The organism is Pseudoalteromonas neustonica, from assembly GCF_001653135.1.
Classification (GTDB): domain Bacteria; phylum Pseudomonadota; class Gammaproteobacteria; order Enterobacterales; family Alteromonadaceae; genus Pseudoalteromonas; species Pseudoalteromonas neustonica.
The window spans coordinates 634,386-692,056 of sequence record NZ_BDDS01000001.1; the positions used below are offsets into that span (position 1 = coordinate 634,386).

General features: G+C 40.5%; 49 protein-coding genes and 5 tRNA genes (2 of these 54 cut by a window edge). 35 read left to right on the forward strand and 19 right to left on the reverse strand.

The annotated features are described in order from the left end of the window. The 5 genes in view from A7967_RS02825 to A7967_RS02845 are tightly spaced (at most 3 nt apart) and all read right to left on the reverse strand, a layout consistent with a single transcriptional unit that may run on beyond the window. A protein-coding gene (locus A7967_RS02825) for a vWA domain-containing protein (protein WP_054203208.1) crosses the window boundary here: on the reverse strand, positions 1 to 7 show its 5' end (the start). Its footprint begins 1,901 nt before the window's first position; 7 of the gene's 1,908 nt are visible here — the first part of the coding sequence; its start codon is at positions 5 to 7; its stop codon lies off the left edge, out of view. Then, positions 7 to 993, reverse strand: coding sequence for a vWA domain-containing protein (locus A7967_RS02830; protein ID WP_054203207.1), 987 nt, complete (start codon positions 991 to 993; stop codon positions 7 to 9). Before A7967_RS02830 ends, A7967_RS02825 begins: the two co-directional genes overlap by 1 nt. After that, on the reverse strand, positions 986 to 1,423 hold the full coding sequence (locus A7967_RS02835) for a DUF4381 domain-containing protein (protein WP_054203206.1): 438 nt from the start codon (positions 1,421 to 1,423) through the stop codon (positions 986 to 988). Before A7967_RS02835 ends, A7967_RS02830 begins: the two co-directional genes overlap by 8 nt. 1 nt (position 1,424) lies before the next feature. Beyond that, a complete protein-coding gene (locus A7967_RS02840) occupies positions 1,425 to 2,369 on the reverse strand; it encodes a DUF58 domain-containing protein (RefSeq protein WP_054203205.1) in 945 nt (314 codons plus the stop codon). 3 nt (positions 2,370 to 2,372) lie between these two features. Next, on the reverse strand, positions 2,373 to 3,329 hold the full coding sequence (locus A7967_RS02845; RefSeq protein WP_054203204.1) for an AAA family ATPase: 957 nt from the start codon (positions 3,327 to 3,329) through the stop codon (positions 2,373 to 2,375). A 285-nt stretch (positions 3,330 to 3,614) separates the two neighbouring features. Between A7967_RS02845 and fadI the strand changes: the two genes are divergently transcribed. The 3 genes from fadI to A7967_RS02860 all read left to right on the forward strand — a co-directional run bounded on the left by fadI (position 3,615) and on the right by A7967_RS02860 (position 9,204). Beyond that, positions 3,615 to 4,925 (forward strand): acetyl-CoA C-acyltransferase FadI, encoded by a 1,311-nt coding sequence (gene fadI, locus A7967_RS02850; protein WP_054203203.1) that lies wholly within the window; start codon positions 3,615 to 3,617, stop codon positions 4,923 to 4,925. Next, the gene (fadJ, locus tag A7967_RS02855; RefSeq protein WP_054203202.1) at positions 4,925 to 7,222 is read left to right on the forward strand and encodes a fatty acid oxidation complex subunit alpha FadJ; all 2,298 of its coding nucleotides are present in this window, start codon (positions 4,925 to 4,927) and stop codon (positions 7,220 to 7,222) included. The genes fadI and fadJ overlap by 1 nt, the downstream gene beginning before the upstream one ends. Before the next feature lie 209 nt (positions 7,223 to 7,431). Continuing rightward, the gene (locus A7967_RS02860) at positions 7,432 to 9,204 is read left to right on the forward strand and encodes a putative bifunctional diguanylate cyclase/phosphodiesterase (protein WP_054203201.1); all 1,773 of its coding nucleotides are present in this window, start codon (positions 7,432 to 7,434) and stop codon (positions 9,202 to 9,204) included. 13 nt (positions 9,205 to 9,217) lie between these two features. Here the strand turns inward: A7967_RS02860 and A7967_RS02865 are convergent, their stop codons facing one another. Further along, entirely contained in the window at positions 9,218 to 9,556 is a 339-nt protein-coding gene (locus A7967_RS02865) for a hypothetical protein (RefSeq protein WP_054203200.1), read from the reverse strand. Between the two features lie 71 nt (positions 9,557 to 9,627). Then, positions 9,628 to 11,652: a bifunctional tRNA (5-methylaminomethyl-2-thiouridine)(34)-methyltransferase MnmC2/FAD-dependent 5-carboxymethylaminomethyl-2-thiouridine(34) oxidoreductase MnmC1 gene (mnmC, locus tag A7967_RS02870; RefSeq protein WP_054203199.1), complete on the reverse strand. Its 2,025-nt coding sequence runs from the start codon at positions 11,650 to 11,652 to the stop codon at positions 9,628 to 9,630. Between the two features lie 177 nt (positions 11,653 to 11,829). Between mnmC and fabB the strand changes: the two genes are divergently transcribed. The 10 genes from fabB to purF all read left to right on the forward strand — a co-directional run bounded on the left by fabB (position 11,830) and on the right by purF (position 26,414). Continuing rightward, positions 11,830 to 13,041, forward strand: coding sequence for a beta-ketoacyl-ACP synthase I (gene fabB, locus A7967_RS02875; protein WP_054203198.1), 1,212 nt, complete (start codon positions 11,830 to 11,832; stop codon positions 13,039 to 13,041). A gap of 111 nt (positions 13,042 to 13,152) precedes the next feature. Further along, complete coding sequence (locus A7967_RS02880; RefSeq protein WP_054203197.1) at positions 13,153 to 14,271, forward strand: 4-phosphoerythronate dehydrogenase; 1,119 nt, start codon at positions 13,153 to 13,155, stop codon at positions 14,269 to 14,271. 44 nt (positions 14,272 to 14,315) lie between these two features. Next, positions 14,316 to 15,332 carry an aspartate-semialdehyde dehydrogenase gene (locus tag A7967_RS02885; RefSeq protein WP_054203196.1) on the forward strand — a complete coding sequence of 339 codons (1,017 nt, stop codon included), beginning with the start codon at positions 14,316 to 14,318 and terminating at the stop codon, positions 15,330 to 15,332. 318 nt (positions 15,333 to 15,650) lie between these two features. After that, on the forward strand, positions 15,651 to 20,063 hold the full coding sequence (locus A7967_RS02890; RefSeq protein WP_064435375.1) for a FimV/HubP family polar landmark protein: 4,413 nt from the start codon (positions 15,651 to 15,653) through the stop codon (positions 20,061 to 20,063). Between the two features lie 469 nt (positions 20,064 to 20,532). Further along, positions 20,533 to 21,327 carry a tRNA pseudouridine(38-40) synthase TruA gene (gene truA, locus A7967_RS02895; protein ID WP_054206288.1) on the forward strand — a complete coding sequence of 265 codons (795 nt, stop codon included), beginning with the start codon at positions 20,533 to 20,535 and terminating at the stop codon, positions 21,325 to 21,327. 159 nt (positions 21,328 to 21,486) lie between these two features. After that, positions 21,487 to 22,362, forward strand: coding sequence for an acetyl-CoA carboxylase, carboxyltransferase subunit beta (gene accD, locus A7967_RS02900; protein WP_054206289.1), 876 nt, complete (start codon positions 21,487 to 21,489; stop codon positions 22,360 to 22,362). A 23-nt stretch (positions 22,363 to 22,385) separates the two neighbouring features. Continuing rightward, positions 22,386 to 23,651 carry a bifunctional tetrahydrofolate synthase/dihydrofolate synthase gene (folC, locus tag A7967_RS02905; protein ID WP_054206290.1) on the forward strand — a complete coding sequence of 422 codons (1,266 nt, stop codon included), beginning with the start codon at positions 22,386 to 22,388 and terminating at the stop codon, positions 23,649 to 23,651. Positions 23,652 to 23,662: 11 nt separating this feature from the next. Then, a complete protein-coding gene (locus tag A7967_RS02910) occupies positions 23,663 to 24,313 on the forward strand; it encodes an SPOR domain-containing protein (RefSeq protein WP_054206291.1) in 651 nt (216 codons plus the stop codon). 61 nt (positions 24,314 to 24,374) lie between these two features. Then, on the forward strand, positions 24,375 to 24,869 hold the full coding sequence (locus tag A7967_RS02915; protein WP_054206292.1) for a CvpA family protein: 495 nt from the start codon (positions 24,375 to 24,377) through the stop codon (positions 24,867 to 24,869). Between the two features lie 18 nt (positions 24,870 to 24,887). Beyond that, positions 24,888 to 26,414 carry an amidophosphoribosyltransferase gene (gene purF / locus A7967_RS02920; RefSeq protein ID WP_054206293.1) on the forward strand — a complete coding sequence of 509 codons (1,527 nt, stop codon included), beginning with the start codon at positions 24,888 to 24,890 and terminating at the stop codon, positions 26,412 to 26,414. Between the two features lie 143 nt (positions 26,415 to 26,557). On the opposite strand, the gene A7967_RS02925 is transcribed toward purF, so the two are convergent. Further along, positions 26,558 to 27,157: a Yip1 family protein gene (locus A7967_RS02925; RefSeq protein ID WP_054206294.1), complete on the reverse strand. Its 600-nt coding sequence runs from the start codon at positions 27,155 to 27,157 to the stop codon at positions 26,558 to 26,560. 161 nt (positions 27,158 to 27,318) lie between these two features. Further along, positions 27,319 to 28,125, reverse strand: coding sequence for a substrate-binding periplasmic protein (locus A7967_RS02930; protein ID WP_054206295.1), 807 nt, complete (start codon positions 28,123 to 28,125; stop codon positions 27,319 to 27,321). A gap of 462 nt (positions 28,126 to 28,587) precedes the next feature. On the opposite strand from A7967_RS02930, the gene miaE reads away from it, so the two are divergent. Continuing rightward, the gene (gene miaE / locus A7967_RS02935; protein WP_054206296.1) at positions 28,588 to 29,361 is read left to right on the forward strand and encodes a tRNA isopentenyl-2-thiomethyl-A-37 hydroxylase MiaE; all 774 of its coding nucleotides are present in this window, start codon (positions 28,588 to 28,590) and stop codon (positions 29,359 to 29,361) included. A 28-nt stretch (positions 29,362 to 29,389) separates the two neighbouring features. On the opposite strand, the gene A7967_RS02940 is transcribed toward miaE, so the two are convergent. Both A7967_RS02940 and A7967_RS02945 read right to left on the reverse strand, forming a co-directional pair. Beyond that, complete coding sequence (locus A7967_RS02940) at positions 29,390 to 30,130, reverse strand: UDP-2,3-diacylglucosamine diphosphatase (RefSeq protein ID WP_054206297.1); 741 nt, start codon at positions 30,128 to 30,130, stop codon at positions 29,390 to 29,392. Between the two features lie 66 nt (positions 30,131 to 30,196). Then, positions 30,197 to 30,688, reverse strand: coding sequence for a peptidylprolyl isomerase (locus A7967_RS02945; protein ID WP_054206298.1), 492 nt, complete (start codon positions 30,686 to 30,688; stop codon positions 30,197 to 30,199). 150 nt (positions 30,689 to 30,838) lie between these two features. Between A7967_RS02945 and cysS the strand changes: the two genes are divergently transcribed. Then, on the forward strand, positions 30,839 to 32,218 hold the full coding sequence (gene cysS, locus A7967_RS02950; RefSeq protein ID WP_054206299.1) for a cysteine--tRNA ligase: 1,380 nt from the start codon (positions 30,839 to 30,841) through the stop codon (positions 32,216 to 32,218). A 334-nt stretch (positions 32,219 to 32,552) separates the two neighbouring features. On the opposite strand, the gene folD is transcribed toward cysS, so the two are convergent. Then, positions 32,553 to 33,407 carry a bifunctional methylenetetrahydrofolate dehydrogenase/methenyltetrahydrofolate cyclohydrolase FolD gene (folD, locus tag A7967_RS02955; protein ID WP_054206300.1) on the reverse strand — a complete coding sequence of 285 codons (855 nt, stop codon included), beginning with the start codon at positions 33,405 to 33,407 and terminating at the stop codon, positions 32,553 to 32,555. Positions 33,408 to 33,757: 350 nt separating this feature from the next. On the opposite strand from folD, the gene A7967_RS02960 reads away from it, so the two are divergent. The 12 genes from A7967_RS02960 (at position 33,758) to A7967_RS03015 (ending at position 44,255) form a co-directional block, all read left to right on the forward strand. Further along, positions 33,758 to 33,834, forward strand: a tRNA-Pro gene (locus tag A7967_RS02960). 126 nt (positions 33,835 to 33,960) lie between these two features. Next, positions 33,961 to 34,037 (forward strand) — tRNA-Arg (locus A7967_RS02965). A 23-nt stretch (positions 34,038 to 34,060) separates the two neighbouring features. Further along, positions 34,061 to 34,136, forward strand: a tRNA-His gene (locus A7967_RS02970). A 17-nt stretch (positions 34,137 to 34,153) separates the two neighbouring features. Then, positions 34,154 to 34,230, forward strand: a tRNA-Pro gene (locus tag A7967_RS02975). Positions 34,231 to 34,303: 73 nt separating this feature from the next. Further along, positions 34,304 to 34,380: transfer RNA gene (locus A7967_RS02980), tRNA-Pro, on the forward strand. Between the two features lie 409 nt (positions 34,381 to 34,789). After that, positions 34,790 to 36,094, forward strand: a complete 1,305-nt coding sequence (gene tig / locus A7967_RS02985; protein ID WP_054206301.1) for a trigger factor — start codon at positions 34,790 to 34,792, stop codon at positions 36,092 to 36,094. Between the two features lie 164 nt (positions 36,095 to 36,258). Then, the gene (gene clpP / locus A7967_RS02990; protein ID WP_054206302.1) at positions 36,259 to 36,876 is read left to right on the forward strand and encodes an ATP-dependent Clp endopeptidase proteolytic subunit ClpP; all 618 of its coding nucleotides are present in this window, start codon (positions 36,259 to 36,261) and stop codon (positions 36,874 to 36,876) included. A gap of 134 nt (positions 36,877 to 37,010) precedes the next feature. Further along, on the forward strand, positions 37,011 to 38,294 hold the full coding sequence (gene clpX / locus A7967_RS02995; RefSeq protein WP_054206303.1) for an ATP-dependent protease ATP-binding subunit ClpX: 1,284 nt from the start codon (positions 37,011 to 37,013) through the stop codon (positions 38,292 to 38,294). Between the two features lie 148 nt (positions 38,295 to 38,442). Beyond that, positions 38,443 to 40,803, forward strand: a complete 2,361-nt coding sequence (lon, locus tag A7967_RS03000) for an endopeptidase La (protein WP_054206304.1) — start codon at positions 38,443 to 38,445, stop codon at positions 40,801 to 40,803. Between the two features lie 185 nt (positions 40,804 to 40,988). Then, entirely contained in the window at positions 40,989 to 41,291 is a 303-nt protein-coding gene (locus A7967_RS03005) for an HU family DNA-binding protein (RefSeq protein ID WP_305777735.1), read from the forward strand. Between the two features lie 168 nt (positions 41,292 to 41,459). Further along, positions 41,460 to 43,364: a SurA N-terminal domain-containing protein gene (locus A7967_RS03010; protein ID WP_054206305.1), complete on the forward strand. Its 1,905-nt coding sequence runs from the start codon at positions 41,460 to 41,462 to the stop codon at positions 43,362 to 43,364. Positions 43,365 to 43,853: 489 nt separating this feature from the next. Next, the gene (locus A7967_RS03015; protein ID WP_054206351.1) at positions 43,854 to 44,255 is read left to right on the forward strand and encodes a hypothetical protein; all 402 of its coding nucleotides are present in this window, start codon (positions 43,854 to 43,856) and stop codon (positions 44,253 to 44,255) included. A gap of 45 nt (positions 44,256 to 44,300) precedes the next feature. On the opposite strand, the gene A7967_RS03020 is transcribed toward A7967_RS03015, so the two are convergent. The 6 genes from A7967_RS03020 to pspF are packed head-to-tail and all read right to left on the reverse strand — an operon-like array spanning position 44,301 to position 50,650. Beyond that, positions 44,301 to 45,062, reverse strand: coding sequence for an ATP-binding cassette domain-containing protein (locus A7967_RS03020; RefSeq protein ID WP_054206306.1), 762 nt, complete (start codon positions 45,060 to 45,062; stop codon positions 44,301 to 44,303). Continuing rightward, a complete protein-coding gene (locus tag A7967_RS03025; protein WP_054206307.1) occupies positions 45,062 to 46,054 on the reverse strand; it encodes a peptide ABC transporter ATP-binding protein in 993 nt (330 codons plus the stop codon). Before A7967_RS03025 ends, A7967_RS03020 begins: the two co-directional genes overlap by 1 nt. Beyond that, positions 46,055 to 46,948 (reverse strand): ABC transporter permease subunit, encoded by an 894-nt coding sequence (locus A7967_RS03030; RefSeq protein WP_054206308.1) that lies wholly within the window; start codon positions 46,946 to 46,948, stop codon positions 46,055 to 46,057. Further along, the gene (locus A7967_RS03035; protein WP_054206309.1) at positions 46,935 to 47,969 is read right to left on the reverse strand and encodes an ABC transporter permease; all 1,035 of its coding nucleotides are present in this window, start codon (positions 47,967 to 47,969) and stop codon (positions 46,935 to 46,937) included. The genes A7967_RS03030 and A7967_RS03035 overlap by 14 nt, the downstream gene beginning before the upstream one ends. Then, positions 47,969 to 49,576: an ABC transporter substrate-binding protein gene (locus tag A7967_RS03040; RefSeq protein WP_054206310.1), complete on the reverse strand. Its 1,608-nt coding sequence runs from the start codon at positions 49,574 to 49,576 to the stop codon at positions 47,969 to 47,971. Before A7967_RS03040 ends, A7967_RS03035 begins: the two co-directional genes overlap by 1 nt. Before the next feature lie 15 nt (positions 49,577 to 49,591). Next, positions 49,592 to 50,650, reverse strand: a complete 1,059-nt coding sequence (gene pspF / locus A7967_RS03045) for a phage shock protein operon transcriptional activator (protein ID WP_054206311.1) — start codon at positions 50,648 to 50,650, stop codon at positions 49,592 to 49,594. 187 nt (positions 50,651 to 50,837) lie between these two features. Between pspF and pspA the strand changes: the two genes are divergently transcribed. The 8 genes from pspA to A7967_RS03085 all read left to right on the forward strand — a co-directional run bounded on the left by pspA (position 50,838) and on the right by A7967_RS03085 (position 57,368). After that, positions 50,838 to 51,497, forward strand: a complete 660-nt coding sequence (gene pspA / locus A7967_RS03050; RefSeq protein WP_054206312.1) for a phage shock protein PspA — start codon at positions 50,838 to 50,840, stop codon at positions 51,495 to 51,497. Positions 51,498 to 51,559: 62 nt separating this feature from the next. Next, positions 51,560 to 51,793: an envelope stress response membrane protein PspB gene (gene pspB / locus A7967_RS03055; protein ID WP_054206313.1), complete on the forward strand. Its 234-nt coding sequence runs from the start codon at positions 51,560 to 51,562 to the stop codon at positions 51,791 to 51,793. Then, entirely contained in the window at positions 51,790 to 52,191 is a 402-nt protein-coding gene (gene pspC, locus A7967_RS03060) for an envelope stress response membrane protein PspC (RefSeq protein WP_054206314.1), read from the forward strand. The genes pspB and pspC overlap by 4 nt, the downstream gene beginning before the upstream one ends. Positions 52,192 to 52,248: 57 nt before the next feature. Continuing rightward, positions 52,249 to 53,664 (forward strand): YcjX family GTP-binding protein, encoded by a 1,416-nt coding sequence (locus A7967_RS03065; protein WP_197279086.1) that lies wholly within the window; start codon positions 52,249 to 52,251, stop codon positions 53,662 to 53,664. Then, entirely contained in the window at positions 53,661 to 54,686 is a 1,026-nt protein-coding gene (locus tag A7967_RS03070) for a TIGR01620 family protein (protein ID WP_054206315.1), read from the forward strand. Before A7967_RS03065 ends, A7967_RS03070 begins: the two co-directional genes overlap by 4 nt. Positions 54,687 to 54,832: 146 nt before the next feature. Further along, positions 54,833 to 56,014: a methionine gamma-lyase gene (gene megL / locus A7967_RS03075; RefSeq protein ID WP_054206316.1), complete on the forward strand. Its 1,182-nt coding sequence runs from the start codon at positions 54,833 to 54,835 to the stop codon at positions 56,012 to 56,014. 202 nt (positions 56,015 to 56,216) lie between these two features. After that, positions 56,217 to 57,014 (forward strand): phenylalanine 4-monooxygenase, encoded by a 798-nt coding sequence (gene phhA, locus A7967_RS03080; protein WP_054206317.1) that lies wholly within the window; start codon positions 56,217 to 56,219, stop codon positions 57,012 to 57,014. A 9-nt stretch (positions 57,015 to 57,023) separates the two neighbouring features. Next, a complete protein-coding gene (locus A7967_RS03085; RefSeq protein WP_054206318.1) occupies positions 57,024 to 57,368 on the forward strand; it encodes a 4a-hydroxytetrahydrobiopterin dehydratase in 345 nt (114 codons plus the stop codon). Between the two features lie 72 nt (positions 57,369 to 57,440). On the opposite strand, the gene A7967_RS03090 is transcribed toward A7967_RS03085, so the two are convergent. Then, positions 57,441 to 57,671 carry the final stretch of a DMT family transporter gene (locus tag A7967_RS03090; protein ID WP_054206319.1) on the reverse strand. 672 nt of this gene lie beyond the right edge of the window, so only the last 231 of its 903 coding nucleotides appear in the window; its start codon lies off the right edge, out of view; the stop codon is at positions 57,441 to 57,443.

Consider the following 57,671-nt stretch of genomic DNA (forward strand, 5'->3'; position numbering starts at 1 on the left):
AGTCCATTAGGCCTCCTGTCTTAGTGTTTTTGCCGTAATGAACATAACGCGCAGGCCAATCAAGGCCAATGCAATTAATAACGGGTAATAAAATAATGCACTTTGCGGGCGAAAAGTTTGCTCATCAGCGCTGATAGGCTCGAGTTTATCAAGCTCTTGATAAATTTGTTGCAAGCCGGCCACGTCTTTTGCGCGAAAGTAGAGTCCGCCAGTTTGTTCAGCAATGCGTTTAAGTAAGGTTTCATCTAAACTTCCACCGCTCATGCCACCCATATTGAATAAGCTAAAACCGCGCGGATTATCAGAGCCCACACCTATGGTATACACTTTAATGCCTTCTTCGCGTGCAAGTAATAAGGCTTCTTCTGGATCTAAATTACCGGCGGTATTTTGGCCATCGGTTAAGAGTACTACTATGCGGTTACTTTCATCTTTGTTAGCGAAGCGCTTTACTGATAAACCCAATGCATCGCCAATCGCAGTTGCGCGGCCAACTAAGCCAATTTGTGCCTCTGAGAGCATTTGACTCACGGTTTTTACGTCCCGGGTGAGTGGGGTTTGTAAAAAAGCCGTGTCGCCAAATAAAATCAGCCCTAATCGGTCACCTTGGCGTTGCTCTATAAAGTCACTCAATACTGCTTTTACCATGGTTAGACGATCAACGTATTGGCCTTGATATGCCATATCTTGCTCGGTCATCGACCCAGATAAATCCACGGCAAGCATAATATCGCGACCTTCATTAGGTAATGTAATTGGGTCATCGAGCCAAGTGGGGTTTGCCAGTGCGGTAACTAATAAAGCCCAAATTAACCATTCAAATAAGCTAATACCGCGAGTTTGCTGCTGGGCAACTTGCGTGGCCAAATTGTGTTTGGCAAAACTGGGAATACGTAATCGGGTGTTACCTTCGCTGTGTACGGGTTTAAACAAGCGTAACAACCAAGGCAGTGGCAATAATAAAAATAACCAAGGCCAGCTAAATTCAAACATTTAACGGCTCCTTTACTTTAAATTGCACAATGGCGAGTTTTAATTTATTCGCTAGCGCCGCTTGATTGGTTTGCGGTTGATATAGGCTCATGAGTTCAAGTTCAGTGAATTGTTGACCGGTCAGCTTATTTAGTGTGTTACACCATTGCTGCGTGCCTTGCGATGCCACGCGTTGTTGATAGTAATGTAATGCCAGACGTTTAATTAAAATATGTAATTGCTGGGCATCATTATCGCATTGGTTACTTAGTAAAATAGCCTGACGTTTGGCTTTTTTAAATTGGTAAGTCTGATACAACTTGTAACTGATAAAACTAATAGTCAGTAGCAGTATAGCCATTATAACCCACCAAATAGGTGCTAATGGCCACCAAGAAACGTGGGTTGGTACAATTACATCATGTAGGCCATCTAATGGAGAGGTTTGCATGTTACTTTCTCACTAATTGTAGCTCAAGGGGGGTAGCTGCATTGAATGATATTAAATTAAGACCCGATTTAGTTAAACGCTCTAAACGTGAAGCAAATGCTTGCTCAGCAGTTTTAGCAAACTTATCACGAAAGCTTTTGTCCATAAGCGGCAGGGCAAAATCACTGCCATTGGCACTGACTGTTACCGTTTGTTTAAACGCAGGGAGCTGGTGCTCAAATGGGTCGCTAATATGGCAGCCAATTAGCTCACAGTGACGACTCAGTATTTCTAATTGCTTAAAGCTGGCATCATCAAGGGTGCTAAAATCAGACACCAAATACACTAAACTACCTGGCTTGGCTAAATGGTTTAAGCGCTTGAGGTTATCGCTGAGTTTATTTTCGGTGGGCTCGTCAATGCGTGTCAGTGCTTGCTGGTGGTTATCGCATAAATTGTGACACAGTTTTAATACTGCTTTCTCACGGGCGGTGGGTTTTAGTTCTAAATGACCATGTTGATTAAATACAATACCGCCGATACGATCACCACGTTGACATGCAGACCATGCAACTAATGCGCTAATATGCGCTGCTTGCACAGACTTAAGTAACAGCTTGGAGCCAAACAGCATCGAATTAGAAAAGTCGGTAAACACAAACACTGGTCGTTCTTTTTCTTCTTGAAAAAGTTTAGTGTGGGTTTCACCAGTACGTGCGGTAACACGCCAATCAATTGAGCGAATATCATCGCCTTGTTGATAATGGCGTACTTCGGCAAACTCCATACCACGGCCTTTATGAGGCGCAAGATATTGGCCAGTTAGGCTGTTTTTAATTTTAGCTTTTGGGGCAAGCTCAAGCAAGCGGGCTTTAGCTTTGTAATACATCAGCTCTTTAAGCCCTAAGTCGACCCCATGACTATGACTTAAGCTAAGCCATTGTTGATTATCTAATTGGCTTTGCATAGTTTATGGCACGGCAACAAGTTCTAGGATACGGCTAATAACCTGATCTTTAGTCACACCATCAGCTTGTGCTTCGTAACTTAAGATAATGCGGTGGCGCAGCACATTATGCAGTACCGCTTGAATGTCATCAGGTGCAACAAAGTCACGGCCTTGTAACCAAGCATGTGCGCGGGCACATTTATCAAGGGCAATCGTGGCACGTGGGCTTGCGCCATACTCAATCCAACTGCCTAGTTGAGCATCTAATTTAGCGCCTTCACGCGTGGCAATAATTAGCTGTACTAAATACTGTTCAAGTGGCTCAGCTAGATGCAAGCCTAAAATCGCTTTGCGTGAAGCAAATAAGTCGTTTTGACTAATTTGTTGTGCAGGGGCTTGATGTTCGCTCAGTGCTTCGCCGCGAGTCAGACGTAAAATGTCAAGCTCATGCTCTGCGCCAGGGTAACCAATACTTAGGTGCAATAAAAAGCGATCAAGTTGTGCTTCAGGTAGCGGGTAGGTGCCTTCTTGCTCAAGCGGATTCTGCGTCGCCATCACCATAAATAAATCAGATAGCGGGTAAGTATTTTTGCCTACCGTAACTTGGCGTTCTGCCATCGCTTCTAATAAGGCTGATTGGACTTTAGCTGGGGCACGGTTAATTTCATCGGCTAAAATTAGGTTATGGAATAATGGGCCTTTCTCAAACACGAACTCACTGGTCTGTTGGCGGTAAATATCTGTGCCAGTGACATCCGCAGGTAATAAATCAGGAGTGAACTGCACGCGTTGGAATGAACCTTCAACGCCTTTGGCAAGTGCATTTACTGCTCGGGTTTTAGCAAGCCCTGGAGGGCCTTCTACTAATAAGTGACCATCGGCTAAAATAGCGATAAGTAGCGCTTGAGTTAATTCTGGCTGGCCAATAATTTGGCTGTCTAAATAAGTTTTTAATTGTGAAAATACGTTAGCGGCCATAATAAAAGACTGTCCTGGTTAGCAAGGTTTATAAAAAGCTTTATTGGTTATTGGGATTATTGTTCTATAACACAAGTGTTAGACCCTATTTTACAAAATAGTTCGTTATTTTTTAACGGTTTTTACCCTAGCATAGAAATACAGGTATTTTTTGTAAATACGCTAAAAAAAGCCTATTGTTGGTAACTAATTATACTATTTTCAATTTCTCTATTGGCTTTAGTACACGGGTTGTTTAGAATCGAGGAAAATAAACAGGTCAGACCTGTCAGCGGGAGAGCATTAATGTCTGAGCAAAACATACTAAAAACAGCAAAGGGCGATCGTATTGCCATCGTCAGTGGTCTACGTACACCATTTGCTAAACAAGCAACTGCATTTCACCATGTACCAGCCCTTGATATGGGCAAGTTAGTGGTTAACGAAATGCTTGAACGCCTTAACTTTGATAAATCTGAAATTGATCAATTAGTATTTGGCCAAGTAGTGCAAATGCCAGAAGCGCCAAATATTGCCCGCGAAATCGTATTAGGTACTGGTATGCCAGTATCCGTTGATGCTTACTCAGTATCACGCGCCTGTGCAACTAGTTTTCAGGCAATTGCTAATGTAGCTGAGTCGATTATGGCAGGCTCTGTACAAGTGGGTATTGCGGGGGGCGCTGATTCGTCATCGGTATTGCCAATTGGCGTAAGCAAAAAACTAGCTGGCAGCCTTGTTGATTTAAATAAAGCGCGCACACTTGGACAACGCTTAAAAATATTCTCAAAATTGCGTTTAAAAGATTTACTTCCTGTACCACCTGCTGTTGCAGAATACTCGACGGGTTTATCTATGGGTCAGACTGCTGAGCAAATGGCAAAAACTCATAATATTAGCCGTGAAGATCAAGATGCGCTTGCGCATCGCTCACACACACTTGCTAGCCAATCATGGGCAGATGGCAAGCTTGCCGATGAAGTTATGACTGCGCATTTACCGCCGTATAAAAGTTTTATCGAGCAAGATAATAATATTCGTCATAACTCAACGGTTGAAGGGTATGCTAAATTAAAGCCTGCGTTTGACCGTCAACATGGCTCTGTAACTGCTGCAAACTCAACACCACTAACAGATGGTGCGGCTGCGGTACTGATGATGAGCGAAAGCAAAGCTAAAGCATTAGGCTATAACATTTTAGGGTATGTGCGTAGTTTTGCGTTCTCTGCTATTGGCGTAAATGAAGACATGTTAATGGGGCCTGCACATTCTACGCCTATCGCATTAGCAAGAGCAGGTATTACGCTTGCAGATCTTGATTTAATTGAAATGCATGAAGCATTTGCAGCGCAAACGCTAGCAAATATGAAAATGTTCGCCTCTGATAAATTTGCACAAGAAAAACTCGGTCGCAGCAAAGCGATTGGTGAGATTAACATGGATAAGTTTAATGTTATGGGCGGCTCGCTTGCATATGGGCATCCATTTGCAGCAACTGGCGCACGACTTATCACCCAAAGTTTACACGAACTTAACCGCCGAGGCGGTGGCTTAGCACTAACAACTGCATGCGCCGCAGGTGGGTTAGGTGCAGCTTTTGTATTGGAGAGTGCGTAATGACACAGTCTGTATTTAGTTTAGGTGTTGATGATAACGGTATTGCCGTAGTTACTATTGATGTGCCGGGTGAAAAAATGAACACCCTGCGCGATACCTTTGCCGATGATTTAAAAACGTTGCTTGATGACGCGAAACAGCAGTCAGTTAAAGGCATGGTATTTATCAGTGGTAAAAGCGATAACTTTATCGCCGGCGCCGATGTGAAAATGCTGGATAGCGTAGAGCGTCGCGAAGATGCATTAGCGATCAGCGAGCTATGTCACCGTGCCTTTTTTGATATGAAAAAACTGCCGTTTCCAACCGTCAGTGCTATTCATGGTGCAGCGCTTGGTGGTGGTTTGGAGTTTGCTTTAGCGTGTGATTACCGCGTGTGTACTGACAGCGATATTACCAAGCTAGGCTTACCTGAAGTGCAGCTTGGTCTATTACCTGGTGGTGGTGGTACTCAGCGCTTACCGAAATTAGTTGGTTTGCAAAAAGCCCTAGAGTGGACACTAACAGGTAAACAAATACGCGCTAAACAAGCTAAAAAGTCAGGCTTAGTGAATGATTGTGTCCCTCAAACTGTATTGCTAAAAGTGGCCAAAGAGTTTGCGTTAAAAGGCAAGGCAAAAGCGAGTAAGCCCAAGCTTGATCGTGTTAGCCAATTGCTTGAGTCAAATCCATTTGGTCGCAATATCATTTTTAAAAAAGCACAAGAAAACGTACTGAAGAAAACCGGTGGTCATTACCCTGCGCCACTGGCTATCATTAAAGCAATACGCGCCAGTGTAGAGCTTGATGAGCTAAAAGCTTATAAAACAGAGGCAGAAGGGTTTGCTACGTTAGTGATGAGTAGCGAGTCTAAAGCATTACGTGGGATCTTTTTTGCTACCACCGAAATGAAAAAAGAATGGCGTAACGATGACGCACCAGCGATCACCAAAACAGCAGTGTTAGGTGGCGGTTTAATGGGCGCAGGTATTGCCCATGTCAGTGCTGTAAAAGCGGGTGTATTAGTGCGCATTAAAGATGTAGCAGAGCAGGGCATTAGTAATGCCATGAATTACAGCTATAAAATTTTAGATAAAAAGCAAAAGCGTCGCATTTTATCTACAGCTGAACTGCAACAAACAATGAATCGCATTACTGGCACAACTAATTACAATGGTTTTAAGCACATTGATTTAGTGATTGAAGCGGTATTTGAAGATTTAAGCCTTAAACAGGGCATGGTTGCTGATGTTGAACGTGAATGCCAAGCAAACACTATTTTTGCTAGTAACACGTCATCATTGCCTATTTCACAAATAGCGGCAGAAGCGGCCCGTCCAGAGAATGTGATTGGCTTACATTACTTCTCACCGGTTGAGAAAATGCCATTGGTTGAAATCATTCCACATGAAGGTACGTCGCAAGAGACCATCGCGCGGATTGTTAACTTTGCTCGTAAGCAAGGTAAAACGCCGATTGTGGTAAAAGATAAAGCGGGTTTTTATGTAAACCGTATTCTTGCCCCTTATGTGAATGAAGCTGCAAATTTATTACTTGCAGGCGAGCCAATTGAAAAAATTGATGCTGCGCTTGTTGAGTTTGGTTTCCCTGTTGGGCCGCTCGCTTTACTTGATGAAGTAGGGATTGATATAGGCTCTAAAATTGCTCCAATTCTTGAAAAAGAACTGGGCGATCGTTTTAAAGCGCCAGATGCATTTTCGCGTTTAATTGATGCGAAACGCTTAGGCCGTAAAACGGGTCGTGGTTTTTATCTATACGATAAAAAGAGCAAAAAAGTGGACGAATCAGTTTACGAATTACTTGGCGTGAGCCCTTCACCACGTTTAAACAAGAGTGAGATAGCTCAGCGTTGCGTTGCACAAATGCTTAACGAAGCAGCGCGCTGCTTAGATGAAGGCATTATCGCCAGTCCTCGCGATGGTGATATTGGTGCTATATTTGGCATTGGCTTCCCACCATTTTTAGGTGGTCCATTTAGTTATATGGATAAGCTTGGTGCGGATAAAGTAAGCTCAGAAATGGCGACGTTTGCTAATTTTAATCCGGTATTTGCGCCGTGTGCACCCTTGGTTGCAATGGCTGATGCTGGTGGGCGTTTTTATCAAGTAGTACCAGCTCAAACACAGCAAAATATTGTTGAAACGACCGTAGTTGATGACGCAATTAGCAAAGATGAAGTTATTGACATTGAGAGCTCAGAAGCGACTGTTACTAACGCTGAAAGAGAGGACGCTGAAAATAGTGAAACTGATACTAATGTCGTAAACTCAGCGTGTGAAGGTACCGATAAAAAGTCTTAATTTTTAATTGTTATTTATAAAAACGCACTTTAGTACTAGTGCGTTTTTTTATACCTTTTTAAAATGACAGCTCAAAAAACCACTAAAAAAGTTTGTACTATTAAGGATATAGCGAACTATTTTAGGGAACACAGACAGGAGAATAAAAAAATAATAAAAAGTTCTATTTTTCACATATAATTACAAAGTAATTAATCGTGGAATATTAAATGTTTAAAATGGGCTTTCTTAAATCAAAAAAATTATTAGCAGTTGGCTTTTCGCTTACTTTAGCAACAGTCGCTTTTGTTATTTTACGGTTTGATCAGCCCTTAATTGCACAGCTTTCTTACGTGGTGTTTTTAGTAACTCTTGGCTTAGCTTTTGCTCTTTCTAATGTGCGCTATAAACAAGGTTTAGCTGCAATATCCTTTTTATTTATTTTTATGGTGGGCTTATTATTCCATCTTGATATAGAAGTAATAGAAGAAGTGTACTTATTGATCCCATTATTATATTTAATGGTTTTCCCGGGTTCCATGCTTCCTATCCCTATTGCTGTTTTACTATTAAGTGCGTATGTCTCCTCTATTAATGCGGCTGAATTTTTAGACATTATTGAAGATGGGGTCGAGATGATAGTTATCACCTCATTTGCGACAATCATGACCTATTTTCAGCGTAAAACTCACTCGCAAATGGAGTTGTTTCGTACTGAGAGCTATACGGACTACTTAACGGGGTTGGGTAATCGAAAAAAGTTTTTTGAGGTATTGCTGTTTTTTAAAGAGCAATGCCGAGAAGATGCAACGCTAAACTTTTCATTACTAATAATTGATTTAGACGGCTTTAAAAAAGTAAATGATCAGCTAGGTCACCTGACTGGTGATAGTGCATTAAAAATGGTGACAGATCGTTTTAGTCAATTGATAGATGAAGATTCGCTATTATTTCGTATAGGTGGCGATGAGTTCGCTTTTATCACAACACCAAGTAATAACTCCAAACAGGTTGCTCGTGCATTAGCCAATGCGATTCACACATTGAGTAAACCGAGCTACTTATTAAAAGCAAAAAACTACCAGTTAACGGCAAGTATCGGTATCGCAATCTTTCCTGAAGATGCGACTGAAATAGAAATTTTATGTAGCAATGCTGACATGGCCATGTACCATGCAAAAGCAGTGGGCAAGAATGATTTTTCGTTTTATCAAAGCCAGCTTACAAAGCAAACGCTACGACGCTACCGATTAGAGAACGATTTAAAGTTTGCGACGGAGCGTGGTGAACTCGCTCTTCATTATCAGCCTAAAGTGTGTATCACGACCGGTGAAATCAAATCGGCTGAAGCCTTAATTCGTTGGTTCCACCCTCAATTGGGGTTTATTAGCCCTGTTGAATTTATTCCAATAGCAGAACAAACTGGTTTAATAAACCCGATTGGTGAGTGGATCACCGAAACAGCCTGCCAGCAAATAGCTCATTGGAAAAAACAGTTTAACATTGAAAGTGTTGCAATTAATGTGTCAGCGATACAACTACAAGACCCACTGTTTTTAGATAAGCTAACAAGCGCATTAGCACGTAATAATTGCACTACAAGCTGTTTAGAAATAGAGCAAACAGAAACTGCTTTGATGGCAAATGCGAATGACAACATTCGTGTACTGACTGCGTTGAAAAATGCTGGTTTAACCCTGTCGCTTGATGATTTTGGTACTGCTTATTCTTCACTATGTCAGCTGAGCTTGTTACCTCTGGATATTTTAAAAATAGATAAGCGCTTTATCGATGATTGTACGACCAATCGACGAGACCACATGGTGGTGCGAACTATTATTCAACTTGCGCAAAACTTAGGGATGGGCACTATCGCAGAAGGCGTTGAAACACCAGAGCAATTAGCATTACTGAAACAAGAGGGGTGTCAATTGTATCAGGGGTACTTTTTTTCAAAGCCTCTCAGTGCTGAAGATTTTACAGCGTTACTCAGGGCGTGTTGACCTTTGTAAGGCGCTATGGTTTGCTTACCATAATGGCAACCTCTGTAACGTAATTTTGAGTGGTTTGGGTGTATAAGCTAATTCGTATTTTTTTACTCTCTAATGTATAAAATAAAGTACGGCGCAAGCTATCGCCTTTTATAAGATCAGGGTTACCAAGTGTTTTTTGATAAAATGCACTTACTTCACTCACTGATTGTGCCACATAGCCTGTTTGTACTAACGGGTAGTCATCAGCAACTGTTAATGAGAGTTTAAAGTCAGCAGGTAACGGTACGCTTTCTAGGTTTGCTGCACACGTAAACGAACTCAAACTTATAGCTAATAATAATGGCGTTATAATTTTAGTCATTAGATCCCTTAAAAAATTTATCCCAGTCTTTTATCTGATTGTGTCTAAATTTTAGCTTGTTGTCACCTAACTTAAATTTTATTACGAATTAAGTCTCTTACAATAAAACGGGCAGGGTGAATTGCCTGACTTACTCGTTCACTTAAAGGGTGTGGTTCATCGTTAAGTACAGCCACTAATTGCTCCGCACACAGTGGCGCGCTGCATAAACCTCTAGCACCAAAGCCTGTAAGTATATGTAAGCCTTGTAGCGGCTTTTGTAATGGCTGGTATTGATAGCGCTTTCCTGAGCGTAAGTTGGCAAACGCATGTATATAATCACTTTGCTGTGCCCATTCCCCAGCCATTGGAAGGTGATCAATAAAACTACAGCGTACAGCGGCTTTGGCGGCCGTGATAGCACCTAAGCTACTAGCAAACTCTGTTTGCCCATAAAAGTTAAGTAACTGCTCGCGATTGGTGGTGTTGTCTTGCTCTGTAACGGCACGGCTTTTGGTGTTTTTTTCAAAGGTTGCGCCCATACAATGGTGGTCTAAATACGCAGGGGTAAAATAACCCTTATGACAGAGTACAGTTTTGAGTTTTGTTGAGGCTGCACTTGCTTGTACGTGCGAGACTTGACCTCGCACACCAACAATAGGCAGTGACTTAGTTTGTTCAAATCGGTCACTGTGCTCACCGGCACAAATAATAACGTCACTAAATGGGCCAAATTGTTGCCCTTGGCTCTGTAATAGCCAACCTTGTGGTGTTTTTTCAAGCTTGTCGATATCACAATTAAAATGGCTTTGGATCGGAGTTAGTGCATGAGCTTGTTGGTAAAGGGCATTGACTAACTGGGGGGGATTAACCCAGCCTCCTAATTCAAAGTACACGCCAGAGTAGCCAGTGCTGACACCTGCAATTTTATCGCCTTGAGCTGGGGTTACACTGTGCATTAATTCATTTGGCCATAGCTGCTTATTTTCAATATTTTGATGACGCTCAGCTAATGGCTGTTTTATCGCATGTTGTAATACGCCACACCATTGATGGTCATAATTAAAGCCATTGTCTATGAGCTGTTGATAGAGTCGTTTAGCGTATAAAAAACTGTGTGCAAAAAGCTCACTGTGTGGGGAGTTCTTTGCTTGTAAATGCGGGTAAATCGCACCTTGTACGTTATGAGAGGCGCCCATTGCAAGTTGCGGATCTTGGCAAAATAGTTGGCTGTTACAGCCGCGTTTAGCCAAGCTATATAAAACAGCACTGCTGGCAATGCCTCCGCCAATAACAGCTACATTTTTAAGCGAGCTTTGCTGGTGAGTAAAGTAAGCTGGAGCAGAGTGTGCTTTATTAGCATGAGGCAAATGGCCAATCAGCATTTCATTTTTACTGCCATGCCCTTTCGCCTTTTGTACTGAAAACCCAGCGTCTGAAAGGCCTCTGCGTACAACGCCGGCAACTGTAAATGTTGCTAATGTGGCATTAGTGCGAGAAATATCTGCCATTGCATTAAATAAGGCTGGTTGCCACATCTCGGGGTTTTTACTTGGTGCAAAACCATCTAGGTACCAGGCATCTATAATACCTGTTTGCGGGTAACTTATGCCAGCAAGTGAATCTAGAACATCGCCAAAGTATAAATCGAGTACAACTTGACCATTTTCAAATTCAAGACGGTGACAGCCGGCTAAATTTATAGGGTATTTTGCGAGTAACTGTTTACTCTGTAACGCTAAAGTCGGCCATACTTGCAGCGCTTTTTTTAGATCGTCAGCTTTAATAGGGTACTTTTCAAAGGAAATAAAATGTAAGCGCTGGACATTTTGTTGTACTGAGTTGTGAACTTCTAGATTATGATGTTGCCTACTGGTTAGATAATTTTTAAATTGCAGCCATGTATTTAAAAAGTTAAGCCCAGTGCCAAAACCTGTTTCACCAATAACAAAATGAGGTCGGTCATGATTTTGTAATCGATGAGGCATATTATTTTGCTGATAGAAAACATAATCAGACTCTGCTTGGCCATCATCGTTTGAAAAATAGACATCATTAAAGTTGTCTGCAATAGGTGTACCTAAGTGATTAAAGTGAATTTCAGCGTTTTTGATCATGGTATGCAATTAATGAGTACTTTTTTTCATTATTTTACGTGTTTTCTTTGAAATAGTCTGGCGTTATTTATAAGCTAGAGGTTCAGAGTACAGGTGTACGCTAGAAAGCTGACCACTTCGTTGTACATTTCAGCGTAAAATAGAACACAATTTAGTATTAAGCTAAGGTAATTACCCATGAGAAGAGCCGTTATTACGGGCATCGGTGTTGTATCAAGCATCGGTAACAACAAAGAAGAAGTATTAGAATCGTTAAAAACAGGTAAAAGCGGCATCGCTTTTAACCCAGAATTTGCTGAATATAAATTACGTAGTAATGTATCAGGCAAAATTGATATTGACGTTAAAGAGTTTGTTGACCGTAAAGCAATGCGCTTTATGGGGGATGCTGCTGCTTATTCGTATATTTCGATGGCACAAGCAATAGATGATTCAGGTTTATCTGATGATCAAGTATCAAATGAACGCACTGGTATTATTGTAGGTTCTGGTGGTGGTTCATCTAAATGGCAAGTAGAAGCGGCCGATATTTTACGTGAAAAAGGCGTAAAACGTGTAGGCCCTTACATGGTACCACGTACTATGGCAAGTACCACGTCAGCATGTTTAGCAACACCGTTTAAAATCAAAGGTGTTAACTACTCAATCAGCTCAGCATGTGCAACCTCTGCACACTGTATTGGTAATGCCGTAGAGCAAATCCAATTAGGCAAGCAAGACGTTGTTTTTGCTGGTGGCGGTGAAGAGTTACATTGGACGCTAGCAATGGAATTTGACGCAATGGGCGCACTTTCTACTAAATATAACGAAACGCCTGAAAAAGCGTCACGCACATATGATGCAAACCGCGATGGTTTTGTTATATCTGGCGGTGGCGGTATTGTTGTTGTTGAAGAGTTAGAACATGCACTTGCTCGTGGCGCACATATTTATGCTGAGATTGTTGGTTACGGTGCAACATCTGATGGCTATGACATGGTTGCTCCATCAGGTGAAGGTGCGGCACGTTGTATGCGTCAAGCAATGCAAGATGTAGATAGCATTGATTACCTAAACACTCATGGTACATCGACACCTGTAGGTGATGTGAAAGAATTAGGTGCAATTCAAGAAGTATTCGGTGGTAATTCACCAATGATCAGTGCAACTAAAGCAATGACCGGGCATGCACTGGGCGCTGCTGGTGTGCATGAAGCTATTTTCTCACTACTGATGTTAGAGCACAGTTTTGTTGCACCTTCAATCAATATTGATGAACTTGATGAACAAGCTGCTGGCTTAAACATTATCACTGAGCGTAAAGACGTTGAGCTAAATACTGTTATGTCTAACAGCTTTGGTTTTGGTGGCACTAACGCCACGCTAGTGATGAGTAAATATAAAGGCTAATTAGTCAAAAGTTAGTTAGTTTAGAAGCCGAGCAACTTGCTCGGCTTTTTCGTTTTCAAAGCGAGCTATGTTCGTTACAATGGCGGCTCTTCGTGCCAACAGGATTTGTTAATGAAAATACTTGCTGATCAAAATATGCCACTTGTTGAGCAATACTTTGCTGATTTTGGTGAAGTAACGCGTTTCGATGGGCGTACTTTACAAAGTGAACAGTTAATCGATGTTGATGTATTACTTACGCGTTCAGTTACGCAGGTTAATAGCGCATTGCTTCACAGTGCAAATAAATTGAAGTTTGTAGGTACTGCAACCATTGGTATCGATCATATAGACACCGCACTTTTAAAAGATCGTAATATCGCATTTACAAGTGCGCCTGGGTGTAATGCAATAGCAGTTGCTGAATATGTAATTAGTAGTATTTTTGCTTTGTGCCAAGAAAATGCAAGTAGTATTGAAGGCAAGACAATTGGTATTGTTGGGGTTGGAAGCATAGGTAGTTGTTTGCGTGAAAAGTTAAAAGCGCTAAATGTCACCGTATTACTGTGCGATCCACCTAAATATGAAGCCGGGCAGCTTGATGAACATCAAGATCTAGAGTTGCTACTAACTCAATCTGACATCGTAACATTTCATGTTCCTTTGATAAAAACAGGCAAACACAACACGTTGCATTTGCTGAATAAAGCACGTTTGTTAGCGCTCAAAGCCGGTACTATTATCATCAATGCCAGCAGAGGCGATGTTATTGATAATCAAGCCTTGCTTGAGGTAATGCAAGATGGTGCACAACTTGATTTAGTTATTGACGTATGGGAAAACGAACCCACAATATTAACTGAGCTTCTTGAATATACACGATTGGCAAGTGTGCATATTGCAGGGCACACACTTGAAGGTAAAGCACGTGGTACACAAATGCTGTATCAAAAGCTATGTGAACTTGAAAAGGTCGAAGCGAAGAAATCCTTAGCTGATTTTTTACCTGTACCAAGTATTACGGATATTAACCTGCAGGAAACATTTGATATACCTGATCTTGGTCAACTTATTCATCTTATCTATGATGTGCGCCGAGATGACGGTATTTTACGACGAGATTTGGTAAATCAAGGTTTTGATAGCCTTAGAAAAAACTATCCAATTAGGCGTGAATTCAGCACGCTAAATATCACAGGCGCAAATCAGCATGCAGATGTACTAGCGGCGCTCGGGTTTAACTTAATATAATTTAGACAATGGCCATAAGGGCGGTTGTTAATAGAGGAATACACATGTCACAAAAATATAATGTTGCCGTACTTGGTGCTACAGGTCTTGTTGGCCGCCAAATTATTGAAACGTTAGAAGATCGTAAGTTTCCTGTTGATCAATTATTTTTATTGGCAAGCAGCCGCAGTGCCGGTGAAGATATTAAGTTTCGTGGTGAAACTATCGAAGTGCAAGATGTTGAAGGTTTTGACTTTAGTCAAGCGCATATTGGCTTGTTTTCAGCAGGTGGCAGTGTGTCAGAAAAATATGCACCGATTGCAGCTGATGCGGGCTGTATAGTTATTGATAACACATCACATTTTAGAAATGACTTTGAAGTACCATTGATTGTGCCTGAAGTTAATGCTGCAAGTTTGGCTGATTTCAGAAACCGCAATATTATTGCCAATCCTAACTGCTCAACGATTCAAATGATGGTGGCATTAAAGCCGATATACGATGCGTACGGTATTGACCGTATTAATGTATCGACCTATCAAGCAGTATCGGGTGCTGGCAAAGAAGCCGTTGATGAGCTTGCAAAACAAACTGCAAATCTAATGAATGCGCGCCCAGTTGATAGCCAAGTATTTCCAAAGCAGATGGCATTCAATGTAATCCCACAAATTGATGTGTTTGAAGATAACGGCTATACGCGCGAAGAAATGAAAATGGTTAATGAAACCCATAAAATATTGGGTGACACTACTATTGCAGTAAACCCAACATGTGTGCGAGTACCTGTGTTTTTTGGTCATTCTGAAGCGATAAACATTGAAACACGTATGCCATATGATTTTGAACATGTTAAGCAGTTACTCAAAGATGCCCCGGGCCTTGAACTTATTGAAGATGAAGGTGATTATCCAACGCCAGTATCAGATGCAAGCGGTAATGATACTGTTTATGTAGGGCGTTTACGTCAAGATATTTCGCACCCGCATGGATTAAATATGTGGGTTGTTAGCGATAATACCCGAAAAGGCGCAGCTACTAATAGTGTACAAATAGCTGAAGAGCTTATTGCAAATTATCTTTAAGAATAAGTAGAAATAGCGGCAAATTGCCGCTTTTTTATTTTTAAACTGCCAAATAATTGCCGCATGATGGCTAAAAGCGTATAAACTTAACAATAACTATAAAAACTCTTCCGGCTGATAAAATTTAAGCTATTAAGTATCAAAGTGTTGCGATAGATATAAAGACGCAACTGGTTTATAGTTTGCAACTGGAATAGAGCTTGCAAGAAAATTGAATTAACTATTTTATTTATGTCAGTTATTTCTGCAAGAAATAATCAATGTTTAAGCGCCTGTTTTTTAGGTGCTGCGTTAACATTTAAACATTAAAGGATCAGCATGCGCGGTTTAGCTACACTCCTCTTATTAGCGTCTGCATTGGTGGCAACACCAATATACTCCCAAGACGGCACCCAACTAAAAGGGCCTAAAGGCGTTGATTACGGCGTTCAAGGGCGTTCAATTGGACCAATAAAGCCAACCGATACGTTATGGCGTATTGCAGCGAAAGTGCGACCAGATAACTCAGTAAGTATTTATCAGGTGATGCAGGCATTGTATGAGAAAAACCCCAATTCATTTTTAGATCAAAATCTAAATCATATGCGTGATGGCGCGTACCTCAAAATACCTACACTACGCGAAATTCGTAACATTAGTCCTCAATTAGCAAAACAACGATCTGAGCAAGATGATGACTTATGGGATAAAAAGAAAAACGGAACATTAACCCAAAGTGATATCGAAAGCTCCAAAACAAAAGTAACACAAGCGCGAAAAGTTGATGTTGACGAAGCAAAAAAAGAATTAAAACAAGAAATCAACACGATAAAAACCGAGCAAGGTACGCAACTTGTTGAGTTGCAAAAGCAATTTAAATCATCAGTTGAAAATGTTGAAGAGATCTTAGTTGAAAATAATAATTTAAAAAAGCAGCTAACCGGTATTTCTAAAGAGCTCGAAAAAGTGCGAAATCAGCTAGGACAAGATAGTGAAATTCAGCAGCAACTAAAAGAGTTAATTGCAAAGCAAAATGAGTTTATAGAGCAGCAAAAGGTAAAAAAGCAACAAGAGGAGAGTGAGTTTGATTTTGCCGCGTTATTGGCAAATCCGTTTGTTCTTATTTTACTAATGACGATACCGGCTTTATTAATTGTTTTTGCAGTGGTGATGTTTTTACGTAAACGTAATAAAGAAGATGAAGTAATTGACGACGATGAGTTTTTACCACAAAGCCCTAGTTATGTTCCAGACGAAGATATTGATTTAGGCCCCTCAATAGATCCTATCATTCCTGATCCAGTACAAGATGATTTAAGTGTCCAACTCGATGATAACTTAGACAGCGATATGCTGCCTGATGATGACATTATTTTTGATGACAGTATTGATGATGAAAGTATTGATGACGATTTTGAAGATGGCGACAGTCTATTAAATCAAGACGAACTCGATGGTCTATTAAGTGATGACATTGTATTTGATGATGAAGTCAAAGAAGATGATGAGTTAGATATCTTCATGCAGCAAGATTTTGACCAACAAGACGATGATAGTTTAGGCGATGATATCGACTTGGATCTTGATGCCGAAAAAGGTGACGGGGATATTTTAAGTGCAGAAGACCTAGATGACTTATTTGCAGAAGATGCCGTTGACAGCTCTTCTGCGCCTGCAAACGGGGAAATTGATGATTCCCTCGATGAGTTAGAATCAGATGATGCCCTTGCTGCGCTCAGTGAAGAACTTGCTAGTGAAGATGATGACTTTGATATAGATGAACTCATCGATGCACAAAGTTCTGTTAACGAAGAGCCAGAACTTGATGTACTTAATAATAACGACACTGATTTTGACTTGGACGACATTGACAGCCTTATTGATGATGCTGCCGCGGAGCCTGAAAAACCAGCCGAGTTAGTTGATGAAGACGACACTGATTTTGACTTGGACGACATTGACAGCCTTATTGATGATGCTGCCGCGGAGCCTGAAAAACCAGCCGAGTTAGTCGATGAAGACGACACTGATTTTGACTTGGACGACATTGACAGCTTAATTGATGACGCTGCCGCAGAGCCTGAAAAACCAGCCGAGTTAGTCGATGAAGACGACACTGATTTTGACTTGGACGACATTGATAGCCTTATTGATGATGCTGCCGCAGAGCCTGAAAAACCAACAGAGTTAGTCGATGAAGACGACACTGATTTTGATTTAGACGACATTGACAGCTTAATTGATGACGCAGCCGCAGAGCCTGAAAAACCAGCAGAGTTAGTCGATGAAGACGACACTGATTTTGATTTAGACGACATTGACAGCTTAATTGATGACGCAGCCGCAGAGCCTGAAAAACCAGCCGAGTTAGTCGATGAAGACGACACTGATTTTGACTTGGACGACATTGATAGCCTTATTGATGATGCTGCCGCAGAGCCTGAAAAACCAACAGAGCTGGTCGATGAAGACGACACTGATTTTGACTTAGACGATATTGATAGTTTAATCGATGATGTTGATCACAATACTGATTTAGATGAAGCCCTTTCTGATTCAATGAATGAATTATCAGGTGTTGAAGATGAGCTTAATCTAGATGAAGTAGAATCACTAGTATCGAGCTTAGCCGATGAGCCTGAAGTTGAACCAGAGCCTGAAGTTGAACCAGAGCCTGAAGTTGAACCAGAGCCTGAAGTTGAACCAGAGCCTGAAGTTGAACCAGAGCCTGAAGTTGAACCAGAGCCTGAAGTTGAACCAGAGCCCGAAGTTGAACCAGAGCCTGACGTTGAACCAGAGCTTGAAGTTGAACCAGAGCCTGAAGTTGAACCAGAGCCAGAAGCTGAACCAGAGCCAGAGGCTGAACCAGAGCCAGAAGTTGAACCAGAGCCTGAAGTTGAACCAGAGCTTGAAGTTGAACCAGAGCTTGAAGTTGAACCAGAGCCTGAAGTTGAACCAGAGCCTGAAGTTGAACCAGAGCCTGAAGTTGAACCAGAGCCAGAAGCTGAACCAGAGCCAGAGGCTGAACCAGAGCCAGAAGTTGAACCAGAGCCAGAAGCTGAACCAGAGCCAGAAGTTGAACCAGAGCCCGAAGTTGAACCAGAGCCAGAAGAAGAACCAGAGCCTGAAGTTGAACCAGAGCCTGAAGTTGAATCAGAGCTTGAAGAAGAATCAGAGCCTGAAGTTGAATCAGAGCTTGAGGTTGAACCAGAGCCTGAAGTTGAATCAGAGCTCGAAGAAGAATCAGAGCCTGAAGTTGAACCAGAGCCAGAAGTTGAACCAGAGCTTGAAGTTGAACCAGAGCCAGAAGTTGAACCAGAGCCCGAAGTTGAATCAGAGCCTGAAGTTGAACCAGAGCCTGAAGTTGAATCAGAGCCTGAAGTTGAACCAGAGCCTGAAATTGAATCAGAGCCCGAAGAAGAATCTGAGCCTGAAGTTGAATCAGGGCCAGAAGTTGAACCAGAGCCCGAAGTTGAACCAGAGCCTGAAATTGAACCAGAGCCTGAAATTGAACCAGAGCTTGAGGTTGAGCCAGAGATAGATCTTTTAGATGATAGCTTGCTGGATGAAGTAAGTGAGGATTCTGCAGATGATTTATTGGATGAAGACGATTTATTAGAAGAATATAACGATCCATCATTAAAAAGTGTTGATGAGCTCCTTAGTGAGTTGCAAGAGGAAGACGACTATGTGGAAACACCACAATGGTCTGACATTGATGAACTAGATGATGATATAGAAGAAGTTGAAATTGATTTAGGTGATGATCCACTTGCCGATGAAATTGATTTAGCTGTAGATGATGAAGATTTAAATAATGAGATAGTGACACCTAGCAAAGAGCTAAGTGAGTATCCGGATCTCGAGCTTGATGATGAAGATGATAGCTTAATTGAAGAGAATGACTCTTCTGATCTGCTGTTAAGTCAAGCAGAACAAGATCTTGCTAATGCTATGGCAGGTGGTGAAGATTTAAATAGCTTAGATCATGATTTTGATGATGAATTATTGATTGAAGATGAATTACTCAGTGGTGAGGTTCAAGAGCAAGAGCCTGTAGCTGATACACAGGAAAAAGAATCTGTAAATAAGCCGGCAGATGAATCTATTGGCAGTGAATTAAGTGCTGATGATTTAAATAGCGATTTTGCAGCAGAGCTTGATAACACATTTGATCACTCTGACGACACTCAAATGAAGTCAGATCTTAGCTCTTTCTCAGATGAGGAGCTTGATGATGATTTCATGGCAGATCTTACCCAAACTGACTTTGATTCACTTTTAAGTGAATTAGGAGAACCTGAGGATTTAGAGATAGATGATAGCTCTGAATTTGATGTTGATTTTAATGCGTTATTAAGTGACGATTTAGACGCAATTGAAGAGCTATCCGAAATAGAAGAATCGCTTCCAGAAAAAAGCACAAATGTTGATGATGGTGCGTTAGATGAAGAGTTCGTTGATATTGATTCATTGATTGAGCAAAGTGATGATCTAAATAGTGATCATGAACCTTATAATGATGTGAATATAGATGTCGGTTTAAGTGAATTTGATGCTTTGCTTGCAGGCGATAACCCAACAGACGTAGATGCTGAAAGTGGTGGCTACTCTGCAAAGCTAGACTTAGCACGTGCTTATATTGAAATAGATGATATGGATGCAGCGCTTGAGGCGATCGATGATGTTATTGAAAATGGCCCTGAAGAAGTACAAGAAGAGGCGCAAAGTCTTAAAGCAAAATTAATATAAATATATACCCAAGCCACCTCGAGATGCGAGCGTCGTTGGAATTTAAAGCGGTTTAGAGAAGGCATTGATTGCAAGTAATAGTGGTTCTATTGTTAAAATCAATCTCTTATAAAAGTATCATAGTATAAATCGCTTTAAAAACAAACCGTTGGAGGGCGTTTCACAGGTACTTTCTCTCATCGTTGTTACTTCTTAAAATGGATTGCCATTGTTGCAAAGTAACGCCTTGATATTAAGCTCCTGTGAAACGCGAATTCTGCATCTTGAGGTGACTTGGGTATAGTATCCACATAACAAAATATCCACATAACAAAAAATGGAGGGCAAACTTAGTTTCCCCTCCATTTTTATTGCAATTGAAAACTCAGCACCTTACAGCCATAGGTTTATTTGCATTGAGTCGCTTTTATTGCAGCGTGAGATAGCATAAAATGCCCCGTTCATTAGCACAGTAGGTAAAGCAGTTATTATGCGAGTAGCACTTGGAGTTGAATACAATGGCGCCCGTTACAGTGGTTGGCAACGTCAATCTCATGTAAATAGTGTACAACAAGAAGTAGAAACTGCGTTATCGCGCATTTGTAATCATCCAGTTGAAATCATCTGCGCCGGACGCACTGATGCAGGGGTGCACGGGACAGGGCAAGTAATACATTTTAACACTGATGCAGATCGCGATATGGTTGCATTTACCCTAGGTATGAACACTTTACTGCCAAAAGACATCGCTATTCGTTTCGCAAAGCCTGTCAATGATGATTTTCATGCTCGTTTTAGTGCTACTGCACGTCGTTATCGCTATGTTATTTATAATAATCCACTTCGTGGTGCGGTCCTTAATGAAGGTGTTACCCATTACCATCACGCACTTGATGAGACAAAAATGCAAGAGGCATGTCAGTACTTAATAGGTAAGCATGATTTCACTTCATTTCGCGCGATACATTGCCAAGCAAATACGGCTATTCGCACTATTCATCATTTATCTGTTGAGCGTCAAGGCAGTTATGTCATCATTGATATAAAAGCAAATGCATTCTTACATCACATGGTTCGTAATATTACGGGTTGTTTAACTGATATAGGTATTCACAAGCAAGAGCCGATATGGCTTAAAGAGCTTCTTGATTTAAAAGAACGCGCTAAAGCAAGTGCAACAGCAAAAGCTGCTGGTTTATATTTAGTCGATGTAGATTATCCAGTCGAGTTTGAAATACCGTCAACGCCGTTAGGCCCTTTATTTTTGCCTGAGACACACGGTTAGTTGTCGTTAATTTAAACGATTAATTGCAGGGGTTTCACTACTAAGACCAGTTTTTTATACCGCCTGTGTGGAATTCATGTTTTAATTGATAAAATTTGTCTGTCATCATAACTTGGCAGGAACGCAGCAAAGCACCGAATAGTATTAAGAGAGTTGCAAATGAGTTGGCTAGAAAAAATCTTACCTAAAACAACAAAATCTTCAGGTCGTAAAGAGATCCCTGAAGGTGTTTGGGCAAAATGTACAGACTGTGATTCAATTCTATATAAAGCTGAATTAGAGAAATCACTCCATGTATGTCCTAAGTGTGATCATCACATGCGTATTAGTGGCCGTAAACGTCTTGAACACTTTTTAGATGAAGGTGAACGTCAAGAATTAGGGACACAACACGAGCCAAAAGATATTTTAAAGTTTAAAGACTCAAAAAAATATTCTGATCGTATCACTGCAGCGCAAAAATCAAGCGGTGAGAAAGATGCGTTAGTCGCAATTAAAGGTCGTCTAAAAGGTATTCCAGTTGCAGCAGTTGCATTCGAATTCTCATTTATGGGCGGTTCAATGGCATCGGTAGTAGGGGCACGTTTTGTTGATGCTGTTGATCAATGTTTAGAGCATAACATGCCGCTTATTTGTTTTTCAGCGTCAGGTGGTGCACGTATGCAAGAAGCTCTTATGTCGCTTATGCAAATGGCAAAAACAAGTGCTGCACTTGCTAAAATGAGTGAAAAAGGCCTACCGTTTATTTCCGTAATGACCGACCCTACAATGGGTGGTGTATCAGCTTCATTAGCGATGCTAGGCGATATAAACGTTGCTGAGCCAAAAGCATTAATTGGTTTTGCGGGTCCGCGTGTTATAGAACAGACAGTGCGCGAAACTTTACCTGAAGGCTTCCAACGCAGTGAATTCTTACTAGAGCACGGTGCAATCGATATGATTGTTGACCGTCGTGAAATGCGTGACACACTTGCGCGCGTGTTAGCTAAATTTATGAACTTGCCTTCTACGGAACAAGAGCATAGAGTAGCGTAAATTTCAGCTTTACTGATCACGCTATGACAAAAAGTACTCCTAGCCAATCATCAAGTCTTGATGATTGGCTTTGTTATTTAGAAAGTGTTCACCCTGCAAATATTGCAATGGGTTTAGAACGCGTTGCCCAAGTTGCCGACGATGTAGGTTTACTTGGTACTTCAAGTAAAATTATTCTTATTGCCGGCACTAATGGTAAAGGCACAACAGCCCGTTGTTTAGAATCACTTCTTTTGGCACAGGGCCATACTGTTGGTACCTATGCATCCCCTCACTTAATTCGTTATAACGAACGTGTGCGTATAAATGGCGCAGAGCTTGATGATCAATTTCATGTTGATGCTTTTGATTTGCTCGAAAAGGGCCGTAGCGATACACCACTGACTTATTTTGAATACGCGACTTTAGGGGCTTTAGCAATATTTAAACGCCATGCGGTTGATTACGTGCTGCTAGAGGTTGGTTTAGGTGGGCGCTTTGATGCCACCAATATTGTTACCCCGTTTGCTAGTGTTATCACCACGGTTGACTTAGATCATAAAGAATACCTTGGTGACACCCGAGAGTTAGTTGGGTATGACAAAGCGGGTATCTTCAGAACCAATACACCAGCGATAGTGGGTGATTTAGCAATACCTCACACAGTAACTGATTACGGGAAAAAAATTAATGCACAGATGCATTTATCAGGGCGTGACTTTAAGTTTGTTGAGCATGCAACTCGTTTTAGTTGGCAGTGTAAAGAGTTTAACTATGAGTTTGATAAGCCTGCAATACCATGTCAAAACGTCGCAACAGCTTTAACTACCTTAAAAGTCTTGGGTTTATTACCCAGTGAGGCTGTTATTCGTCGCTGTTTAAATGATTTAGTTGTAGAAGGGCGTTTTCAAAAGCTAAGTAAATCTCCACTGGTCTATACTGATGTGGCACATAACCCTGAGTCGGCACGTTACTTAGCGCGTAAGTTAGCCCAATACAAAGATAAAGGCTTTAAAATTCATGCGTTAGCAGCTATGCTTGCGGATAAAGACAAAGTTGCTGTTTTAAAAGAAGTTAGCCCTTTAGTTGATGCTTGGTCATTAGCTGGACTTGATTGTTTTAGGGGTGATACAGTAGATAATATTGCAAAATCAATGGATGCTGTGAATACAAACGCACCTATTGAACGATTTGACAGTGTTGATATAGCACTTGATAGTGTCTTGCCTCGCTTAGATGAGCAAACTTTATTGATTGTTTTTGGTTCATTTATAACTGTTGCAGCAGCCATTAATTATTGGAAAAAATAGAGAGAAATCCGATGAACTCAGGTTTTATAAATCGTTTAGTCGGCACAAGCATTGTGGTGATTGCAGCAATCGTGTTTATTCCAAATATTCTCGATGGTGAAAAAGTACATTACAAAGAAGGCTTTAAAGCTATTCCTGAACGCCCTGAGTTCAAAACCATTGATCTACAAGATACTCTAGACCAACGTGTTGCAAGTGCTGAACAGCCTAAAGAACCACAAATTGAAAACATTATCGCGGATGATGATATTACGAGTGCTGTCGAAACTGTCGAGCAAGAGAATATTGATAGTGGCAATGACAGGAAAATGGTCGAGGCAAGTACAGAGCAAACTACAATCAGTGAAATAAAACAGCAACCTCAAGTTGTCGTAAAACAACCTGAACCTAAACGTGCTGAAGATGAAAACCTTTCAAAAATGGCTTATGTTATCCAGCTGGGTAGTTTTTCTCATGCAGCTAATGTGAAATCACTACAAGCCAAACTTACTGCAAACGGATTTAAAACGTTTACCCGCCCAGTTAAAACCCCTAATGGTACTTTAACTAAAGTTTTTGTAGGCCCGTCGCTCGATAAAGCGCAGCTTGAGAGCAAATTACCACAATTGAAAGCGCTTACTAAACTAAACGGTAAAGTGACACAGTTTGAAGTAACAAAATGATCTGGCATTTAGGGCTAACCTCTTATAGAATGCGCCCCAAATTAACGACTAGTTGGTTCATATGATCTGGGTTGATTACGCCATTTTTGGCATTATTGCACTGTCTACTATTATCGGTTTGATTCGTGGCTTTATAAAAGAAGCAATGTCTTTAGCTGTATGGGCTGGTGCATTTATCATCTCAAGTTTGTTTTACCAATATTTAGCATCCTTCCTAACCAGTATTTCTGAACCCCTTTTAAGAAATGCAGCGGCCATAGCCATATTATTCTTTGCGACGCTACTGTTAGGCGGACTGTTAAACTACCTGCTAGGTGAACTTGTACAACGTACAGGTCTGTCTGGTACTGACCGTGTCTTTGGCATTGTCTTTGGTGCACTTCGTGGCGTGTTGGTCGTGAGCGCGTTACTCTTCTTTCTTGATGCTTTTACTGGTGCACCTAATACGCACTGGTGGGGTAACTCTATTTTGATCCCAGAATTTGGCTTTGTTGTTGAGTGGTTTTTTTCATACCTCGAAAACAATTCAAGCTTTTTAAATTCGGTCAACCGTTAATCGGCGAGGAAAAATTTCATGTGTGGTATCGTTGGAATAGTCGGAACATCTCCTGTAAATCAGGCGATTTATGATGGCTTAACTGTTTTGCAACACCGTGGCCAAGATGCTGCGGGCATCATTACCATTGAAAACAACACCTTTAGTTTACGTAAAGCAAATGGCTTAGTGAAAGATGTATTTCACACCCGTCATATGAAGCGTTTACAAGGCACAATTGGTATCGGTCATGTGCGCTATCCTACAGCTGGCTCGTCTAGCTCATCTGAAGCACAGCCTTTTTATGTTAACTCACCGTTCGGTATTGCTTTAGCGCATAATGGTAACTTAACGAACGCTGAGCAGCTTAAAGAACAATTGTTCTCAGAGGCTCGTCGTCACGTAAATACCACATCGGATTCTGAAATTCTGCTTAATGTTATGGCACATGAATTCAGCAAACCTAATAAGCTAAAACTTGACCCAGAAGACATTTTTAATGGTGTCACTGAAGTTAATAATAAAGTTCAAGGTGGTTATGCAACCATCGCAATGGTTATTGGCCATGGTATTGTTGCATTTCGCGATCCAAATGGTATTCGTCCATTGGTATTTGGCAAGCGTGAAGCTGCAAATGGCACAGAGTATATGTTTGCTTCTGAAAGTGTTGCACTAAAAACAGATGGTTTTGAGTTTGTACGTGATGTAGCACCCGGTGAGGCTATTTATGTAACTGAAGCTGGCGAGTTTTATTCGCAAGCATGTGCCGATAAAGCATCGTACTCACCGTGTATTTTTGAGTTTGTATATTTTGCTCGTCCAGATTCAAACATTGATAATATGTCTGTTTACGCAACGCGCGTTAATATGGGCACAAAATTGGGTGAGAAAATAGCACGAGAGTGGGCTGATAAAGACATTGATGTGGTTATCCCAATCCCAGAAACATCATGTGATGTGGCGTTAGAAATCGCCCGTGTACTTAATTTACCTTATCGTCAAGGCTTTGTTAAAAACCGCTATATTGGGCGTACATTTATTATGCCTGGTCAAGAAATGCGTAAAAAGTCAGTACGTCAAAAGCTTAATGCCATTGACCGTGAGTTTAAAGGTAAAAACGTATTGTTAGTTGATGACTCTATTGTACGTGGTACTACGTCAGCGCAAATCGTTGAAATGGCGCGTGAGTCTGGCGCTAAAAACGTGTATTTTGCCTCAGCCGCGCCGGAAATTCGTTTCCCTAATGTATATGGTATTGATATGCCATCAGCGGCAGAGCTTATTGCGCACGGCCGTGAAGTTGAAGATATCAATGCAAGTATTGGTTCAGATGGTTTGATTTTCCAATCGTTACCAGATTTGATTGCTGCAGTTGCACAAGAGAATCCAGAGATAACTAAATTTGAAACCTCGGTATTTGATGGTCAATATATTACCGGTGGTATAGATCAAGCGTATTTAGATCGTATTGAAAAACTGCGTAATGATTCAGCAAAAAATACGCGTGAAAGTGCGATGTCTTCAGGTTTAGAGTTACACAATCAAGAAGAAAATGGTTCAGATTAATTAACTCGTTAAATCTGCAAGCATAAAAAAAAGGAGCTAAATTAGCTCCTTTTTTGCGAAGGAAAGGGAATTTAAATAATAAATCTACTACTTAGTATTACACCTGTTTTATGTAGATAACATGCTTTTTTACATCGCTTATTCTATGTAAACATAGGAGCAACAATGCCATTTGTCCATAATATAGCTGTCACGGCTAAAATAATTACCAGTAAAATCAAACCACACGTTACGACTGAGCTTGCGTAAATAAAGCCACGCTCTTGCGGTATATGCATTAAAATAGGTACACCCGTATACAACAGGTAAACTGAATATGCTAATGCAATCATTCCTATACAAACAACAAACCACAGGACAGGCCAAAATGCGGCTAATGCAGACATGAATACGGGAGTTGATGTGTATGCTGCAAGCTCTAGCGTTTGGGTAAATGTTGGTTTTGACCCAAAAGTGACCGCCATCCAATGAGCTAAATAAGCAAGCGCAAACACACCAATGATTAATGCGATATACATAGCTCCTGCAATTAATATAGCACTATCATGCGTTAAAAATACCGGGTTACCCGCACCAATACTCCAACCTAAATAAACGGAAGAGTAATACCCCATAGCGGATGGGAATAGTGCAATTAGTAATATATGCGATAAGCTATAAGTTAAGCTTTCATGGCGGTTATCAATAGTTTGCCACTCTTCGAGTGGGTGAGCATAAATGCCCCATAAATGGTTTAATATCATAATGTGTGCCCCATAAACTGAATTAGTTCACTGTTTTATTTTTATACAGCTTGTATTAAGTTATGGGTCAGTAACTGATACTTGTCAAGAAACGGTTAAATGGGTTTTAAGCAAAGTACGGTGTGGTTATTCCTTATTAATAGGCATTAGCAAAGCGAGCCTCACGGTGATACATCTTTATATTTACGTTTCATCATAGGTTTTTCTAGCTGGCTTTTGCAGATATCTTTTAATGTTTCATTTTTAAACAGCAGCCCATTCGAACTTTTACCAAATAGCGCAAATGAAGAAACATCGAGCTTAGCGTCAATTTCATTTTCTTGTATTAATTCTGCTTTGTAGTAATTGTAAATCTGATAGTCGAGTTGGATAAAGTCAACTCGCTTTTTAAAGAGCATTCTTACTTGATTATTTTGACGACTAGTTTCAAGGTATTTTGGGTTTGCTTTAGCCATTTTTTCATACTCACTACCCAGGCGATCAATTGCACCTTGCCATGACAGTAAAGAGTAGCGCTCTAAATCAGGGATGCTTTTTACCAAAAAATTGTTTTCAGAGAGGGCAAAAGCAAAGTTTTCATAGGCATATATGTTACCTGTAAAAAAACCATTTAATGATTCACTGGCAATAACAATTGAATTGATATCTATTACCGCATCAACTTCATTCATTTTATATGCAGTAAGGCGTCTGGCATAGGGGAAGGAAATAAACTCAAGTTTATAATTGGTTGGCTTCAAGCAGTCTTTCACCATATCAATTAAAATACCTGATTGCCCGTCGTTATGGATCCACGGTGCTAGATCATCACCAATGGCTATTTTAAGTTTTTTGGTTTGAGCACAAGCAGGAAAAGCCAGTATCCATGTAAAAAATAACAGTGATAACATATTTAAAGGAGGCGATTTTAGTGTGTTATTAGCGCTTAAGCTAGGTTTGTTATTCTGGTTAACACCATTTCTAATCAATTGAGATCCTATTAATAACGACGGCAACACTATTTTTAAGAATAACGTGTGATAGGAGGATTTCAAGGCAGGATCTGATTTTTGATAAGTTTATGTTGGTTTAAATTTATTGAACAGCCTATGATGTGTGGTTATTCCCAATAAATAGGCGATAACGAAGCATAAAAACCAAACATGCGCTGCCCGAAGGGTTCTGTCTAGGAGCGATTAACTCTTTGTTACTCGATTTTTACTTAGCCCACTCGATTACAAATCTCGCGCGCGATTAAATCGCCCCTAAATTGAACGAATTTTAATCCACAAAGGTCAACAGGCCCTAATGATTTTAATTTTAAAAAATAGGCTTTATCTTGATAAACTCAGATTTATTTCTATTTTTACTACCCGTATTTTATCGATACTATTGTTATGTGTATGGTATAATTTTGGCTCATTTAAAGTTTACGATAATGAATTTTTACCATGTCAAATCAAGAGTTGCTCGCCCCAATATTATCTTTTCTTCAATGTGAAACTCCGCAAGAGTGGATTATAGAAGCGACAAAAAAAGAAAATCTAACCGTTATTTTAATTGATCATTTAATTTGTGAATTAAAAGCCGCACAATCTGCAATGTTTTTAATTCGTAAATATGCAGTTGATAAAGAGGGCAGTGATGCGTTATTAGAATGGCTAAAACCATTTGAAACGCTTATTTATAAGCGCGAGGGTAACTGGCGCGATTTAGCTGTTAAAAATAAACTGACTAAATCAGTGATCCCCAAATCTGATTCACTTTACGGGCAAGATTTGATTGATAAAATGGTGATGTTGATTAAAGAAGAGTTGCACCACTTTTATCAAGTGTTAGAAATTATGGATGAGTACGGTATAGAATATCAAAGTATTACGCCATGTCGTTATGCAAAAGGCATGTTACGTCATGTTAAGACTTTTGAACCAGATGCTTTGGTGGATAAGCTAATAGTGGGTGCTTACATTGAAGCGCGATCATGTGAACGGTTTGCAAAGCTTGCTCCGCATGTTGATAAACGTTTAGGCGATTTTTATATCTCTTTATTACGCTCAGAAGCGCGTCATTACCAAGATTATTTAACGTTGGCGCAAGAAATTGCAGACTTTGATGTTGCTGAGCGTGTAGCATTTTTTGGTGATAAAGAAGCTGAACTAATTGCCACGCCAGACATTGATTTTAAATTCCATAGCGGTGTGCCAACGCTAACTACACATTTATAAAGAGAGAATAATAGCCCTAACTAACTATTTAATTTTGTGCGAATGGCTCACTTTTCAACATTTGTTTTTTGGCTGTGACCACTAAATATGATCCTTGTGTGTACCAATCGCCTAACACTGTTCGTGTGAGAGTTTGATTATCCACTTTATAGTGGTGCACATTAGGACGATGAGTATGGCCGTGAATCATATGCTGTACTTGGTGTTTATCAAAAGTTTCTAGCACAGCTTTTTCAGTTACATCTAGAATTTCTAATGCTTTACCAGCTTGATTTTGTTTTGATTTTTCTCGAGCATTTTGTGCTACCTTTCGGCGGTACCACAGTGGCATAGCGAGCATTAAACGTGGCCACCACCAACCACGACCTTTCTTACGAAACTTTTGATATTCGATATCTTGTGTGCACATTTCATCGCCATGCAAAATGACGGTGGGTGTACCATATAAATCAATAACAATTTGTTCAGGCAATAAAGTCATACCAGCTTGCTGGGCGTATTTTTCACGCATAATAAAATCACGGTTGCCATGTACAAAATACACGGGTGTCCCGTTGTCACTTACAACCTTTAAGCGTTTAGCCACTTCCGTAGAGAGCGCTGTAACGTAATCATCCCCAACCCATACTTCAAAAAAATCACCGAGTATATACAGAGCGTCAATGTCTTTATTAAGAATGTGAGAATCTAAAAATTGATAAAAAGCAGCGCTGATATCTGGGCGGTTTTCACTTAAATGAAGGTCGGCAATAAAATAAGTTTGGCGCATTGTGACTCGTAAACGTTAACGGAGAATAAAAAGCGGATGAAACATCCGCTTTAAATGAAAGGTAACTTAGCTAACAGTTACGCTTTTGATGATAACGTCATCAAGCGGAACATCTTGGTGGTGACCAGCACTTCCAGTCGCAACGTTTTTGATCTTTTCAACTATGTCCATGCCTTCAACAACTTCAGCAAACACACAGTAACCCCAGCCTTGTGATGTTTCACTACTGAAATTTAAAAAATCGTTGTTATTGACGTTAATGAAAAACTGCGCAGTTGCTGAATGTGGATCAGGAGTACGTGCCATTGCAAGTGTACCAACCTTATTTGAAAGGCCGTTATTTGCTTCATTTTGAATCGGGTCATGCACTTCTTTTTGTGTCATGCCAGGCTCAAAGCCGCCGCCTTGTACCATAAAACCATCAATTACACGGTGAAAAATAGTACCGTCATAAAAACCAGCATTTGCATACTGTAAAAAATTTTTAACTGTGTTTGGCGCGTCATCTTTGTGCATGTTAATGGTGATATCACCAAAATTTGTGTGTAGAACAACCATGAGGTTTCCTATTAGCTGATTTATTTGGCACTATTTTATCTTAGTTAGCTAAGATAAACAAAGTGCTTATTCAATTGATAAAGCGCTAGAGCAGGGGCTTTTCAAGTGTTAACATAGTAATTCAAGTAAATAGTCAAGGACTCAAAATAAATGGTAAATATATACAACACACTGACACGTCAAAAAGAGCAATTTAAACCAATGGTCGACGGTAAAATCGACATGTATGTGTGTGGTATCACCATTTATGATTACTGCCATATTGGTCATGCACGTACATTTGTAAGTTTTGACGTGATCGTACGTTACCTTCGCCATATTGGTTATGATTTAAAGTATGTACGTAACATCACCGATGTTGATGATAAAATTATCAAGCGCGCCAATGAAAATGGCGAAGCGATTAATGATTTAACCGTACGTATGACTAAAGCAATGCATGAAGATTTTGATAGTTTAAACATGTTGCGCCCGGATGTTGAACCAACAGTAACAGGCCATATGGATGAAATTATCGAAATGGTTGAGCGCTTAGTACACAAAGGCCATGCTTATGTTGCAGCTGATGGCGATGTATTGTTTGATGTATCAACGTTTGAGCAGTACGGTGCATTGTCACAACAAGACCTAACAATGCTACAAGCGGGTTCACGTGTTGAAGTTGCGCAAGATAAAGACGATCCGCTTGACTTTGTATTATGGAAAAAAGCCAAAGCGGGTGAGCCATCATGGACATCACCTTGGGGTGAGGGTCGTCCTGGTTGGCATATTGAATGTTCTGCAATGAGTTCTAAGCATTTAGGTGAGCATTTTGATATTCATGGGGGTGGTTCTGATTTACAGTTTCCGCATCATGAAAATGAAATAGCACAATCATGCTGTGCAAATAACGGTAAATACGTAAATACTTGGATCCACACCGGAATGGTACAAGTTAATAAAGAGAAGATGTCTAAATCGCTCGATAACTTTTTTACGGTACGTGAAGTATTAAAACAGTATGACCCTGAATCAGTGCGTTACTTTTTAATATCGGGTCACTACCGCAGCCAGTTAAACTACTCGCAAGAAAATTTAGATCAAGCGCGCTCGTCACTAGAGCGCATTTATACAGCCTTACGTGGCGTTGAGCCTATCAATTGTGATTTAGCAGGAAATGAATACGTGGCTAAATTTAGAAAAGCAATGGATGATGACTTCAATACCCCAGAGGCATTGCCAGTATTGTTTGAGCTTGCTAAAGAGCTTAACCGCGTAAAAGATAGTGAGACTGCGCAAGCAGGGCAGTTAGCATTTGTGCTGCGCAGTTTAGGTGAAGTGTTGGGTGTTGCACAGCAGACACCAGAAGCATTTTTACAAGGGGCTCAAGCAGATGATGAAGTTGCACAAATTGAAGCGTTAATCGTCAAACGCAATGATGCACGTGCCAGTAAAGATTGGGCCGCAGCGGATGAAGCGCGTGATGCGTTGAATGCACTTGGTGTAATACTAGAAGATTCAGCGGGTAAAACGACGTGGCGTAAAGCGTAATAAGCAATTAACCGTATATACCCAGGTCACCTCAAGGTGCAGGATTCAGCGTTTCACAGGGGCTTAATATCAAGGCGTTACTTCGCAATAATGGCGGTCCCTTTTAGGAGTGACAACGCAGAGTAAGTGCCTGTGAAACGCCCAACGGGTTGGTTTAAAGCGATTTATACTGTGTTATAGATTTTGATAAGGGAATAACCATTACCTGCAATCAATGCCTTGCCTAAATCGCTTTTAATTCCAACTGAAACTCACATCTTGAGGTGACTTGGGTATATAAAAAGGGTTGCCAATTGGCAACCCTTTTTAATATGCGATAATTTTATTTGTAGTATTAACCGTGATATTTTTCGCACGCTTCCAATGTATTTTCAATTAAGCTTGCAACCGTCATCGGACCAACACCACCAGGGACTGGCGTGATGAAATGTGCTTTTTGCTCAGCGATATCATATTGAACGTCACCCACTAATTTACCAGTGTCTAAACGGTTGATACCTACATCGATTACGATAGCGCCTTCTTTAACCCAGTCTCCTGGAATAAACTCAGGTTTACCTACTGCGACAACCAACAAATCAGCGCGGCGTACATGAGTTTCTAAATCTTGCGTAAATTTATGACATACAGTAGTCGTACAACCCGCCAGCAATAACTCTAATGCCATAGGGCGACCAACAATATTCGAGGCACCTACAACAACTGCATGCATTCCTTTGTATTTTACGCCCGTTGAATCAAGCAGTGTAATAATCCCTTTTGGTGTACAAGGGCGAAGAGCTGGCATTCGTTGTGCTAAACGACCGATATTGTATGGATGAAAACCATCAACGTCTTTGAGCGGCGTAATATGCTCAAGAATTTTTTCAACATTAAGCCCTTCAGGTAAAGGTAGTTGGACTAAAATCCCATCGACTTGGGCATCGTTGTTAAGTTCATCGATTAAATCTAATAATGCTTGTTCATTTGTGTCTGCCGGTAAATCAAATGATTTTGATACAAAACCAACCTCTTCACAGGCTTTACGCTTTGAGCCTACGTAAACTTGGCTCGCTGGGTCTTGTCCTACAAGTACAACAGCAAGGCCTGGTGCGCGTAAACCATTTGCAACACGTTCACTTACTCGTTGTGCTACTGCACTTCGTACTTGTTTAGCTATTGCCTTACCATCGATGATGTTTGCCGTCATGGGTGACCTTTAATTGGGGTTAGTTAACTTGAAACTGATACTTAGCAAGAGTATAAACGTTTTTAATGGGGTAAACGCAGTTGGTAATAACCAATCTCATTATAGTCTTGTCTTTATTCTAGAAGCTATTTTCGCAGAAAAGCATTAAAGCGCCAAGTTGCTTTTCTTATATTCACCTTCGAATTATATAAAAGTGCTGAAATTTTAGCTTGGTTTTACAATATTTAGCCATTATGAACTAAAAGTGAGCGATTGATTTATTTTCTTAAAAAAAGGTTTGACCTAACCCGGTCAAATCACTATTATGCACCCCGTTGTCAACGAGGTCACTCGCTAACAATAATAGGCATCGGCGATTAGCGCAGTTTGGTAGCGCACTTGGTTTGGGTCCAAGGGGTCGCAGGTTCAAATCCTGCATCGCCGACCACTTTTTTAAAGTTAAAGTGTAGCAAGATTGATTTGAGTATATTCAATTCAGTCGCAGAATTAAAATTCTGTATCGCGACCACCTCTTAATTAAAGTAGCTTATTGGTTCGCTATGAAGTTTTCGATGCGCCCATAGCTCAGCTGGATAGAGCAACGCCCTTCTAAGGCGTCGGTCGAAGGTTCGAATCCTTCTGGGTGCACCATTTGAAAACATGTAAATGCCGTGGTGATTGTAGCTCAGTTGGTAGAGCCCCGGATTGTGATTCCGGTTGTCGTGGGTTCGAGCCCCATCAGTCACCCCAATTTACACAAAGAATATCGGCGATTAGCGCAGTTTGGTAGCGCACTTGGTTTGGGTCCAAGGGGTCGCAGGTTCAAATCCTGCATCGCCGACCACTTTCTTTAGGAAATGGTCTTAAATTCTCAGTTTAAGTGTTCACAGAAAAATAGAAGTTAATTCTTCATATGTCGGCGATTAGCGCAGTTTGGTAGCGCACTTGGTTTGGGTCCAAGGGGTCGCAGGTTCAAATCCTGCATCGCCGACCACTTTCTTTACCTCTAAAGTTAAGTGATATTAAATTTATAATTTCTTCAAAACACAAAAAATAAAAATTCTTCATAATATATTTTATAAAACCATTTCATCATTTTTATTCAAAAAAGCGAATGCTCTTAAAAATTGCTATCTAAAACGCCTGTTTTTTATCCTATCACCTTCTATAATGCGCTATCTAACCAAATAATTGCCCCCTAGACTCGACTATCATAAATATTAGGTTATAATGCCGCGTCTATTGTTTAACATAGTGCCCGAAGGGCAGAGCAGCATTGGTATCTTATAGTGGAGATGGGGTTGATAAGTCATTAAATGACTTTGAACGTGCCAAAACGCATAGTGATCACCGTGTTTGTAAGGAAGGCGAACAGTCGCCAAAATTGAAGATTGAGGTATATCATGCAAGTTTCTGTTGAGACGACTCAAGGCCTTGAGCGCCGTCTGACCATCACCGTTCCTGCAGAGAACGTTGAGACCGAAGTAAAAAAACGCTTACAACAACTGTCTAAAACCCAGCGTATTGATGGTTTCCGTCCTGGTAAAGTACCAACGTCTGTAATCAACAAACGTTACGGTGGCGCAGTTCGTCAAGAAGTAGCTGGCGAAGTAATGCAACGTAATTTTTATGAAGCTATTGTAGCTGAAAAAATTAACCCAGCTGGCGCACCAACATTTGCTCCTAAAGCACTTGAAGCGGGTAAAGATTTAGAGTTTTCAGCAACATTTGAAGTTTACCCTGAAGTAGAAGTTCAAGGTTTAGACAAAATTGCTGTTGAAAAACCTGCTGTAACGGTTACTGACGAAGATCTAGCTAACATGCTAGAAACTCTTCGTAAGCAACACGCAGATTGGGCTGACGTAGATACAGCTGCTGGCGAGAACGATCGCGTAACAGTTGACTTCGTAGGTACTATCGACGGTGAAGTATTTGAAGGCGGAAAAGCTGAAGACTTCCCATTAGAACTTGGCCAAGGTCGTATGATCCCAGGTTTTGAAGATAATATCATAGGTAAAAAAGCAGGCGAAGAAGTTGTTGCTGATGTAACATTCCCTGATGATTACCATGCTGAAAATCTTAAAGGCAAAGCAGCTCAATTCACTATCACAGTGAAGAAAGTTGAAGCGCAAGAGCTACCTGAATTAAGCGAAGAATTCGCAACTAAATTCGGTGTAACTGAAGGCGGCGTTGACGCACTTAAAGAAGAAGTGAAAAAGAACATGACACGTGAACTTGACCAAGCGGTTAAAGCTAACGTGAAAGACCAAGCAATCAAAGGTCTTTTAGCTAACAACGAAATCGATGTGCCTAAAGCGCTAGTAGATCAAGAAATTGATGCACTACGTCAACAAGCAGCACAACGTTTTGGTGGCGACGCTAAAAACATGCCTGAGCTTCCAGCTGAATTGTTCCACGAACAAGCTGTAACTCGCGTTAAAACTGGCCTATTATTAGGTGAAGTAATTAAAGCGAACGAGATCAAAGTTGATGATGCTAAAGTTGAAGCATTAATTGCAACAGTGGCTTCTGCATATGAAGATCCTACTGAAGTTGTAGAATATTACAAAGCAAATGATCAACTTATGCAGCAAATGCGTAATGTAGCAATGGAAGAGCAAGCTGTTGAAGCTATTTTAGCTAAAGCAAATGTAACTGACGTTGAAAAAGCATTTGATGACATCATGAATCCACAGCAAGGTGCATAATAAGTCATTGACTTAAGCCCTCGCTAACGATTAAATGGCTCGTGTTACACTGTATTATGCAGCGTGCCCGAGCCATTTTAGTTTGTGGCCTTCAATTTCGCCAAAAAATAACTATGCTTCCTTATAATAAGGATAAGTATAAGCGCATAAGGAATTAGATAAATATGAACACTGGTATTACAGATCCACTCAATGCATTAGTACCTATGGTTGTTGAACAAACAGCGAAAGGCGAGCGCTCGTATGATATTTATTCGAGACTATTAAAAGAGCGAATCATTTTTTTAACTGGCCCGGTTGAAGACAACATGGCTAACCTAATTTTAGCGCAAATGCTATTTTTAGAGTCAGAAAACCCAGAAAAAGATATCTTTTTATATATCAATTCACCAGGCGGTTCAGTTACTGCGGGCATGGCAATTTATGACACCATGAATTTTATTAAGCCAGATGTAAGTACAATTTGTGTTGGCCAAGCGGCTAGCATGGGTGCATTCTTATTAACAGCTGGTGCAAAAGGCAAACGCTATTGTTTACCTAATTCACGGGTAATGATCCACCAACCATTAGGCGGTTTCCAAGGTCAAGCATCAGACTTTGAAATACACGCCAAAGAAATCCTGTCTATTAAAGACAAATTAAACCGTTTAATGGCAGAGCATACTGGCCAACCATTAGATGTGATTTCAAAAGATACCGACCGTGATAACTTTATGAGTGCAGCCCAAGCTGTTGATTATGGTTTAGTTGACGCCGTATTTACTAATCGCGAGAGCAAGTAATTACACAAGCTAGTAGTTAATTGTTACTAGCTTTGTCCTTTACTATGTGAAAACCAATATAATTTGGTATAGTTGAGCGTATTGAAATAGCTGCTAAGTAGTTTGGCAGCCAACGTATAAGATGAGGTAGCTGAATGTCTGACACTCCTACAGACGGCGACAAAAGTAATAAATTGTTATACTGCTCTTTTTGTGGCAAAAGCCAACACGAAGTTCGTAAGCTAATTGCAGGTCCTTCAGTATACATTTGTGATGAATGTGTAGAGCTGTGTAACGATATCATCAGGGAAGAAATCAAAGACATTGCGCCTAAGCACAACACGTCTGATAAACTACCTGCACCAAAAGAAATTCGTAATCACTTAGATGATTATGTAATTGGTCAAGATCACGCTAAAAAAGTACTTTCTGTAGCGGTTTATAATCATTACAAACGCTTGCGTAATCAAAATGGTAAATCTGATATTGAGTTAGGCAAAAGTAATATTCTACTAATTGGCCCAACGGGTAGTGGTAAAACATTATTAGCCGAAACACTTGCACGCTTATTAGATGTGCCATTTACGATGGCAGATGCAACAACACTAACTGAAGCCGGTTATGTAGGTGAAGATGTTGAAAACATCATCCAAAAGCTATTACAAAAGTGCGATTACGATGTAGAAAAAGCCCAGCGCGGTATTGTTTACATTGATGAAATTGATAAGATTTCACGTAAATCGGATAATCCTTCGATTACACGCGATGTATCGGGTGAAGGCGTGCAGCAAGCATTGCTTAAATTAATTGAAGGTACAGTTGCATCGGTTCCACCACAAGGCGGGCGCAAACACCCACAGCAAGAATTTTTACAGGTCGATACCTCTAAAATCTTATTTATCTGTGGTGGTGCATTCTCTGGCCTTGATAAAGTAATTGAGCAGCGAAGCCAGAAAAATACTGGTATCGGTTTTGGCGTACAAGTCAAAGAATCAGCGGCGAGTCGTTCTTTAAGTGAAACATTTAAAGATGTTGAACCTGAAGATTTAGTAAAGTATGGTTTAATTCCAGAGTTTATTGGCCGCTTACCAGTGGTTGCAACGTTAACTGAATTAGATGAGTCGGCTTTAGTACAAATTCTAAATGAGCCTAAAAACGCCTTAACTAAACAGTACGGCGCATTATTTGGTATGGAAGACGTTGAACTTGAGTTTCGTGATGATGCGCTTCGCGCTATTGCCCACAAAGCAATGGAGCGTAAAACGGGTGCACGTGGTCTTCGCTCAATTGTTGAGGCTGTATTACTTGATACCATGTACGAACTCCCATCAATGGAAGATGTTAGCAAAGTAGTGATTGATGAAACCGTTATTAAAGGTGAATCAGATCCTATTTTGATCTATCAAAGCGCGACTCAAGATAAAGTGGCCGCAGAGTAATATATACTCACTTTGATAAAAAAGGAGCCTTAGGCTCCTTTTTTTATAATTTATTTAATCCAATTACGTAAAATTGTTGAACTTTACTTAGGTTATCCCCATATACTTGAGTAATCTTTAAAATAAATGAAGAGCGAAGAGAAAAATAATGACGCTTGAGAGAACAGATCGAGTCGAAATCCCAGTGTTAGCACTGCGCGATGTCGTGGTATATCCGCACATGGTGATCCCGCTTTTTGTAGGCCGTGAAAAATCAATAAAATGCCTTGAAGCGGCAATGGATAAAGACAAACAAATTTTCCTTGTTGCGCAAAAAGACGCAACAGTCGATGAACCAGAACAAGATGATATTTATCGTGTAGGTACTATTGCCACCGTACTTCAATTACTAAAATTACCAGATGGTACAGTAAAGGTATTGGTAGAAGGTACGCAACGAGCAAAGCTTGAAAGCTTCATTGAAAATGAAGACTTCTTTGTTGCTAACGCGCAGTTTATTAGCTCTGAGGAAATCGATGAGCAAGAGCAAGATATTTTCATCAGCAGCGCAATAAGTCAGTTTGAAGGCTATGTAAAGCTCAATAAAAAAATCCCACCAGAGGTATTAACATCAGTCAGTGGGATTGATGAAGCGCCACGCCTTGCTGATACGATGGCAGCACACATGCCGCTTAAGGTGCCAGAAAAGCAAAAAGTACTTGAGATTGCCAGTGTAACGGAACGTCTTGAATATTTAATGGCGTTGATGGAAGGTGAAATCGATTTATTGCAAATTGAGAAGAAAATTCGTACCCGCGTTAAAAAGCAGATGGAAAAATCGCAGCGTGAGTACTACCTCAATGAGCAAATGAAAGCCATCCAAAAAGAATTGGGTGAACTTGATGATGTACCAGATGAATTCGAAGCGTTGAAAAAACGTATTGAAGAGTCGGGTATGAGCACTGATGCACAAGAAAAAGCAAATTCAGAGCTTGCCAAGCTAAAAATGATGTCACCAATGTCGGCAGAAGCGACAGTCGTGCGTTCATACATAGATACATTAATTAATGTACCGTGGAAAAAACGCTCAAAAGTGAAAAAAGATTTAGCTGGTGCGCAAAAAATCCTTGATAGCGATCACCACGGTCTTGATAAAGTAAAAGAGCGTATTATTGAATATCTTGCGGTTCAGCAACGTACTAATAAACTAAAAGGGCCAATTTTATGTTTAGTAGGGCCTCCAGGTGTTGGTAAAACGTCATTAGGCCAATCGATTGCACGCTCTACGGGTCGTAAGTACATACGTATGGCGCTGGGTGGCGTACGCGACGAAGCTGAAATTCGTGGTCATCGCCGTACTTATATTGGCTCAATGCCAGGTAAGCTAATCCAAAATATGAGTAAAGTGGGTGTTAAAAATCCATTATTCTTATTAGATGAAATTGACAAAATGTCTTCGGATATGCGTGGTGATCCAGCATCGGCTTTATTAGAAGTACTCGATCCTGAGCAAAATAGTCATTTTGCTGATCATTACTTAGAAGTTGATTACGATTTGTCGGATGTAATGTTTGTTGCAACATCTAACAGCTTTAACATTCCTGGCCCATTATTAGATCGGATGGAAGTTATTCGTTTGTCGGGTTACACCGAAGATGAAAAGCTAAATATTGCAAAAGAGCATTTAATTGTTAAGCAAGTTAAACGCAATGGCTTAAAAGACGACGAACTTGTTTTAGAAGACAGCGCTATAATTGGCATTATTCGCTATTATACCCGCGAAGCTGGCGTACGTAATTTAGAGCGCGAAATATCTAAGTTATGTCGCAAAGCCGTTAAGAATATCTTGCTTGAAAAAGGCACTAAAACCGTCACTATCAATGCACAGAACCTTGAAGATTTCTTAGGTGTACAACGCTTTGATTACGGTAAAGCAGAAGACGGCGATCGTATTGGTCAAGTAACAGGCCTTGCTTGGACTGAAGTAGGTGGTGATTTACTGACGATCGAATGTGCTGCGATGCCAGGTAAAGGGAAGCTAAGTTACACCGGTTCACTTGGCGATGTCATGCAAGAGTCGATTCAAGCTGCTATGACTGTTGTGCGTAATCGTGCAGATGAATTTCGAATTAACAGTGATTTTTATGAAAAACGTGACATTCATGTACATGTGCCTGAGGGAGCAACACCAAAAGATGGACCAAGTGCAGGTGCTGCTATGGTAACTGGTTTGGTTTCAAGTCTTACGGGTAATCCTGTTCGTGCTGATGTTGCAATGACGGGTGAAATTACGTTGCGTGGTGAAGTATTACCAATAGGTGGCTTAAAAGAGAAGTTACTAGCGGCCCACCGAGGTGGTATTAAAACCGTTATTATTCCAAAAATTAACGAACGTGACTTAAAAGAGATCCCTGACAACGTATTGGCAGGCCTTGATATTCACCCTGTTACTTGGATTGATGAGGTTTTAAAACTTGCTTTAGTACACCCAGTTGAGAGTTTTTCAGTCGAAACACCAAAAAACCAGTAAAAAAGCGAAAAAAAGTGCTTGAAAGGGCTTTTCAAATCTAGATGGTATGATAAGTTAAGCACTGGTTTTCAAGCCTAGGCCTTATGTGGCCTAGGCTGAAGAAAAAATACAATCGTATGAGCATGAAAAAGTTTGCTCTAAAATTTTCAAAATAGTGATGTTAGTTTAAAAAACAATCGCTCTTGATAATAACAATGAAAGAGGATGATATTGTGAATAAATCTCAATTAATCGATCAAATCGCAGCTGACGCTGACATTTCTAAAGCGGCTGCGGGTCGTGCACTAGATTCATTCATCGAGTCTGTTTCAGGCGCTCTTAAAGATGGCGATTCAGTTGCTCTAGTTGGTTTCGGTACTTTCTCAGTACGCGATCGTGCCGCTCGTTCAGGCCGCAACCCACAAACTGGCGAAACAATTCAAATCGCTGCAGCGACTATTCCAGCTTTCAAAGCTGGTAAAGCGCTAAAAGATGCATGTAATAGCTAATCACTGTTTTAGTAGGTTAGTTTTGGCAGTGTAAGAAGTTAGTCGCTTTTTAGCACAATTAACTATCTTTATCGCCAACTGCTTCAAGAAAAAAAGCGTATCTGGTAAGATACGCTTTTTTTACATGAGCAAGGCGATTTCTGCCTCGAATAGAATAGAGATAAATAAATGCTTGAGAAAATAAGAGAGGGTTCGCAAGGACCAGTAGCAAAAGTTATTTTAGGCGCGGTAATTTTATCTTTTGCCTTAGCAGGGATCGGTGGTTACCTAGGTCAAACCACAGAACAACCCGTTGCTGAAGTAAATGGAGTTAAAATCAGCCAAACCGAATTTAGCCGAGCACTACAAAATGAACGTTCACGCTTGGAACAACAATTTGGTGAATATTTCGCGCAAATTGCTGCAGATCCAAATTATATGGCGCAAATTCGCCAAGGTGTGGTTGATCGTTTAGTACAACAAGAATTACAAACGCAACTGGCTGCAGAGTTAGGCCTTCGTGTAAGTGATGATAGTGTTAAAAAATCAATTTTAGAACTGCCTTACTTTCAAATTGGTGGAAAATTTAATAACGATCGCTATTTACAAGTTATTCGTCAAATGAATTTTCAACCAGAAGCATTTCGTGAATACCTTCGTGAAGAAATGACTCGTAGCCAGCTTGTATCAGCTGTTGCAGGCAGCGATTTTGCTTTGAAAAACGAATTAACAAGCGCGATTGCACTACAACAACAAACTCGTAGCATTGATTACATTGTAGTTAGCAAAGAAAGCCTACAAGACAGTATCGTTGTTAATGAGCAAGAAATTGCAGATTACTACGATTTAAATACATCACAGTTTTTAGCTCCAGAACAGGTATCAGTAAGCTATATTGACTTAAATGCTGCGAACTTAAACCTTGAAACGAATGTGACTGAAGATGACGTTAAAGCGTATTATGAGCAAAGCAGTGCGCAATATATAGAACCGGAAAAACGCCGTGTATCACATATTTTAATTGATAGCAGTGAAAACGATGATGCAGCTAAAAGTAAAGCTGAAGATTTATTAGCACAATTACAACAAGGCGCTGAGTTTGCTAAATTAGCTGAATCATCATCTGATGATATTGTTAGTGCTGAAATGGGCGGTGATTTAGATTGGATCGAACGCGATATGATGGATCCTGCATTTGAAGACGCTGCGTTTGCACTTACTGCAAAAGGTGACTTTTCAGAGGTTGTACAATCAGAGTTCGGTTACCATATAATTCAGTTAACAGATATCCAAAGCCAACAAGTAAAAGCGTATGATGCGGTTAAAGCTGATTTACGTGCGGAACTAGAGCGTACTGAAAAAGTAAATGCGTTTTATGAAAAGCAAACAGAAATGGCTGGAATTGCATTTGAGATTTCAGATACTTTAGTTGATGCAGCTGAAGTTGCCGGTGTTGAAGTACAAACAACGGCGCTAGTTGAACGCAACGCATTACCAGCACCACTTAACACACCCGCAGTGATGAGAGCATTATTCTCACCAGACGTGCTTGAAGATAAAATGAATTCAGAAGTACTAGAAATCGGTGATGAGCACGTTATTGTGGTTCGAGTTAGCGAATATGTGCCTGCAACGACAAAACCACTTGTAGATGTGTCTGAACAGATAAAAGCGCGTTTAGTGAGCCAAAAAGCATCAGAACTTGCTAAAGAGAAAGCAACTACCTTATACGCAGAAATTAAAGCAGGTAAGAGCTTAACAAACGTAGCAACTGAGCAAAGCTTAGAACTACGCCAAGAGGCTACACTGACACGTCAAGCATATACGGTTTCTCCAGCAATCGTTCAACACGCCTTTAAAATGGCTCATCCAAGTACTGCTCCAGTAGTTGAAAAGGTTGAGTTAAATAACGGCGATGCAGCAATTGTTGCTCTTAAAACAGTGACAGATGCAGCTATTGAGGGCGAAATCGAAGCGCAGCTTAAGCAAAATATTACAATGGCCCAAGTTAACAAAAACTACATGGTATTCATTGAAGCTTTAAAAGCAAACGCTGAGTTAAACTTGCCGGTAGCACCACAAGCCGCAGAATAAGTTTTATTCTAATAAATAAAAAGGCGCCAATGGCGCCTTTTTTGTTTTTCACTGACAGTATGCTAGGGCGTGTTGACCTTTCGTGATTGATTTTGCAGCAGTCTATTTTGTATTTAGGCAAGGCAGCGCCTATGGTGTGTGGTGTTCCCCATAAATAGGCGATAACGTGACCAAAGGATTCTTCCTAGGGGCGTGAGCAGGACGCGGAAGCTTTGCTCAATTTTTACTTAGCTCACTCGATTCCAAACCTCGCGCCGCGATTAAATCGCCCCTAGATTAAATAAATTTCAATCCATAAAGGTCAGCACGCCCTAGTTTCCAACCGAGTATTTGCTGCGACGTTACAGAGTGATTTTATTTGTTAAATTGTTCAAATACTTATGCAAATTGGTATCAACTACTTAAATTTAGCAAACTTGTTTAGGTTACTTTTTAATGTACTTTGGTATAAGCTCAGTGCTTAAACGCAAATTTTATCAAAGGATCGTTATGAAATTCGAGCAGCTATTAAATAATTTTGATATGGGTATCTGTGTTGAACAGTTACAAAAAGAATCACTGTTAGATCTTGCATTACTATTTGTCGCTGTTGATGGTTCGATTGCAGAGGAAGAGTTAACTGTTGTTGAAACATGGGCGCATAAGATTGAGTGGAATTCAGCGATTAACCTTGATAACTACATTATTGATATGACAAGTAAATGTGTTTTGGCTGTACAAAGTGATGACATTGAGTCATTTATTCAGCATCGAATGACGCATATTGTAGATCAATCAATGAGGGTGTTTGTATTAGAATTACTTAAACAAGTTATTGAAGCTGACGGCATTACTGATGAAAATGAAATTAAAGCGTTAAAAATTGTTGAATCATTAATTCAACCTGCTTAATGGGTATATTTTTATGCGCGGGTCGCCTCGCGCATATATTGAGGGTCAGCAGTTAAATAGTTTTTGTGTTACGCGCGACTTAGGTGCTTGGAAAACATCTTCAGTTCTTCCATATTCAACAATCTCACCATGCTCAAGTACGACTAATTGATCGCTAATGTGGCGCACTAGACTTAAATGATGTGTTATTAAAATATAGCTTAAGCCAGTTTCTTGTTGTAATTTAAGTAGTAAATTTACGGTTTGAGCTCGTACAGAAGGGTCTAAAGATGATAACGCTTCATCAAGCACCACAACCTTTGGATCAAGAATCAACGCCCTTGCTAATGCAACACGCTGTAATTGACCGCCACTGAACATATGAGGGTAATAATGTTGGTGATCGTTTAATAAGCCAACCTTAGCCAGAGTGACCTTAATTTTTTCAACCCGCGTCTCTTTATCTAATGATGTGTTGTATTGTAAGCAATCATCAAGCATGTCACCAATGGTTAAACCAGGATTAAGAGAAGCTTCTGAATCTTGAAATATCATACGAATATGGCGACATTGTGTATCTCTTACGCCATTGTCTTCGATAATATTACCGTCTAAATATATTTGCCCGCTATCGGCGGTGCCTGCGCCTGCTAAAAGTTTTGCTAAAGTACTTTTCCCAGAGCCTGTTTCGCCAATGATTGCCAGAGTTTCCCCCTTTTCTAAGCAAAACGAAATATTTTTTAGGACACTAAATTGTTTACGTGAAAATAAGCTTGCACGTAAATTAAAGCTTTTAGATAAGGCTTGCACCTTTAATAGTGGCTGCATTATTTCATAGCCTTAATTAATGGAAAATGACACGCATAGCTATGACCATGCTGCTTTGTTGATGGGGGAGTCACTACACAGGCTTTTTGTGCTTGTGGACAACGAGGACCAAGGCGGCAACCAATTGGTAAATGCTGCAAAGTAGGTATTGTGCCTTTGAGTGCGTAAAACGGTTCTTTATGAGCAAGGCCATGCTCATAATCAGGTAAGCTTTTTAACAATGCTTGTGTATAAGGGTGGCGAGGATGGGAGAATATACGTTGTGTAGGGCCAGCTTCAACCATCTGTCCACAATATAGAACGTGTATTCCGTGAGACCAGTCTACAATTTCCTCTAGCTCATGGGAAATCATTAAAATCGACATGTTCTTAAGTTGGTTTAAACTTTTTAATAATCGAAAAACCTGTGCCCGAGTCGTACTCTCAAGTGCCGTTGTTGGTTCATCCGCAATGAGTAATTTTGGCGTTCGTGCAATAGCCATCGCAATCATTACTTTTTGACAGACACCTTCAGAAAGTTCATGCGGGTAGCTGGTAAGTACTTTTTCATGATCTTTTATACCGACCTTATGGATTAATGCTTTGACTCTATCTTTACGTTCTCGATTTCGCTTTAAGAAAAAGCCTGAACTGTGCACTGCCGGTAAGGTTTCAGCTATTTGGTCAAATATTTTTGCCGTTGGATCAAGGCAACGACTTGGATCTTGGTAGATCATAGCAATGTCTTGGCCAACAATTTTTCTACGTTGTTGGCTTGATAAGCGCATTAAATCAACACCGCGCCAGTGCATTCGGTCAGCGGTGATATGCCAGCGTTCATTTAAAACTCCAACAATAGCTTTTGCTATTAAGCTTTTTCCGGATCCAGACTCACCAACTAATGCATGCACTTCACCTTCTTTGAGGCTCAGGCTCACTCTGTCGACGGCACGTATTACGGTATCAGATGTACGCAGCTCTATGGTTAGATTTCTAATGTCGAGTAATTGCATTTAGTCTGCCTTTCGTGCTTTTAGTACTTGTCGCAGCCCATCACCAACTAAGTTAGTAGATAGGACCGCTAAAAAGAGTAATACACCCGGTAAGCCCACAGTCCATGGCGCTAGGTAAATTAAACCTAAGTTTTCTGCTAAGATAGCGCCCCACTCAGTGGTGGGGGGTTGAGCACCTAGCTTTAAAAATCCTAATGCGGCAATATCTAAAATAGCGGTTGATAAAGCCATAGTAAAAATAACCACAATGTGTTCATAAATATTTGGAAAAATCCCACGCGAGAGAATATGCCAATTAGAGGCGCCATCAAGTTTAAATGCAGTGATGTAATCTTTATTTAGCTCAGTCACTATAAGATTGCGCACAGAATGAATAAACTGTGGTAGCAGCGCGAGAATAATCGCCCACACTGTGTTCATTAACCCAGGGCCTAAAATTGCGATAATGATAATAGCTAATAACAGAGATGGGATTGATAATGTAATATCAAGAAGGTGATTTAAAAAGCTAGAGCGAATGCCACGGCTTATCCCTGCAAACGTGCCAACTACCACACCAATGACCGTTGTTAGTAATGCTGCGACAATTGAGAGTCCAAATGTATAGGTTGCGCCATTCATTAACCTTGATAACACATCTCGGCCTAGGTCATCTGTACCAAGTATAAAACGCACATCGCCCATTTCATGCCATGAAGGAGGGATCAGCAGTGCTTCACTGTGCTGCTGATTCACGCCATAGGGGGCAATCAATGGAGCGGCGGCAGCGAGAACTGCAAAAGCACTAAAAAGCCATAACCCAACAACTGCCGGGTGATTGGATTTGAATTTGCGCCAAAACCGCGCTAATGGCGACTTATTCGACTCTTCTGAAAATAAATTAAACTTTGCCATGCGCTTGGTTCCGTGACAGCGGGTCGAATAAGGTATAGGTGAGTTCGGCAACAATGGTTGCAAGGATCACAAACATTGATACGGCCAATAAGCCACCCTGTATAGCAGGGTAGTCTCGTTGGTAAATGCTATCTATTAGCCAGCGACCAACGCCTGGCCACGAGAATATAACTTCAGTGATCATCGCCAGGGTGATCAAGGTACTAAACTGTAAACCAATTTGTTTTATTACAGGCAGCAGTGCATTACGCAGTGCATGGTGCATTATGAGTTGGGCACGGTTTAGGCCTTTGGCTCGTGCGGTTTTAATATAACTCTGTTCGAGTACATTGAGCATTGAGTCTCGGGTGAAACGAACTAACACGGTAGTTGGGTACATGGCTAATACAATTGTGGGCAGTGTTAAATGATGCAATGCATCTAGCATAGCCATGCCTGAATATGGAAAGTCAGCCAGCGCTATATCAAGTAAAATAAAGCCGGTTTGCGAGGGGATTTCATAGAGCAGCCCCATTCTTCCAGACATCGGAAACCACCCTAGTTGCAGTGAGAACACCATAATAAGGAGTAAGGCTAGCCAAAAAACAGGCATTGAATAACCAATAAGAGTCGTTGAATTTATCAGTTTATCAGGCCAGCTTTTTTGGTATGCCGCAGCAATAATCCCTGCAGGTACGCCAAAGGTGACAGAAATAACTAAGGCGTAAATACTTAACTCTAATGTGGCTGGAAATAAATCGATAATATGACTAAAAACACTGTCTCCAGAGGCAAATGAAAGCCCCCAGTCACCTTGCAAAATACGTCCTAAAAAAGCAAAATATTGCATTAAATAATTGTCGTTAAATTGATACTTATCTTGTAGTTCGCTCGTTTGTGAAAAGCTTGTATTAGTAATGCCACTTAAATTACTTAAAGGGTCACCTGGAAATAAATAGCTCAAGGAGAAGGTAAACACACTGAGCGTTACCATCATAAAAAGTAATAAACCTAAGCGGCGCATTATATAATCAAGTATCATTATTTTTTCCTCGCATTTGCTAAGGAAATAGCCCCAAACGGACCAAGTTGAACCCCTTCAACGTCAGCACTGCGTGCTTGGAAGCGCATACCATGTGCCAGTGGGAGCAATGGTAACTCTTGGACAATCATAGTTTGAGCTTGTTGATAATATGTTTTGCGCATTGCCAAATCAGTTGTGTCGAGGGCTTGAGTGAGTAATAAGTCAAACTCAGGGTTGCACCAATTTGCTGGATTTTTACCACTAAAGGTTGCTGTGCAACTGAGCAATGGACTAAAAAAGTTATCGGGGTCTGGGGTGTCAGCTGCCCAACCAAGTAAGACGCTGTCGTGGCGGTGTTCACCAATACGTTGAATAAATGTGTTCCATTCGTACTCTATAATGCTCACGTTTATACCAATTTGTCGTAAATCACTTTGCATAAGCTCAGCCATTTTTCGTGCATTGGGATTATAAATACGGCTCACGGGCATTGCCCAAATAGTCATATCAAAGCCGTTGGGTAATCCTGCATCGGCCAATAGTTTTTTTGCCAAATCAGGGTCAAATCCCGGTAATTTAGTTTGTGCTTGAAATGCCCATGATGTTGGCGGCAGAATAGACTTTGCACGAATGCCATTACCGTAATACACAGCTTGCATAATTTTTTCAATATCAATGGCATGAGCAAGGGCTTTACGTACTCTTAAGTCATCAAATGGTGGACGCTGTGTATTAAACGCCCAGTACCCGATATTAAGGTTAGTCTCTTTTTGTACGACAATGTCATCACGTTGAGCAAGAATACTCAGTTGTGTACTGCTTGGGTGGGCGGTGATATCACATTCTTTAGTGAGCATTTTTGCAATACGGGTTGTGCCATTAGGTGTAATGTCATAAACCAATTGCTCTAGAACAACTTTGTGCTTCCAATAGTCAGGGTTACGATAGTAACGAACCAAATGATCACGTCTGTATTCTTTATAAATATAAGGGCCAGTGCCAACCGGATATTGATCAAATAAGTTGGTTTGCTCGCGTTCTTTTAACTGCAGGGCATATTCACGAGACAGCAAAACAGCAAAGTCTGTTGCCATATTGGCTAAAAAGCTACTCTCTGCATTAAATAATTCAAACCGGACTTGGTGATCAGATACACGGACAATTTGCCGAATTAGCTGATCTATCCCCACGCTTTGAAAATAAGGGTAATTGGCATCGCCAACAAAATGGTATGGATTATAGACATCAAATAAACGGCTAAAGGTGAATATCACATCGTCAGCGTTAAAATCTCTGCTGGGGGTAAAGTAAGACGTAGTATGAAATTTTACATCTTTACGCAAGGTAAAAGTGACCGACTTTCCATCTGGACTTATTTTCCAATCAGTTGCCAGCTCACTTTTAAACTCTGCCGTAATAGGGTCAATACTGATCAAACGGTCATATAACTGATTTGCAATGATATCAATGGTTGAGCCTGTGGTTGTAACCTGAGGATTAAACGATACGGGGTTTGCCTCAGCGCAATAGACTAAGCCTTGATTTTTTTCTTCGAGTGTTTTTTCTTTGGTATCTAGGCAGCCTGTAAGGCATAGCGTAATAATACCAAGTAACAATTTATACACTTGCTTAGCCCCTGACTATGACTGTTGATCTAGTAAGTTATATTTTTTTAAATAACCTCGTAATTGATGATACGTTAAACCGAGTATTTCTGCAGTTTTCTTTTGATTAAACTGGCTGTGCTCAAGCGCTTTATTGATTAAATCGATTTCGAATTCATTGGAAAGATCTTTTAAACTACACGGAAATTGAATGGGGGCAGCGCTATGTGTGATCACGCTCTCATTTGGCGTAGTTAAAATAGGCGCGGCTTCGAGTGTTTTTACAGGTGCTTTAATACGATGTTTTGGTCTGAACTTGCTTTCAAAAGGGTCTAAAATAATCTGGTGAACGGGGATATGTTCATTGCCGTGGCGATACAGACTTCGCTCCACTACATTTTTAAGCTCACGAATATTACCGGGCCACTCATATGACTGTAAAATATCAACAGCACTACGAGTAAAACCACTGAATAATTGCCATTCAAGATCACGCGCCATGTTGATTGCAAACTGCTCAGCTAACAGCATAATATCTTCTTGGCGTTCTCGCAGCGGTGGCAGTGTAATAACATCAAATGCTAGGCGATCGAGTAAATCGCTTCTAAATTCGCCTTGTTCAGCTAGGTAAGGTAAATCTTCATTGGTAGCGCATACTAATCGGGTGTCGACTTTTATAGTTTGTTTACCACCGACTCGCTCAAACTCACCATATTCAATGACACGCAGCAGCTTTTCCTGAACCATCGCAGAAGTGTTTGCGAGTTCGTCTAAAAAAAGTGTACCGGCGTTTGCGCGTTCAAATCGTCCTTCATGGCGTTTGCTCGCCCCTGTAAATGCACCTGTTTCATGACCAAACAGCTCACTTTCAAGTAGGTTTTCGTTCAATGCAGCGCAGTTAAGTTTAATATAGCTTTGCTCCCAACGTTTTGACAAGAAGTGCAAGCGGGCTGCTATTAGTTCTTTACCTGTGCCTCGCTCACCAATAATAAGGACCGGCTTATCTAAACTTGCTAGCTGCGAAACCTGATCAAGCACAGCTAAAAAGCTGTCTGATTGACCGAGTAAATTGTCTTGTTGGCGAAATTGGCTCATATTCCCTAACTCTTAGTCATTTTTACTAACTGTTAGTGTATTTCATAATTGCAGAGAACTAAAGGAATTTGTATTTTTAGTTTAACTTTTTGAAAGTATTAATGTATTTTATATTTTATAAAGTTGGCAAGCATATTGTAACAGTAACTGTAGACCAATTAAGTTAAACATCACAGAGGTAAATATTATGGGAATTTTTTCGCGTTTTGCAGATATCGTTAATTCTAATATCAATGCCATTTTAGATAAAGCAGAAGATCCTGAAAAAATGGTACGTCTTATCATTCAAGAAATGGAAGACACGTTAGTTGAAGTTCGTTCAACCTCAGCTAAAACGTTAGCAGAGAAAAAAGAATTAGTGCGTCGTGTAGATACATTAAAAGCGCAAGTAGCTCAGTGGCAAGATAAAGCTGAACTCGCATTGAGTAAAGATCGTGATGATTTAGCTCGTGCAGCATTACTTGAGAAGCAAAAATCTGCTGAAGCGGTAGCAGCCGTTGAAAGTGAATTAAGTCATGTCGAAACACACATTGACAAATTACAGCAAGAAGTGAGTACGTTACAAGATAAGCTTGCAGATGCAAAAGCGCGTCAAAAAGCGATTATCTTACGTCAACGCTCTGCAGAGTCACGCCTTGAAGTGAAAAAAGCATTGGATAGCTCTAAAGTTGAAGATGCCCTTAATCGCTTTGAACGTTACGAAACGAAGATTGATGGTCTAGAATCACAAGTAGAATCGTACGATTTAGGTAAAAAGTCATTGGCTGATGAGATTGCAGACTTGCAACAAAATGAGCAAATTGATGACGAGTTAGCAGCACTCAAAAAGAAGTTAGCTGATAAATAAAAATATATGGGGCCCGTGTGCCCCTGCTTAAACTATCAAATACGGATTGTCAGGAGAGGGTTATGTTTGATTCAGAGGTAATAATTGTACCATTTGTTATGTTTACGATTTTTGTCGCGCCACTGTGGTTGATTTTACATTATCGTAGTAAAAAACAAGTAAGCCAAGGCTTGAGCGAACACGAACATCGCCAGCTGCTGGAACTTGCACAAAAAGCTGAAAAAATGGCCGACAGAGTTGAAACATTAGAAGCATTGCTTGATCAAGAGGCACCACAGTGGAGGCGTAAAGTATGAGTACCAAACGCGAATTATTAAGAGACCCACAACGTGGAAAAATAGCGGGTGTATGTGCAGGGCTAAGTGATTACTTCAATATGGAGTTATGGTTAGTTCGCATTATATTTGTCAGTGCAGTCTTATTGACTGGCGGTCCATTATTTGTAGTGGCGTATATTGCAGCCTGGTTTATTTTAGACAAAAAAGACTCGTCGACACAGTTTAAAGATCAGTCAAGTAAGCATGACGATCCGTTAGAAGTAAAATTTAAAGTATGGCAAAAAGGTGAGCCGCCTCGTCGCGCTTTACAAGATTTGAAAGATCGTTTAAATCGTGTTGATATACGTTTACAAGATATGGAACGCTACGTTACTTCAACCGAGTTTACGGTTAGCCGTGAAATTAATAAGCTTTAAAGGATTCAATAGCACTTTAGCTGCCTAATACTTATGCCGCTGAGGTGCTCAATCATTATGATTAACACTTCATTTGCAAAAAGCACATTAAAAAAAATAAAGGGCGGAGCGCAAAAAGCCGTACATCGCAGTTTAGATCAGCATGTAAAATTAGCAGTTACAGGCTTAAGTGGCAGTGGTAAAACTGCGTTCATTACAGCTTTAGTGAAACATTTGACTAGCCAGGCGAATGAAAAAAACTTACCGTTTTTTGATGTTATGCAACAGCAGCGTCATATCGCTACAAGAATAGTTCCACAAGAAGCCCTGACAATTCCTACTTTTGATTATCCTAAAGCTTTGAGTGCATTACTGCCTACAGAAGGGCAACCAAGGTGGCCGTCATCTACTGAGCGTATTAATACCCTGCGCCTTGCAATCAAGTATCGTAGCGATAGCGGTTTACGAGGACACTTTTCACCGCAGTCAACTTTGTATCTAGATATCATTGATTACCCCGGTGAGTGGTTGCTGGATTTACCTATGCTACAGCAAAGTTATCGGCAATGGAGTGAGCAACAATACGCGTTATTGCAACAGCCTCCACGAGTGGAAAAGTCACAGGCATTTTTAACTGCACTTGCAGCCCTTGATTTACATGCGCCAGTAGATGAGAGCGCGTTAAGTGACATTGCCACACAATATCAAGCTTTGCTTGTTGGCCTTAAAAAAGACACTAAACTTGCCATGTTGCAACCTGGGCGGATGTTAATGCCTGGAGAACTTCAAGGCGCACCACTGTTACTGTTTTTTCCAGTTGCAGGCTATACAGAGGACGCGATTGCGGGTTCTAATTTAGCGCATTTACAAAAACGCTTTGATGCGTATGTAAAAGAAGTGGTAAAGCCTTTTTATAGCCAACATTTTCGACATTTTGATAGGCAGATTGTATTAGTAGATGTACTGAGCGCGCTGAATGAAGGACCTGAAACACTGCAAGAGCAGGGCGATGTAATAAAGCAATTACTCGCACATTTTAATTATGGTGAAACAGGCTTTTTAAAACGTTTATTTAAACCGAATATAGATAAGTTACTTTTTGCGGCCAATAAATCAGACCATATAAGTGGTGTTCATCATAAAGATTTGGCTCTACTGCTGGATTCATTAGTTCATGAGCAAAGTAACCACTTAAAGTTTGATGGTGTAAAAATTGAAACAATGGCAATGTCATCAATCACTGCCACCATGCCAAAACAAGTGACGGAACAAGGCAAAACACTTAATTGTATTTATGGCTTGCCGTTATTAGAGTCGCAATGGTTAACTTATTTACCGCCACAACCACCAATGCGAATGCTTAATAAAGATGAATGGCCAAGCCATGGTTTTGAGTTTTTATCATTCTCGCCAATGCCAAGCCCTGACAAACAGCTAAAACATATACGTTTAGATCATGTCATGCAGTACCTTTTAGGAGATAAACTAACATGAGCGAGACAGCTTCACGTTTTCAAGCTGGCCGACGTATTGATACTGCGCCAGAGCCATTAGAAAAAGAGCCCGAATTAACCACTGCAAAAGTGATTGATCAAGGTGAGTATGAGCACAGTGTTGATGATCTACCTGAAGCTGATATTGATTTAGCCCCAGTGTATAAAAAGTCAAAATGGCAAACCCTCAAAGGGGTATTTGCTGTGAGCTTTATTGGCTTGGTGCTCCTTGAGTTTATATTTTCAATGGTTATTACCTTCCAGCAATCAATCATCTTTGGTTGCGTATATTTAATAGCTGTGCTCAGCGGTGTATTGTTATTAGGGCGTTTACTGTGGCGTGAGTATAGAATGTTACGTAGCTTAAAACGCAATCAATTACATCGCCATGAAGCAGACCGTTTACTCAATAGTGAGCAAGTAGGCGGGGCATTGCCTTGGCTTGAAAAGCTTAATAAGCATCAGCAGTTAACAGGATTTGATGAATTTAAAGCAAGTATTGATAGTCATCATAGTGATAAAGAAATTATGACTTTGTACGCCGATAGTTTACTAGTGAAGCAAGATACGCAAGCTAAAAAGCTCATTAACCGCTTTGCTACTGAGTCGGGTTTGTTAGTGGCATTGAGCCCTCTGGCGTTGGTGGATATGATGGCAGTGTTGTGGCGTGGCACTAAATTGATTGAGCAAATAGGCAAAATCTACGGTATCGGTTTTGGTTACGCCAGTCGTATTAAACTTTATCGTATGTTGATCAAACAAGTGATGTTTGTTGGTAGTGCAGAGTTAGTATCTGATTTAGCTGCAACGGCGCTGAGTGCTGAACTTTTAGGCAAATTATCAGGGCGTGCAGCACAGGGCTTAAGTGCTGGGATATTTACCGCACGGATCGGTTATAAAGCTATGGAGCTAAGTCGTCCGTTACCGCGACTTGAGCATAAGCGCAGTTTGCTTAAAGGAACAGCGCAATTAATTGCCAGTAAAATCATGGGCCGAAAGCCGTCTGTATCAAAAGAGGAGTAACAAAAAGGGGGACTGACAACATATATGTACAGTCTCCCTAAGATCCTGTACATACTCTAGCCATCTGAGCATCCGGCATGCTTGTGCTTTAGAGCGCGATACGTTTAATTATGACCTATTGATAATAATTAAAATGAGCAATAACAATGAATACACTCCACATCGACAGCCAGTGCATCCATGGTCCTGAAAAAGCCAACGATCCTCATGGTGCACTCACATCACCTTTATATCAAACTTCAACGTTTCATTTTAGCAGCGCCGCACAAGGAGCTGCACGCTTTGCAGGTGAAGAGCCGGGGTATATTTATACTCGATTAGGCAATCCAACAACAACCGAACTGGAACAAAAAGTGGCGCAGTTAGAAAGCTGCGAAGCGGCAGCTGCAACAGCGACCGGTATGGGGGCTGTTTCGGCGTCGGTATTAAGCTTCTTATCGCAAGGTGATCATTTAGTGGCATCAAGTGCCTTATATGGCTGTACGTTTGCCTTTTTTGCTCACATGTTGCCGCGCTGGGGAATTGACGTCACATTTGTAGATATGACTGATGAGCAGGCATTGCGTGATGCTATAAAACCTAATTCAAAAATGATTTTTGCTGAAACACCTGTAAACCCAACCATGGCAATAATTGATTTAGCGCTAATAGGGCAAGTTGCAAAACGACATAGTTTAATCAGTGTGATCGATAACACCTTTCTCACACCGTTACTGCAAAAGCCCATTGATTATGGCATAGATTTAATTGTTCACAGCGCGACTAAATACTTAAATGGTCATGGTGATGTTGTGGCAGGGCTTGTGTGTGGTAGTCAAGAGCACATTACATTAATTAAGATGACGGTGCTCAAAGATATTGGGGCGACCATCAGCCCCCATGACGCTTGGTTGATTAATCGTGGCTTAAAAACGTTGGCGATCAGAATACAGCGCCATTGTGAAAGTGCGCAAATAATTGCCGAGTTCTTAGAACAACACCCACAAGTGAATACGGTTTATTACCCGGGTCTAGAGTCACACCCTGGGTTTAAGTTTATTGGTAATCAAATGAAGGCGGCTGGTGGTGTTATTGCATTTGAGCTTAAAGGCAGCCTTAAAGATGGCGAGCAGTTTATTAATAGCACTGAGCTTTGCACGCTAGCAGTAAGCTTAGGGGATGCGGAAACACTTATTCAACATCCTGCATCGATGACGCACTCACCTTATACTCCAGAAGAGCGTGCAGCGGCTGGTATTAGTGATGGATTAATTAGACTTTCAGTTGGCTTAGAGGATGTTAACGATATTATAAGTGATCTTAACCGCGCCTTTACTTGTATAACTTGATTTGTAATTAAATGTTTACGGTAACAATCGCTTTTAGCCTTTGCTCTACTTGGTGTGTAAACTTAACTGTTTTTTAGTGTATATAAAGGTGTACAAACGGCATGTTAATGGCCTGCGCAGATATTGGCTCTGCTATTAAACTTTGGCTTACATTTGCTTAGTATCACTGCAACAGGTTCGGTTTAACACCAAGAAGGTTATAATGGCTAAAGCAAGTAAATACACCTCCAGAACACCAGATGAAAATGGTGTGATACATTGGAGCGATGAAGAAAATAAAATATGGTCAGAACTGGTCGCGCGTCAGCTTAAATGCATTGAAGGCAAAGCCTGTAATGAATACATGGAAGGCCTAAAAAAAATAAACTTGCCCCATGATCGTATTCCACAATTAAGTGAACTCAACGAAGTGCTGCTAGCCACAACAGGTTGGCAAGTAGCGCCAGTACCTGCGTTAATTGACTTCGACGAGTTTTTTCGTTTATTAGCGAACAAGCAATTTCCAGTTGCGACATTTATCCGTAGTCGCGAAGAGTTTGATTATTTACAAGAACCTGATATTTTTCATGAAATATTTGGTCATTGCGCTATGCTGACAAACCCAGATTTTGCTGAATTTACGCATAAATATGGACAGCTAGGTTATGCAGCGCAAAAGAAAGACCGTGTTTATTTAGCACGTATGTACTGGTTTACCGTTGAGTTTGGACTTATGCAAACAGACGATGGACTGCGCATTTATGGCGGTGGTATTTTATCAAGCCCTGGCGAAACACAGTATGTGTATTCAGATACGCCTGAAATCAACGCAATGAATGTACTTGACGTATTACGTACGCCGTACCGAATTGATATTATGCAGCCTTTGTACTACACCATTAATTCTATCCATGATTTGTTTGATATTTCACAATTGGATATTATGGCATTAGTAGAGCAAGCAAAAGAATTAGGGTTACACGACCCAAAATTTCCTCCTAAAGAAAAATTAGCAAGTTAAGGATTTAAGATGTCATCATTAAGCGCACAAAAATGCGAAGCCTGTCACGTTGATGCTCCAAAAGTATCGGATGAAGAGCTCGCAGAGTTAATTAAAATGATCCCAGACTGGGTGCCTGAAGTACGTGATGGTATTATGCAATTAGAGCGACTTTATAAATTTAAAAACTTTAAACAAGCCATCGCATTTACAAACAAAGTAGGTGATATGGCAGAGATAGAAGGCCATCACCCTGGTTTATTAACTGAGTGGGGCAAAGTAACAGTTACATGGTGGAGCCACTCTATTAAAGGGCTACATAAGAATGATTTTATCTGTGCTGCAAAAACAGATGAAGTATTCGCTGCACTATAAGTCAATACACAGTTCTGCCCAAAGGACATAAAAGGCGCTTAATGCGCCTTTTTTCATGTCTTATACCTAATTTTATATATTTGTATTTTTTACTTTTAGTTTTTTATTAAAAAATCCTGTCACCAGCATTGTACCGCTGATCACAAAAAATGCACCAAGCAAGGTATTAGAACCAATGGTTTCATCAAGTATTAGGTGCCCCCAGAAAATACCAAATAAAGGAATTAAAAAAGTCACAGTAAGTGCAGATGTTGGGCCAATATCATCAATCAATTTAAAAAATAAGATATAGGCTAATGCAGT

What these genes read in the sequence shown, in the direction of transcription:
- A7967_RS02830 (WP_054203207.1), bottom strand. Translation starts at nt 993, where the DNA reads ATGTTTGAATTTAGCTGGCCTTGGTTATTTTTATTATTGCCACTGCCT.
- A7967_RS02835 (WP_054203206.1), bottom strand. Translation starts at nt 1,423, where the DNA reads ATGCAAACCTCTCCATTAGATGGCCTACATGATGTAATTGTACCAACC.
- A7967_RS02840 (WP_054203205.1), bottom strand. Translation starts at nt 2,369, where the DNA reads ATGCAAAGCCAATTAGATAATCAACAATGGCTTAGCTTAAGTCATAGT.
- A7967_RS02845 (WP_054203204.1), bottom strand. Translation starts at nt 3,329, where the DNA reads ATGGCCGCTAACGTATTTTCACAATTAAAAACTTATTTAGACAGCCAA.
- fadI (WP_054203203.1), top strand. Translation starts at nt 3,615, where the DNA reads ATGTCTGAGCAAAACATACTAAAAACAGCAAAGGGCGATCGTATTGCC.
- fadJ (WP_054203202.1), top strand. Translation starts at nt 4,925, where the DNA reads ATGACACAGTCTGTATTTAGTTTAGGTGTTGATGATAACGGTATTGCC.
- A7967_RS02860 (WP_054203201.1), top strand. Translation starts at nt 7,432, where the DNA reads ATGTTTAAAATGGGCTTTCTTAAATCAAAAAAATTATTAGCAGTTGGC.
- A7967_RS02865 (WP_054203200.1), bottom strand. Translation starts at nt 9,556, where the DNA reads ATGACTAAAATTATAACGCCATTATTATTAGCTATAAGTTTGAGTTCG.
- mnmC (WP_054203199.1), bottom strand. Translation starts at nt 11,652, where the DNA reads ATGATCAAAAACGCTGAAATTCACTTTAATCACTTAGGTACACCTATT.
- fabB (WP_054203198.1), top strand. Translation starts at nt 11,830, where the DNA reads ATGAGAAGAGCCGTTATTACGGGCATCGGTGTTGTATCAAGCATCGGT.
- A7967_RS02880 (WP_054203197.1), top strand. Translation starts at nt 13,153, where the DNA reads ATGAAAATACTTGCTGATCAAAATATGCCACTTGTTGAGCAATACTTT.
- A7967_RS02885 (WP_054203196.1), top strand. Translation starts at nt 14,316, where the DNA reads ATGTCACAAAAATATAATGTTGCCGTACTTGGTGCTACAGGTCTTGTT.
- A7967_RS02890 (WP_064435375.1), top strand. Translation starts at nt 15,651, where the DNA reads ATGCGCGGTTTAGCTACACTCCTCTTATTAGCGTCTGCATTGGTGGCA.
- truA (WP_054206288.1), top strand. Translation starts at nt 20,533, where the DNA reads ATGCGAGTAGCACTTGGAGTTGAATACAATGGCGCCCGTTACAGTGGT.
- accD (WP_054206289.1), top strand. Translation starts at nt 21,487, where the DNA reads ATGAGTTGGCTAGAAAAAATCTTACCTAAAACAACAAAATCTTCAGGT.
- folC (WP_054206290.1), top strand. Translation starts at nt 22,386, where the DNA reads ATGACAAAAAGTACTCCTAGCCAATCATCAAGTCTTGATGATTGGCTT.
- A7967_RS02910 (WP_054206291.1), top strand. Translation starts at nt 23,663, where the DNA reads ATGAACTCAGGTTTTATAAATCGTTTAGTCGGCACAAGCATTGTGGTG.
- A7967_RS02915 (WP_054206292.1), top strand. Translation starts at nt 24,375, where the DNA reads ATGATCTGGGTTGATTACGCCATTTTTGGCATTATTGCACTGTCTACT.
- purF (WP_054206293.1), top strand. Translation starts at nt 24,888, where the DNA reads ATGTGTGGTATCGTTGGAATAGTCGGAACATCTCCTGTAAATCAGGCG.
- A7967_RS02925 (WP_054206294.1), bottom strand. Translation starts at nt 27,157, where the DNA reads ATGATATTAAACCATTTATGGGGCATTTATGCTCACCCACTCGAAGAG.
- miaE (WP_054206296.1), top strand. Translation starts at nt 28,588, where the DNA reads ATGTCAAATCAAGAGTTGCTCGCCCCAATATTATCTTTTCTTCAATGT.
- A7967_RS02940 (WP_054206297.1), bottom strand. Translation starts at nt 30,130, where the DNA reads ATGCGCCAAACTTATTTTATTGCCGACCTTCATTTAAGTGAAAACCGC.
- A7967_RS02945 (WP_054206298.1), bottom strand. Translation starts at nt 30,688, where the DNA reads ATGGTTGTTCTACACACAAATTTTGGTGATATCACCATTAACATGCAC.
- cysS (WP_054206299.1), top strand. Translation starts at nt 30,839, where the DNA reads ATGGTAAATATATACAACACACTGACACGTCAAAAAGAGCAATTTAAA.
- folD (WP_054206300.1), bottom strand. Translation starts at nt 33,407, where the DNA reads ATGACGGCAAACATCATCGATGGTAAGGCAATAGCTAAACAAGTACGA.
- tig (WP_054206301.1), top strand. Translation starts at nt 34,790, where the DNA reads ATGCAAGTTTCTGTTGAGACGACTCAAGGCCTTGAGCGCCGTCTGACC.
- clpP (WP_054206302.1), top strand. Translation starts at nt 36,259, where the DNA reads ATGAACACTGGTATTACAGATCCACTCAATGCATTAGTACCTATGGTT.
- clpX (WP_054206303.1), top strand. Translation starts at nt 37,011, where the DNA reads ATGTCTGACACTCCTACAGACGGCGACAAAAGTAATAAATTGTTATAC.
- lon (WP_054206304.1), top strand. Translation starts at nt 38,443, where the DNA reads ATGACGCTTGAGAGAACAGATCGAGTCGAAATCCCAGTGTTAGCACTG.
- A7967_RS03010 (WP_054206305.1), top strand. Translation starts at nt 41,460, where the DNA reads ATGCTTGAGAAAATAAGAGAGGGTTCGCAAGGACCAGTAGCAAAAGTT.
- A7967_RS03015 (WP_054206351.1), top strand. Translation starts at nt 43,854, where the DNA reads ATGAAATTCGAGCAGCTATTAAATAATTTTGATATGGGTATCTGTGTT.
- A7967_RS03020 (WP_054206306.1), bottom strand. Translation starts at nt 45,062, where the DNA reads ATGCAGCCACTATTAAAGGTGCAAGCCTTATCTAAAAGCTTTAATTTA.
- A7967_RS03025 (WP_054206307.1), bottom strand. Translation starts at nt 46,054, where the DNA reads ATGCAATTACTCGACATTAGAAATCTAACCATAGAGCTGCGTACATCT.
- A7967_RS03030 (WP_054206308.1), bottom strand. Translation starts at nt 46,948, where the DNA reads ATGGCAAAGTTTAATTTATTTTCAGAAGAGTCGAATAAGTCGCCATTA.
- A7967_RS03035 (WP_054206309.1), bottom strand. Translation starts at nt 47,969, where the DNA reads ATGATACTTGATTATATAATGCGCCGCTTAGGTTTATTACTTTTTATG.
- pspF (WP_054206311.1), bottom strand. Translation starts at nt 50,650, where the DNA reads ATGAGCCAATTTCGCCAACAAGACAATTTACTCGGTCAATCAGACAGC.
- pspA (WP_054206312.1), top strand. Translation starts at nt 50,838, where the DNA reads ATGGGAATTTTTTCGCGTTTTGCAGATATCGTTAATTCTAATATCAAT.
- pspB (WP_054206313.1), top strand. Translation starts at nt 51,560, where the DNA reads ATGTTTGATTCAGAGGTAATAATTGTACCATTTGTTATGTTTACGATT.
- pspC (WP_054206314.1), top strand. Translation starts at nt 51,790, where the DNA reads ATGAGTACCAAACGCGAATTATTAAGAGACCCACAACGTGGAAAAATA.
- A7967_RS03065 (WP_197279086.1), top strand. Translation starts at nt 52,249, where the DNA reads ATGATTAACACTTCATTTGCAAAAAGCACATTAAAAAAAATAAAGGGC.
- A7967_RS03070 (WP_054206315.1), top strand. Translation starts at nt 53,661, where the DNA reads ATGAGCGAGACAGCTTCACGTTTTCAAGCTGGCCGACGTATTGATACT.
- megL (WP_054206316.1), top strand. Translation starts at nt 54,833, where the DNA reads ATGAATACACTCCACATCGACAGCCAGTGCATCCATGGTCCTGAAAAA.
- phhA (WP_054206317.1), top strand. Translation starts at nt 56,217, where the DNA reads ATGGCTAAAGCAAGTAAATACACCTCCAGAACACCAGATGAAAATGGT.
- A7967_RS03085 (WP_054206318.1), top strand. Translation starts at nt 57,024, where the DNA reads ATGTCATCATTAAGCGCACAAAAATGCGAAGCCTGTCACGTTGATGCT.